This is a genomic window from Chitinophaga caseinilytica (assembly GCF_038396765.1).
Classification (GTDB): Bacteria; Bacteroidota; Bacteroidia; order Chitinophagales; family Chitinophagaceae; genus Chitinophaga; species Chitinophaga caseinilytica.
Map to the genome: position 1 here is coordinate 4,028,749 of NZ_CP150096.1, position 57,671 is coordinate 4,086,419.

The following is a 57,671-nucleotide window of genomic DNA, read 5'->3' on the forward strand; positions in this document are numbered from 1 at the left end:
CGGCCTTTGTGGCGCTGCCTTCCGGCGTTTTTGGGCAAGCGGTGTTCACTTCGTCGGATACGGCGCTGGAACAGGCGTTCGTAAGGGCGAGGGATATGGCTTTGTCTTATCGTGGCCCGGCAACCGACCCGGTGGGCCCCTGGTACGAGGCGGCATTGCCGGCGCGTGCAGCGTTTTGCGTGCGGGATGTGTCGCACCAGCTCATTGGCGCGGAGGTATTGGGCATGCAGGCGGAGAACCGGAATATGCTGAACCGTTTCCTGGAAGGGATTTCGGAAAGCAAAGACTGGTGCACGTTCTGGGAGATCCATAAATCGGGAAGGCCGGCCGTGGAGGATTACCGGAATGATAAAGAATTCTGGTACAACCTGAACGCCAATTTCGAGCTGATCTACGCCGGCTGGCGGATGTATATGTGGACGGGAGACACGGCGTTCATCAACAGCGCTGCGTTCCGGGATTTTTCCGCGATCACGGTGGGGCCGTTTGTGGACAGGTGGCACCTCCGGCCGGAGGCGTTGCTGAACCGGCCGGCGTATCCCAACGCGCCGGTGCCTTTCAACGAAAAAGATTACTTCCACCGCTGCAGGGGATTGCCTTCCTATTATGAAGCCATCGCCGATATGGGGATGGGGGCGGATCTCGTTGCCGCCATGTACCGAGGGTTTTCGGCGTATGCGGATATAGCCGGCTGGCGGGGAGACCGCCGGGCGGAAAAGCAATTCCGGGCGAAAGCGGAAGCATACCGGCAACAGCTGGAATCGAAATGGTGGGACGGGCAGGCCGGTTTATACAACACCTACTTTACCCATGGCCGTAAATTCGGAAGGGGGAAGGGGAAACGTTCCTGCTTTGGTACGATGCGCTGAAAAACGGCGACCGCATCCGCAAGACCATCGCCAACATGGGCAGCAAGCAATGGAACGTGGAAAATCTTTCGTATTTATCGTACCAGTTCAGCCGCTTCGGTTATTTCGACGAATCGTACCGTTTTATCCTGTACCTGACCGATCCGGCTACGCCACGGCGCGAATATCCCGAAGTTTCTTTCGGGGTGATGGAAGGGATCGTGCAGGGCTTGATGGGCGTATCGCCTGACGGGCGGAACGGCCGGTTGACCACCGTTTACAACAGCCACTCGCCGCATTTTTGCGAAATTGCAGGGCTGAAGGTGTTATCTTCGGACATCCGTTTGCGGCACGAGCCGGGGCGGAGCGTGCTGAAGAACGAAGGAAGCCGCCCTTTCACCTGGCGCGCCGCTTTCAACGGCCGGGCAACCGGTATCCGGATAAACGGCAAGAAAATGAAAACCCGCGTGGAAACGGATGTTATGGGCAACAGCAAAACCTGGGCGGAAGTGGAACTGCTCCCCGGCATGGAAGCCATCGCTGAAAAAGAGGACTAATTATGAACGTTTTTGACAAAATTACCGATCTGGAAACTGTGGTGTCTTACTCCAAGCACGACCGCCTGGTACAGGGCATCATCAATTCCATCAACGATAAGGTGCTGTCTCCCGGAGACACGCTCCCCTCCGTGAACGCCATGATCCGGGAGCTGGGCTTCTCGCGGGAAACCATCATGAAAGGCTACCGGGAGCTCACCGGCCGGGGGATCATCGAAGCCCGCAACAGGCTGGGTTATTTCGTGTCGGGCCAAAGCACCGAACAACTCCTCAAAGTGGCGCTGGTCATGTATAACCTCGATACTTTCGAAGAGCAGTTTTACAGGAATTTCCGGCAAACGCTGGGGCCTTCCATCAGCCTGCAGATTTACTTCCACCACGGCAATATCGATGTTTTCGAAACCGTGCTGCAAAGCATCCGCGGGCAATTCGGCATGTACGTCATCGCCCCGATACCGCACCCGAAATCGAAGGAGCTGCTCGATACCATCCCCCGAAACAAATTCCTCATGTTCGACCGGTTTGAGCCGCTGGACGGGGATTTCAACCACATCACCCAGGAATTCGAAAAATCTTCCTACCGCGCCTTTACCGAATTGGCAGACGAAATCCGGAAGTTCGACGAGTTCGTCTTTTTCCATTCCCCCGATTCGCTGGACCCGAAGGAGATCGCCGTGTCTTTCAGGAAATTCCTGAAAACCCATCACATCAAAGGCCGCATCGAAAAAGAATTTACGGCCGGAACGGTGGAAAGGAATAAAGTCTATTTCACGCTCGACAACTTTGCCATGTGGGAAATCCTCAAGGAATGCAAGGCGAAGCGATTGCAGCCGGGGAAAGACGTGGGCATCCTGTCGCACAACGACGAGCCGGCGAAGGAATTCGTGGGCATCACCACCTATTCGGCCGACTTTGCCGCGATGGGCAAAATGGCTGCGGAAGCCGTTCTCAGCCGCGAAAAGGTGCAAACCACGATCCCGACCACACTGGCGCGGCGGGCAACGCTCTGATCCTGAACATTATCCAATTTAACGACATCAACATGCGATACATTTATTGCCTGCTGTTGCTGCTGCCCCTTGCAGGCCGCGCGCAGCGTACCTGGACCATGACCGGCGATGGCGGGATCCACCAGGAAGTGGCGTCCCGGCCGCCGCATACCGACCATCTCGAAATGAGCGGGAAGCAGCTTTCGGCGATCGTACATTATGGTTTCAACGAAACCGGCAAGCCCGTTTTCAGCCGGAAACTGGTTTTCCCTATGCTGCGTTCCATCCCCAACAATACCCGCGCCAACCTCATCCGCGAATTCAAAGGCAGTGCGATGGATGCGGTTTTGATAGATGGTAAGCCGGTCACGGAATCCATCCGGAGTTTTTACATTCATGGCAAACTGGTTTGTGAAAGCCGGATCGGGACGGATGTCGTGCTAACGCGGCGCCTTTTTCCTTCGACCGGCAAAGCGGCGTTCGTGGAAGCCTATCACCTGGAGAACCGGGGCAAGCAAAACCTCGTGCTCGATATCCCGGAAACGGACAGCAGCATTTTGACGGACGCGGCCAAAGGCGTCTACGGCGCGTACGTGGTACAGGTGAAGACCTGGAACGGCGGGCGGAAGGCCCTCGCGCCTGGGCGCTTCGTGGATTTTCATGTCGTGTATTCTGCCCGGAAACAGGCGGATCCCCCGTTTTACATCGATCCCGCTTTTGAGGAAAGCCAGCGGATGGCGCTGGTGAAGGAAGTGGAAGACAAACTGGTGCTCCACACCCCGAACGATACCATCAACCGGATGTTCGCATTCGCCAAGCTCCGCGCGGCGGAAAGCATTTACGAAACGAAAGCCGGCCTCATGCACGGCCCCGGCGGCGGGGAATATTACGCGGCCATCTGGGCCAACGACCAGGCGGAATACGTGAACCCGTTTTTCGGGTATCTCGGTTATGACGCCGGACTGGCTTCGGCGCGCAACAGCTTCCGCATTTTCGCGCAATACATCAACCCGGAATATAAACCCATTCCCAGCTCCATCATCGCGGAGGGCGACAGCTACTGGAATGGCGCGGGCGACCGGGGAGACCAGGCCATGATCGGCTACGGCGCGGCGAAATATGCGCTCACGGTGTCCAATCCGCAGGATATGACGGCATTGTGGCCGCTCGTGAAATGGTGCAACGAATACATGCTGCGCAAAAAATCAGCGGACGGTGTTTATTTTTCGGATTCGGATGAACTGGAAGGGCGCTTCAAAGCCGGGAAGTACAATCTTTCCACCAACGCGCTGACCTACGCCTCGCTGTTGTATGGCGCGCGGATGGCGGACTGGATGGGAGAGCGGCAGGTTTCGGCGGAATGGAAGTCGGAAGCGGACAAACTTAAAACGAACATCGAAAAATACTTCGGCGCCAATGTGGAGGGTTTTAATAGCTATCGCTATTTCGACGGGAACGATAAGCTCCGCGCCTGGATCTGCCTGCCGCTGGTGATGGGCATAAACGACCGGAAAGATGGGACGCTGGCGGCTTTGCTGTCGCCCAAGCTCTGGAGCCCCGACGGCCTCCTCACCGAATCCGGCTCTAAAACGTTCTGGGACCGCTCTACGCTGTACGCTTTCCGCGGTATTTTCAAGGCCGGGGCTACGGACACGGCATTGAAATACCTGGCGTATTATTCTTCGAAACGGTTGCTGGGCGAGCACGTTCCCTATGCGATAGAAGCCTGGCCCGAAGGTGACCAGCGTCATCTTTCGGCCGAAAGCGGGCTGTATTGCCGCGCTATCGTGGAAGGGATGTTCGGCTTCGACCCGGTCGGCTATAAAGCCTTTGCGGTATGCCCAAAGCTCCCGTCGAAATGGGGGCGGATGTCTTTGCAGAACGTGTACGCTTTCGGTACGGTCATCGATCTGTCCGTGCAACGCAACGGCAGGAATTATAAGATCATTGTGAAGGAAAAAGGCAAACCGGAGCAATCCCGGGCCTGGGACGGGAAACAGCCCGTTTATTTCAACCTGTAAAATATGAACGCCGTCACCCTCATCGCATTTTTTATCACGGTGGCCACCGCCGCATGGCTGGTGTGGCGAAGTGCGCGGAGGACGAAGCCCGTTACCGCAGCGGGACTGTTTTTCGGCAACAGGGACCTGGGTTTCGTGGCGGTGGGCTGCGGACTGATATTCGCCAACATCAATACCACCTCGTTCATCGGTGAAAACGAGCTCACGTTCACCAACAACATGAGCGTGATGGCCTGGGGCGTAACGTCGGTGGTGGTGATGATGGTGGTGGCGGAATTCATCCTGCCCATTTACCTGAAAACCGGCATTTCCACCACGCCGGATTTCCTGGAGATGCGGTACGACCGGCAAACCAAAACCTTCGTATCGCTCATTTTCCTGCTCAACTATATCGTGAACCTCCTGCCATCCGTGCTGTATGGCGCCGCTGTGGCGCTGGAAGGGCTTTTTGGCGTGTCCGAACTTACCGGTTTGGGTTACTGGCCAACGATTTGGCTGTTGGTGGCCGTGATGGGCGCGCTTGGCACGCTGTTCTCCCTCAGGGGCGGGTTAAAAGGCATGACGGTTTCCGGGACGATGCTGGGCCTGGCGATGTTTACCGGTGGATTGCTGTTGCCGTATTTCGCGTTGCGGCATCTCGGTCTGGGCAACTGGCAAACCGGGCTGGAAACTGTGCTGACAACGGAAACGTATCGCCTGAACGCCATCGGCGGCCCGCACGATGCCATTCCTTTCGGGACGATTTTTACCGGCATGTTGCTGGTCAATTTATATTACTGGAGCACGGAGCAATACATCGTGCAGCAGGCGCTCGGCTCCCGCGACCTGGCTTCCTGCCAGAAGGGGATGGCCCTCGCGGGACTGGGGAAACTGGTGTTGCCGCTGCTGCTCAATGTGCCGGGGATCGTGGCGGCGCATATCTATGGAAGCCTGCCGCATTCCGCATCTGTGTTTTCGACGCTCATCCGCGACGTGGCGCCGCCCGTGTATACGGGTTTCATGGCCGCGCTGCTGGCAGGTGCATCGCTCACCACGTTCATCGCCGGTATCAATAGCTCCGCAACGCTATACGTGCTGAACCTCCGCAAAGGCGCGCCCGGCGGGATGCGTACGGCGCGCAGGTTCGAGGTGCTGCTCTGCGCGAGCGCGGTTTGCATAGCACCGTTCATTCATTTCACGCAGGGTGGTTTATATACCTGGTTGCAGAAAGTAGGCGCCTTGTTTAGTGTTCCCATCTTCACGATCATGGTCGTGGGTTTTTTGACGCGCCGCGTTCCCGCGCTGGCGGCCAAAGTCGGGCTGGCGTTCTTTATTGCGTGCTACGCGATGTCGCAGTTCGTGGTGGACGTCGGGATGCATTTCCTGCACGTGTTGGCTATTCTTTTCGTGGTGACGGTGTTACTCATGCTGGCTATCGGGAAATGGCGGCCGCGCGAGGCGGCGTTTGTCTTGCAATGGAACAATCTGGTGGAAGTGACGCCGTGGAAGTGGCGGTACCTGGCCATGGGGTTGCTGATTGCATTGGTGATCGGGCTGTATGTTGTTTTTTCGCCGTTGGGTTTGGCGCGGTGAGGAATCGAATAGTGGTGTGATCCAATAGGGAATGAATAAATGTTGACAAAAAATAATATATTGTCATTCGGAATGCTGTATTCCTTAACTTTTAGAGCAAAGACCTAATGTCCCGACTTGTTTCCAAATTCTGCGTATCTGTAATGCTTCCATCTCGAAAAAAAGGACATGTATATTCACAGAAGAAACTTTCGATTCTAAGAATAGTAATGATGTTGATTGTCGGTCTCGTTTGTTCATCAGCCAAATATCAATCTATTGAGGGCATCAATGATACGACCGCCAAATCTGAACTTCAAATGAGTAGGCAGGCCGTCTTAACAGTAAACTTAAAACACTTTGCAGATATGATCTGGGGAACGCTGAACTTTGATAGTAGTGTCATGGAAAAACGTATACCTGGATCTAATCGCAATGGTTTTATCCAAGCTGGCAAGCAAGACTATGCCTTTGAAGTGGAACCCTCGACTGACCGGGTTTTTGTAACATTTACGAACGAAGCTCACCCTTTGGTAATATTGATTTTTGCTGCTACGCTACTTGCTTTATTACCTTAGCAACAAGATACAAATAGTCAAACCCGGAAATATGAAAATTGATATAAGTAAGGAAGAAATAAACGCTCTCTATGCCAGGGCAAAAGTACTTTATCATAGATGTATCAATGGAAATGACAATGAATCTTTACAGGTCGAAATAGGTATTCCCCTAAACTCAATCAGAGTCGTTGGAACCGAAGCGAAGATCGCTTTTGCGTTTGATGATCCGGATCGGTATACCTTGGAAGCATGTTTGTACCTTTTCAATAGCGAGTCTGACCTACTTGGTAAATATATGTATGTCGAAGATGATAAAGGAAATGCGGTGTCAGACGACCTGATATTTTACTAACATTCAATAAAAACGGCCAGCACCTGAGTGCCGGCCGTGTTTTGGAAAACTATTTCAACCTTTTCTTCAAATCATCCCAGGCGTAGTAGTGGAACACGCGCCCGTTGCTCATGGCAACGAACAGCCCCCCCGGGAATTTACCCCCGAACGTCACCGGCGTGATCTCCGACCCATCGCTTTCGATCGTGGAAACAGGCACTTCGCCCACAAAATCGTTCTTCCCTTCCCGGCGGAAAATCATGAATGAATTCGCCTGTTGGTTGGAAACGAGGAGGTACCCCGTGCTGTCGCGCTCCGGATACAGGGAAATGCCCTCGTGATCAGACGCAAAGCCCTGCTGCCCGAAGAAGCCCAGCTCCCGGTCGTCTTTCCGGTCGGGATCGGCGAAATATTTGCGTACGCCCACCGTTTCGTCGGAATAATAAACATGCCCGAGCGTATTGTCGACGGCGATCGCCTCTATTTCCTTCTTCCCGCTGTATTTCCCGAATTTCCGCACCAGGTTTGCTTTTACCTGGCCCTTACCATCGTCTTGCAGGCGGTATTGCCATAAGTACCCTTCCGCAGGCCCTTCCTTTCTCCCCACGATCACAAAAATGGCGGAATCCGCCGGACGGGTATAGATCGCCACGCCCATGGGGTCTGCCTGCGCTTCTCCGGCGAACACGGGAATGCCGCCGTTGTCGATGGGCTGCAGGCCGGGAAGGCGGAAGATGCGGACTTTACGGGTTTCGCGCTCCGTCACCACGGCAATGTCTATCGGGGTGCCGGCCAACAGCAGGTCATACGCGATATCTACGTTATTGGGGCGTTTCAGCGGCTCCGATTTACGGACGATCTTCCCGTCGAGATCGAAGGCATACAGCGCACCGTCGGAATCTTTATCGGTACCGAAAACGAGGCTTTGCATCGTGTCTGCCCGGTTGATCCAGATCGCAGGATCGTCGGTATCATGCGCCACGGGATCCGTTACGACGATGGGTTTTACGGCATTTTCCGCCACGGGCGCCAGGTGGCTGCACGCGGTGAGGCCCAATGCCAGGGCTATGCCGGATAATTTGAGTGTTGTCATGTGCACGGTGGTTTACAGGTCGAATTTGAAGCCGAAGTTGTACCGCGGCCGGTAGAATTCGGCCTGCATCGTTCTTTCACGGATGCCCTGGTAATAGCGTAACGGCTGGTTGGTAAGATTGTTCGCTTCGCCGAACATGCGGAGCTGGCGCGTCAGTTTCACGGAGGCGTTCACATCCAGGAAAAACTGACGGTCGTAAAAACGGTCTTCGAAATCGTCGCCGCCCAGCTCGTCGAGGTAAGAAGCCGCGTAATTGCCGGAAACGCGGGCGGTGAAGAATTTGTTTTCGAACGACAGGGAAGCGTTGAACATATGGGGCGCCGTGCCAGGCAAAGTTACGCCCGAGCGTTTCTCGCCATCGCCGTTATACACGCCGTCGGCTTTGGACTTGGTAAACGTGTAATTCAAATACACGCCGAACCCTTTGGCGAAACCGGGCAGGAAGTCGAGCTGGCGCTGCAGGGCCACTTCAAATCCGTACACCTTCACTTTATTGCCGTTGCGCGCCTGGGTGTACGACCAGTTTTCGCCTGCGGGAACGGGGTTCGACTGCCCCGGGAAATCGGCCGCGAACTGCGCCGTGTTGTATTGTTCGTTGCGGTACGTGTAGATGAAGTCCTTGATATGCTTGTAGAACACGCCGCCAGACAGGATTCCCACCGATTTGAAATACTGTTCCGCCATAAAATCGAAGTTGGTGGCGTAAGCGGCTTTCAGTTCGGGATTGCCCGCGCTGATCTCTTCATCTTCCTGCACGATATTCAGGTACGGCGCTATGTCGTAATAATTCGGCCGGGCGATGGAAGTCGTAGCCGCGAGGCGCAGCACGAGGTTGTCGGTAGCGTTGTATTTGAACGTAAGGCCCGGCAGCACGTTGAGGTAGCTGTTTTTGACGCTGCGCGTGCCTTTGAGGGTTTCCTCTTCTTCTACCACATTCCCGTCGTACGTGGTGCTGGTATTTTCGAACCGTACTCCGGCAATGAAAGACAGGCGGGAAGTGATATCCTGGTCCCAGCGCACATATCCCGCCGCGATGGATTCCTTCGCCTTGTAGTTAACGGCCAGGAACTCCGACGGATCGGCTTCTTTCTCAAATTTCGAAGCATCCGCGAGGTTCAGCCCGCCGAGGAATTCCGGGGCGATGAACCGTCCCGGAACGTATTGGTTTCCGGGTTGGAAGGTTTTTTTGTTCCACTGGAACAGTGGCATTTTATCGAGCGTGCCGAATTCATCGAGGGGCTCGTATTCGAAGAAGTCGTTGTTCCGCTCTTTGTCTTTCAGCCTTAGCCGCCCGCCTACGCGCATGCGCCCTTTCTGGCCGGGGATTACGCTGAGCGGGAAGCGGAGATTCAGTTTCAGGCCGAGCTCACTTTCATTCGTGTAATCATTGTTTTCCGTGAGCGAAGCGAAGCTGAAATCGCCGTCGCTCACATTGCCCGGCGTCACGGTCGGGCGCCGCGGGTTGCGGATGTCCATGGTGAGGGGAACGTCTTCGAATTCATATTCGATATATCTTTCGCCGTCTTTCTTTTCGCTGGCCGACGACCAGGAGGCGCTCCAGTTCAGGTCCACTTTCGGGCTGAGGAGGTGATCGCCGCGGAGGGAATAGTTCTGGACGCGCTGGGTTTCGAGGCGGCGGTTTTTACCGCGGTTGCCGCCTACGCCGCCTTTGTTTTCGCGGGTGAGGGAGCCGGTATAGCCAGTGATTTTGTCATCGGCATCGTATTCCGGTTCGATGTCTTTCACGTTATAGGCGAAGCGGTTCTCGCGATCGTCGCGCCAGGTGTACATGGCGTTGAAATACAGCGTATGTGCGGGATTGATCTTGTAATCCAGCGCGGCGGACGCGTTTCTGCGGATGCGCTGCACGAAATACTGGCGGATGCCCAGTTCTTCGAGGTATACATTCCCGAAGTCGTCCTTTTTCCAGGTGGGCTCGATGTTGTCTGACCCGTAATCGTTGTTGTTGTAGGATGCGCTCAGGATGGCGCCGAGTTTGTTTTGGAAGAAGCGGTTCCCCAGCACGAGGGCGCCGTTGTAAATAGGTTTCTCGCGGATGGGGTTGTAGCCCGAAGATAATGTGGCGGAAACGCGGGGGCCGTTCGGCGCGGCGCGGGTCACCAGGTTCACGGAGCCGCCGATGGCGTCTGCGTCCATGTCGGGCGTGAGGGTTTTGTTCAGTTCGATGGTCTGCACCATATCGCTGGGGATGAGGTCCATCTGTACATTCCGGTTGTCGCCTTCGGCGGAGGGGATACGGTCGCCATTGAGCGTTACGGAATTGAGCTGGGGCGCCAGGCCGCGGATGATGATGTTGCGCGCTTCGCCCTGGTCGTTTTGCATGGTGACACCGGGAATCCGCTTGATGGCGTCGCCGATATTGCCATCGGGGAAACGGCCGATCTGGTCAGCGCTCACCACATTGGTCACGTTGGGATTGTTCTTTTGCTGGTTGAGCGCCTTGGCCTGTCCGCGGAGCCGGTCACCCACCACGAGCACTTCCTTCCCGGCGATGCCGCCGGCTTCCAGCGCAAGCTGCTGCTCCGCGTTCCGCCCTGCGGAAACGGTCACGGATTTCGACAGTTTCCCGTAGCCGATGTAAGTCACTTCCAGCTGGTAATTGCCGGCGGGCACGTCCAGGAACTCGAACCGGCCCTGCTGGTCGCTAACGGTATAATGATTCCCGGGGCTCAGGCGAAGGGTGGCTCCCGGCAGGGAAAGCCGCTGGTTTTTATCTATAATATGGCCGGTCAGCAAACCTGTCCCCTGGGCAAAGGCCCAAATGCTGCAACAGCAAAGGATCATTACAGACAACAATTTTTTCATGGTATCTTTTTTATTTTGGTTTTCTCCCGGCAAAAGCGGCCGCCTTTTTCCAGGTCCCCAAAGATGCGGTCGAACCTCCCCCGAAGTCAAATTTCCCGCGTGAACAAAAAGGAAACAGCGTTAACAGCCGCGTGAACAATCCGGCAACAGCGTGAACAATAATGCTGTAACATCATGATAATCAATGTGAATGACCGTAACAAAATGGCTGTTAAGGAATTATTACCGTAACATGAAGGGGATGTTATTTCAAATGGACTGGATGAACGCCGTGAGGCTTTCGCCCTGGCGGAGCTGCAGTTTTTTCCGCAGGCGGTAGCGGACCACCCGCAGACTGTCCTGCGAAATCCCCAGCAACACCGCGATGTCTGCCGAGCTGAGGTTCATTTTCAGGAGCGCCACCAGGCGAAGGTCGTTTTGCGTGAGCGCCACGCCGTATTCCCGGATCTTATCGAAAAACGATTGATGGATCTGTTCGAAAATGCTCCGGAATTCATCCCAATGCTGGTCGTGGTTGAAATTCTGGTGGATGAGCTGCTGCAGTTGGCGGAGTTGCTTTTTCTGGTCGCGGCGCTCGTCGTTGACCATGGTTTCCAGCTTCTGGCGGACTTCCTCGAGCAGCTGGTTTTTCTGGATGATGTGCAGGGTATGGGCGCCGAGCACCTTCGACCGGGTCTCCAGTTCCTGCTTGAGGTTTTCTTCCTGCAGCTGGAGCAGTTCCGTCCGCGTCCTGAATTGTTGCTGCTCCTGCATGCGCAGCAGCGCGGCGTTGCGGATGCGGAGCCGCTGCCGGGAGATAACGAGTACGCCGAGGGTCACCAGCAACAGCGCGCCGATCACAAGGAAGATGGCCATATTCCGGGAATTCCGCAGCCCGGCGATCTCCCTGTCCTTTTTACCGGTGTCGTACATCGCCTGGATGACGGAAAGCTGTTTGCCGCTTTCGCGGGAATATATATTGAGCAGGCTTTCGCGGCTGAGCTCGCCGTAATGAAAGGCGCTGTCGTTGCGGCCCAGGAGGTTGAAAGCCCGTGCCATATCACGGTAGGCGCTGCTGAGCTGGTATTCTTCCCGCGCCTGGAGGGCAAGATGGAGCGCATTGCGGGTGAAGGGGAGGCTTTCCGCGGCACGGCCGGTTTTGCGGAGGATGTCTCCCAGGTTATTGTAAATCTCGATGGTAGCGAGGTTGTTGTGCTGCAGGATGTTCAGTTCCAGTGATTTGTTGAAGTAGTGGAAAGCGGAATCATACCGCTCGAGGTCTTCATGGATGCTGCCGAGGTTCTCGTAGATCTTGGCGATGCCGGATGGGTCGGTGGCGCGACCGAAAAGCGCGAGGGCTTTGTGCTGGTAGTAAGCCGCAGAGTCGTAATCCTGCCGTTTTTCGCAGAGGTGGCCGATGCTGCCGAGGGTTTGGGCCATGCCGGTGAAGTTGCCGGCGCGGGTGTACAGGGCGAGGGCTTCGTTGTACTGGTTGCGGGCGGCTTCGGGCTGGCGACTGTAATAATATAAGGTGCCGATGTCGTTGAGGTTTTGGGCGAGGAGGGCCCATTGCTGCTCTTTCCGGTAAAGCTGGCCGGCCTGGAGGTGGTAATCGAGGGCCTGGGGGTAATATCCGAGGTGGTAGCATTCGTGGCCCATCCGGCTGAGGAGCCCCGCAGCGGCGATGGGGTCTTTCAGGGCGAGGGCTTTTTCCAGCGAGTCTTTCAGCGCCGGGAACCCGGGGGCCGTGGCGGGCAGTCCGTCGGGCTGCTGCGCTCTTGCGCCGGATAGCATCATGGAGAAAAGGACCAGCGTCAGGAGAGAATTCTTCATCCTGCAAAGGAAATCGTCCAACATTACCGCAATGTTAACTCGATATCGCATTTCCCCGTTTTTCCCGATTGTGTATCTTCGCGCAAACATCACAACATGAGACCATGCCTGCTGGCGATGCTTTGCGCCTGTATTTTCCTTTCATCGGCGAAAGCCCACGATCCCCGGACGGAAATCCCCTTCCAGGTAATGGAATCCGGCCACATCCTCGTGAAAGCGACGGTGAGCGGGGTAGAAGGGAATTTCATCTTCGACACCGGCGCCGGCATCACCGTTTTTACGAAAGCTTTTTTCGATAAACTGAAAAATACGCAGCGGGAAGACGGCGGATACACGGGCTTCAGGGCCACGGGCGAGCGGCTGGACATCGATCTGTACCGGGTGCGCGACGTTTCCTTCGGCCCCATGAAAAAAGCCGAAGCGGAAGTCAGCTTCCTGGACGCCAACCTCGGCGGGATCGATGGGATCATCGCCGTGAAACTGCTGGAAGACCAGCCTTTCACGATCGATTTCACGCAGAACGTCCTCCGGTTCGAGAATAAACAAACGCTCGCTTCGATCCGGAAGTCGGCGAAAGTGGTGCCGCTGCAGCTGGAGCAATCCCGCAATCATTCGCTGACGCTGTTCGCGTATTTCCAGGTGAACGACAGTCTGCGCCTTCAATGCTCGCTGGATAGCGGAGCGGGAAAAGACGTGTTCCGCCTCAACGCCAAATACCTCGGCCGGCTGCACGTCGACGTTTCGGATACAACGCAGGTGCGGAAAATTGAGCGGAAGAGCGAATTCAACGAAAATTTCAAGTCGTCCATATACATCACGCAATTGCGGAACCTTTCGGTGGATGGTGAGCCGTCTATCCAGACGGGGCCATTCCGGGTGCAGTTGGTGGAGGGTTTGATTTACGACGGCATTATGTGGATCAGCTGGCTGGGCCGGAAAATAACGTTCGATTTGGGCGCGCCGGCACTGCTTGTAAGGAACTAGCGGGATTTCATTTTTTGGGGATTAGACATTAGACATACATACATTAGACGCTCCTTGTAACATGCGCTTTATGCTGAAGCTGCGTAGCTGGCTTTTTTTCTGATTTTGATCGCACCGGTTTCGATTTGGGGTAATTCCTGGTATTTGCCCGTGCAATGTATGGTGGCGTTTTGCCTTTGGGGATGGTGGGTTTATTCGGTGTTGCGATGCGCCGAGAACTTGCATGTTCCCGAATTGAAGCGGAGGCTGGCGAATTGTTGGGAGGCCTGGCCGTTGTGGGTTTCGTCGCTGGTTATGTTCGGCGTTTCCCTCTTTTTTCCCGAACCGCTGAAAGTATACGCCGGTTTGCGTATCGCGGCGTTCATGGCAGGAGGGAGCGTGTTGCTGGTGGCGCATGGTTATATTTCCTGGCAGATCGCGCATGTGCTGGCGGAACTGTCCGGCAAGCGGGAACGATGGTTGGGCTGGATGGTTGCTGTGGCGATGGTTTTGCCTGTTCCGGTTTTTATCCAGGGGGAAGTGAAAGCTATTTTTCGGCAAGTTGATGGTCAGACAGAGTGACGGGATTTCATGTAAAAAGACCCGGTAACGAAGTCCATCAGTTCGATGGTGGACGCCAATTCTTCAGGGTAGTTGATCTCGTAGAAAATGACATCATAGTTGGCTTGGTGTGCGAGCCGGATGGAAATGGTTTTTTGTCCGATGAGCTGATAGTCGAACCAGATATCTTCTTCGTCAGAGGTGCCGGACATTCCATATCGTATCGCGTCGAGGTCGCTATTGTCGAATTCGTAAACAGCCAGGTGGGATAGGATGAGTAGGAAAGGTAGCAGGGATGATTCGTCGTGCAGCCAATTTTTTTCTTCATGATGAGTGGATGATGATCAGATAAATATCCTGAAAATTCATCGGAACTCCAATGGTTCCGCCCTGTTTTGCGGAAATCATGTCGCATTTTCAAATGGACATCGGGCTAGTCATGATAAGAAGTATTCGAAGTAAGATTGCCCCGACAAGTTTTTGGAAAAGAAAAGAAAATGCGATAATTTCAGTGATGTCAGTTAGCCCGAGCGCTGGCTACAGTGAACACAGATTGTAACCCTTTTGTACCCTTATTCTTTTACCCTAATTAATGATTCGTTATGAAAAGATTAATCCTGTTGACCTTATTCAGCGCAGGCTGTTATTTTTCGCATGCGCAGACATTGGCTGAAGCCCCGCGCCCCGGGGCATCCGAGGCGGTTTGTCCGACACCCTCCAACGACGGTAGCAAAGTCAGTAAAAACGGCCCTTGCCAGTCCAGCTCCACATTCGACGTAGGCCTGGCCGACTATTACGCATCCAGCACCACCTCCGCTTGCAGTATTTTATCTTCAAGGAACATTACGGAAGTGGAATGGCAGGTGTACCCGCCGGCGGGTAGTTATTCCATTACCTGGGGCACAGGTGTGTTCCAGTGCAGCGGGGTGATCAATTCAGGTTTCTCGCTGACGTTCAACCCCACAGATCCGAACATGCCGATCAGCTTCCTGTTCCGGGTGAAAAACAATTGCGGGGAATGGAGCGACTGGAGCGCAGGCTTCGCGATATTCAAGAACCGCTGCGGAAACTGGTAAGCAGAGAACCCGATTTTATTTGAACATCGAAATTTCGGAACGCCTGCAGCTGGTTTTTATACCTGCAAACATCAGCTGAAGGCAACTAAAGAAAAGGGCTTCCATATTACAGGAAGCCCTTTCCAGGTTTTAGGATATGGCGTAAAAAATAATATCCAAGCGGATTACCGGCCAAACAGCTCTTTGAGCTTTTTCTCTATTTCCCCGTCGCCGTTTTCACCGAATCCCACTTGCTTCATGATGATCTTTCCTTCCGGGCTGATCAGGAAACCGGTTGGGACGGCCGTTACGGCAAAGCTGTTCACCGACACGTTTTTCGTATCGAGTAACTGCGGCCACGGCAGCTGTTGCTTTTGCAGCTCGTTCAGCCAGGCAGTCTTTTTTTCGTCGATGGAAATACCGAGTATCTCGAACTGCTCGCCTTTATATTTCTGGTACAGCTCCTTCATATGCGGGAACGATGCCTTGCAGGGGCCGCACCAGCTCGACCAGAAATCGATCAGCACATATTTACCACGATAACTGCTGAAAGCGACTGGCTGGTCTTCCGGTGAATTCAACGTAAAATCGACTACATCCTGGCCAGGCAACGCGCGTTTATAGCCGGTAAGCCGCGCCTGCACGTCCATTGCGGGGCGCGTGCGTTTTTGAAGCGGGCTCAGTTTATCGTAGAATTGCTGAAGATCCTGTTCCGGAATAATGGGTTGATAGCGGCCCAGGATGTAGGCACCAATGTAAGCATCCGCGTTGGCTTCAACGAAATCGCCGATGTACGGGATGAGCCGCTGCATCATCAGTGCCAGGAATTCTACATTATAGGCCGAATCGTGTTTGGGCTTGTTTTCGAATCGCTTGTCCATTTCCGCCTTTATTTCCAGTCGCTGCTTTTCCCTTCCCTGTTCAAATGCCTGATAGGCAACCGCCGATTTGCTGCCGCTGATCTTGCCGGAGCGAAAGCCTTTGGCGGGATCGGTGACTTCGATGTTGACCGTGCCGGGCCTGTCTGCCACAACCGGGAAGGCGGGAGACGGTGGCTTCAGCCGGGTATCATGTTCCGCCTGCAAAGTAGGGACCGTATCTTTTACCCAGGGAATGCGGATGGTGAACCGGCCATTTTTTACTTCCACAGAATCCTTTCGTATGCCCGATTCCAGCACATACACTTTGTTGTATCCTTTCAGATCGCCTTTTACGGTGCCTTTTATGATAATTTGATGCTGGGCGGCTGCGCTGGAGGTAAATCCAGCCAGGATCAATACCGGCAATAACTTTTGCATGTTCATCGATTAAAGATTAATAAGGACGGGTTTCGAATGGGATGCCCCAATTGGGATTGAACTTCAGTACCACATTGCTGATGGGGATGATGAAATCCTTCGAGTCGATGGTGGCCTGGAAAACCTGTCCGCCCATTTTGTGTTCGATCCTTGTTTTGGACCAGGGCTTGCCGGTATCGAGGGTAAAGCGTTTCAGGTCGAGGAACCTTTTGAAGCCGCCGATGGGGAGCTCCCGTCTCCTTTCTTCCAGCACCCATTGGATCACCTGGTCCTGCGTGCCCATGGCAAGATCGGGCGTGCCGGTTTTATGCCGGTATTGGCGGAGCGTGTTGAGATCGGCCATCGCCAGATCGAGCTTGTTCATCCTGGCGTAGCCTTCTGCCCGCATCAATAAGATCTCCGGCCAGGAGAACCCGTCCGTCATTTTCGTTTTCCGGAAACGGTAGTTGCTGATGCGCATGCCGTCGTCGTACCCGCCGCCGAGCGTTGTTTTATATCCCGGGGCGTTCAGATAGAACAGGCTGAACCGGAGATCGGTGGAGCGGTCGTACAGCGCCAGCAGCTCTTCGGAAGGATAGGAGAGGGAAGCGCCGATGCCCGCATCTTTATCGGTGGCCCTGTAAAAGAGTATTTCCCGGCTGTTGACGAGGTTCACGAGCCCGTCTTGCGACGACAGCAACAGCGACGTCAGCGGTCTGGCCGGATCTGCCAGCCTGAATTTATTGTAATCGTACAACACGTTCGCCGCACCGCCCGCGGCAGCCCAGGCCAGGTTGGCGTAATGCACCACGCTGTCGGGTTTTTGGGTGAACAAGTGGTAATAAGCCAGCATCGCATGGCCGGTGGCCTTATTGGCGCGGGAAGGCCAGGTAGACCGTGTGGGAAGATCGGGCAAGGCGGCATGCAATTCCCTGAGCACCCTGGCAGCCACATCCGCCGAAGTGGATAAATCCGGGATCGGTTTGTTGATATCCACGTCCGTTACGTACGGAATTGTTTTGGCGGCGTTGGGGGAACCGGGTTTATATACCGGCCCGTAAATCATGTTGGCATTAAAATAACACCAGGCCCTCGCTACCAGCGCCTGTGCGGTGGAGGTGCGCGCCAGGGCGGCTTCTTCCTGCGTTTTCCCGCCGATGCCGCGGATGCCTTCAATAACGTTGTTGAAGTAAGATACCTGCGGATAAATGCCCTGCGACCCGGCGCTCCAGAACTGATCGTCGAGATTCGGGTTTTTGTAAGGCTGGCGGAAGATATAGGCATAGTATCGCTCCACGTTGGGATGGCTGCTGAGCACGAAGCCGACTTTTCCCTGTCCTTCTGTCATTTCCAGATTATCGCCCAATTCGGCGAGCAGCGAGCCTTTGTTGCCGTCCAGGAAATTCAGGTCTACAGTGCCGGTATTATCCAGCAGATGGTCAAAATCCGCTACGGAAGAAGGAATGAGCTTCCCTTTAGGCTTCACGTCAAGGAAATCTTTACAGGCGCCCAGGCATAAAGCGGCGGAAAGGTATATCAGATATTTTTGATTGCGCATTAGGATCAAATTAAAGGTTGATGGAAAAGCCGATATAACATTCTGGTCTCATGGGAAACGCCCTGTTAACAGGCTTGTTCACGGCTTGCTCGATGGTTTCGGGATCGATCCCTACGTTGTTGGCCGTCCATGTCAGGAGATTGCGGCCCTGGAAATAGACCCTGGCGTTGCTGAGGCCGGTGTTGCCCCAGATTTTGTTGTCGAGCTTGTAGGAAAGGGTGAGGTCCCGCAGCTTGAGGAAATCCGCTTTCTGGATCAGCATCTCCGTATACGGGAAATACCAGGCATCGGTATTGAACGCGGCGAGCTTGGGATAAATGGTATGTTCCTCGTCGCCGGGCTTGCGCCAGCGCATGGACACGTCTTTATGATCGAAGTTGTCGCCGTTGTAGGTGTCTTTGCGGAATACGCCGCCCATTTGCCCGATCACCATGAAGGAAAGGTCGAAGCGTTCGTAGCTGAAGGTATTGGTAAGACTGAGGATGAACTTGGGCCGCGCAGTGCCGGAATACACCATGTCTTTCACGGTCAGGTCGTTCCCGTAGATTTTTTTGTCTGCGTCGGAATAGTATTGCGGCGTTCCGGTATTGTCCAGTCCCGCGAAGCGGTAGCTGAAAATGCCGTCGAGCGGGTACCCGGTCCTTAACACGGCGCCGGCATTGCTGCCGAGTATGGTGCTGGAAAAACTGAACGTGAGGAAATTCGGGCTGGGATAATCGTAGTTGAACTGCAATACTTTGCTTTTGTTGTAGCTGCCGTTGAAAAAGACGTTCCAGCCGAATTTATTGCCTTTCACCACATCCGCATCGAGTGACAGCTCGATACCGGTGTTCCTGGCGGAACCGGCGTTCCGGGTAACCATGAACCTGCCGTAAGTGGGATCGATGAAGTCGGGGGCGAGCAGGTCTTTGCTCAGTTTGTTGTAATAATCGAGCGTAAAGCGGAGCCTGCCGTCGATCATGCGCACATCCGTCCCGATATTGGTGATGATGGTGCGTTCCCAGCGCAGGTTATTGTCGGGCAACGATGAAATGGAGTAGGGGATGCCGCCGGTAGTGGCCGAGTAGTTCGCCGGCGTGATCAGCAGGAAGGGCCCTTGCGTAAAGGAGATATTCCCGTTGATGCCGTAGGAGCCACGGATATTCAGCTGGTCTATCCAGGAAACGTTGAAGAATTTCTCCTGGCCGAGCTTGTAAGTGCCGCCAACAGACCAGTTGGGCTTGTACCGGTATTTAGGATTGGTGCCGAAGAGGTTGCCCTGGTCGATACGCGCGCTGCCGCTCAGGATGAAGCGGTTGTCGTATTCATAGGAGCCGTTGGAATACACGGAGAAGAAGCGGTTGTCGCGCAGGGAATAGGAGCCATTGCTGAGCACGTTCATACCGTCCGGGAACAGGAAATCCGGTTTATAGGCGTTGCTGTTGAAATCGAGGTAGTTGAAGGTGGCAAATGTTCCGGCCTGGTCGTTATAGCCAACCCTGCTGGGAGCGGCGTTATTGTCTACGAGGTCTTTATTCAGCTCGCTGCCGGCGATCACCGAAACCCGGTGAACGCGGTTGAACGTTTTTCCGTAGTTGAGCTGCGCGCGGAGTGTGTAGGCTTCGCTCTGGCTGCGGGTTTCGTTGATGATCGCGCCTTCCGGCAGGTAATGTTTGCCGGGGCTGGAGATGGAAGAGGCGGCGTTGTAGAACGAACGTACATATAACGAGTTCGCGCCGCGCATGTTGCGCAATACGCCGCTGCCCCTCGTCCAGGAACCGCCTGCTTCGGCGGTAAGGCCGTCGACGATGTTGATGGAGATACTGGCGCCGAGCCTTGCCATGAACGCCTGGTTCCGGGAGGTGGAGAATCCGAGGTCGTTCAGCGGGTTGTATTCCATGGATTTGAGGCCGCCGTAATCCTCGTAACGTTTGATGAGGTCTGGCCGGACCGCGGGAATGGCCTGCGGATTGCCGTTTTGGTCAACGATATCGTAATAAGGCTTCATGACCCGCAGGGTGGAGAAATCCAGCATGTCACCGGCTTCCAACGGTGCGTTGTTATTATTGAAATTAATATTGGTGAGCATTTTGATGCTGACCCGGTCAGAGGGTTTCCAGTCGTTTTTAAGGTCGAGGATCAGCCGGTCGTTGCTGTTCCCTTTCATGTTGCCTTTGTTGGCGATATAGCGTACCGCGGCATTTGTGGCGAACTTGTCAGAGCTGGCGGAAAGGGAGATATTATGTTGCTGCGTGGCTGCCGACCGGTATAGATGCCGTTCCAGCTGGCCCAACGTATTGTTCGATCTCAGCTTGCCCAGCTCTGCATTCACTTCGGCTTCCGTCAGCAGCCCCTGTGCCTGGCTGATCAATAACTGCGTAACGCGGCCGTAGGCGGTATAGGTTTCATAATCCCAGCCAACGTTGGCCACGTCGCTGTTGTAATAGTCGATTTCGGCATCCACATAATCTGCGGCGCCGGTTTTATTGAGATAGGATAATTGTGGACGGAACGTCATGCCGGTGCTGCCTTTGTAGCTGAGCTGCAGTTTCCCGCGCTTGGCCGTTTTGGTGGTGATAACGATGACGCCGTTGGAGGAACGGGCGCCGTAAATGGATGCGGCTACGGCATCCTTCAATATGGTGATGGTTTCGACGTTGTCGATATTGACGGATTCCAGTCCCCCGGGCGCGGGATACCCGTCTATCACCACGAGTGGCTCGCCATTGGCCAGAAAGGTAGATCTCCCGCGCACTTCCACTTTTCCTTCTTTGGTGATGGCCACGCCGGCTGCCTGTCCTTCGAGGGCCGTCAGCAAACTGGGTTGCAGCTTGCCTTCCAGGCGCCGGGTTTGCACGGATGAATAGGAGCCGGTCATCCTTTCCCGGGAAACGGTCTGGTAACCGGTGTTGACGGTCACCGCCACTTCGTCGAGCTTCGTGGCGGACCGGGCGAGCTGTATGGTAAGTGCGGGCTGTCCTTCTTTCAGCATATCGGCGGTAACTGCCATTTCGCGGGGCGTAAAGCCGACGTAGGAGAACCGGAGCGTATTCCCTTCAACGGCGGTGATGGAAAAGCTCCCGTCGGCGGCCGTAGCCGTTCCCTTTTGGGTTTCCTTCACCTGAACGCTCACGCCGGGCAATGCCGTTCCTTCCATATCCGTCACCTTTCCTGTCAAAACCGCAACGGGAGCGACTGCGGCCTGCGTTTCACCGGAGGTGCTGCGCGGCTTGCCCGACAGGATGATGGTTTTACCCTGGAGCACATAATCCAGCTCCTGATTTTTCAGGATCAGGTCCAGCACGGTTTTCAAAGGAGCGTCCGCAACGGAGAGCGAAACGGCTTTTGATCCGTATAGCAATTCTTTGTTGCTGAACACGACATATCCTGTTTGTTTTTCGATGGCCGAAAACACTTTCTTCAGTGGCAGGTTTTTGCCGGAAAGGGTGACGGACTGGGCAGAAGTTGCGCCCTGCACGGAAACCAGGGCTGTGACGAGAAAAAGAGGTAGCAGCCTCATCGCTTTTGAAATTTGTGCCGACAGCCTGTTCCCCTGCAGGGCAGAGAAATTCAGGCAACCATAAGCAGTTTTTTGCATAAATTGTGAACTAATTTTGGTTGTAAATAAAAACGGTGTACGAACCTTTTATGAAACAGCTAAAACCCGCCGGAAACGACGCCAATCGGTTCCGGCATTTTATTTTGGCTGTATCAGGGCAAAACGATCAGCGTTCTGCCTTCCAGACGAAAATGAACATTTGATTTTTCCAGTGCTATCAATAAACCTTCGAGCGGAATATCCCGCGTCATTTTTCCTACGAATTCAATTTTAGGCACGCCGGCAGCGTATTTGACGTCGATATCATACCACCGCTTCAGTTGGCGCATCACTTCTTCGATACCCACGTCATCGAAATCGAACACCCCGTTTTTCCAGGCCAATACCTTGCCGGGGTCTCCGGGCCTGACGGTCATCTTACCGGCTTCGCCGCCGCGAAGGGCCATGGCGGCCTGTTCTCCGGGCTTCAACACCACTTTTTGCCTTCCTTCCGGCCGCTGTGCGGTAACCGCTACCTTGCCTTGCAGGAGGGTGGTATTCAGTACCGGTTCGTCGGCATAGGCGTTGATGTTAAAATGGGTACCCAGTACTTCCACTTCAAACCGGTTATCGGCGTTCACGATGAAGGGCAATGTTTCACCTGCTTTTTTCATGGCGGCCACTTCAAAATAAACTTCCCCGCTGATCGCCACCCGGCGGGCATTCTGCGTGAACTGCGTGGGGAAGCGGATAGAGCTGGCGGCGTTCAGCCAGGCGGCAGAGCCGTCGGGCAGGATGATTTTGTATTGCCGGCCTTTGGGAGTGGTGAGGGTATTGAATGTTTCTTCCGCGGATGATTTGCCGTTGGCTTTGTACCGGAGCTGACCGTTGCTGACCGAAAGGTCGGCCCCGCTTTGCTGGGCAACAACGCCATTCCCGACGGAATCGAGCTCGATGGTGGACCCGTCGGCCAGGGTGAGGATGGCGCCTTCCTGACCGGGCAGGATTTGTTGTTGTATGGGTTTCGGTGGTTGTTGCGCCAGCTTGGGTTGTTGGCGCGGCATAAAATACCAGGCGACTGCCAGGAGCAGGAACACGGCCGCGGCGTAACGTATCCAGGAGGCGCGGAGGATCTTTGTGGTTCGGGAGGGAGTTGGTTGCGGGAAGTGTTGCCGATGGAAATCCGCCAGTGCCGGCTGTGCGGCAGCGGTAAATTTGCTGTAATCCGTGTTCAGCCTGGAAAGGCCGTCGCCCGAACGCAACGAGTCGTACCATTCCTGGTGCTGCGTTTTTTGCTCCAGCCAGTGTTGCAGTTCGTCCTTTTCCGCATCCGTCAATTGGTGCAGCTTTTCTTTAGCGGTCAGCGCGGCAGCCCGCAGCAGGCCGGGCAATTCATGTTCCGGCAAATTGTCTACATCCATCGTTTCTCATGTCTATTCACTATAAGACAACGCCTGTGCGCGGGAATTGACTTCCGGCAGGCAAAATTTTCATAGAAATAAAAAAGTAATCTGTTAATCGGCGAGAAACAGGCTGATAAGTGCCATGCCGGGAACGATTTTTCCCCGTAATAATTTGATGGCCCTGGCTTTTTGATGGCTTACCGCCGAAGGGGAGATGCCCAGTTTCAGGGCGATTTCGCTGGTGCTGAGGCCTTCGATGTTGAGTTGCACCACCTTGGTGCATTCGGGAGGCAGGGTTAGGATGGCCTGGTGCAGCAGGCGAACGGTTTCTGCGCGAAACACGTTTTGCAGGATATCTTCGTAGGTCTTGTCTTCCAGTTCCGCTTCGTAGCCCTGGACTTTCTTTTCGTTCCGCTTGCGCTGTTTGAGGAGATTGAGGGAACGGTTGCGGGTTGCGGCATACAAATATGCGTGGATGCTCCTTACTTCGATCAGGGCCGTCCTGTTTTTCCATAATTGCAGAAAAACTTCAGAAACGATATCCTTTGCGGCGGCTTCGTCGTTCACGATGCCGTTTGCCAGCAGGCATAACGCCGGGAACATTTCCATGAAAAGCGCATCAAATGCGGCTACATCGCCTTCGCTTACACTTGAAATCAAATCTTTCTCACTATGTAACTCTCTATTTTGCAATACTTATTTCACTTTTGAGTCATACCAGCCTTTCAAAGATAAATGGAAGGATAAAAAAATCCTAACAATGGAGCGGAATGGAGGAAGGGGAAGGGGCGATCAATAATATCAACATATAACCCTTATTTTTACTGGACAACTACACTAATGACCTAAAAAATCAAAAATGGGCATTTTCGACATTTTCAAGAAACAGAAACCTGAATCTACATTTCCGGAAAACGAACTGGAGCGGTGCCTGATGCAGGCGGAAACGGACCCGACTGCCCGGAAGGAATTCTACCAGAAACTACTATGGAACAGGTTGTTTGTATTAGTTCCGTTGGAGGCGGGTGCGATGGCGGGCGACGAATCATCGGAAACGGAGACCATCGTTCGGTTCATCACATTTGATGACGGACAGATACCTGTTTTCACCTCAGCGAACCGGATTTTCGATAAAGGCATCATAAAAGAAGAAGTGTCTTTCGTAGGCCTGGATGGCAAAGACTTGTTTGAAACGGCCAAAGGTGCCACTTTTATACTGAACCCATTTTCGTATTATGGGACAACGTTGGCGCCGGATGAAATTGAAAGTATCATGAATGGATCGATTTATGACCAGATCGATGCATTTGAAAGGGAGAAAACCCAGGTGGAGGCGTTCAATACTTTGTTTGAACGGGCGAAGAAAAAACAGCAAGGGTTGATTATTTTGGCTGGAAATCATGCCAAAAAGCTGGAAGCCGCCGAAACGCAGCAGCTGGAGGCTTCCGTAACGGATTTTAAAAAATGCCTGGAAATAGCCCCAGATCACTGGCAAAGCATGGTCTTCATGGCGAAGGCGCTTCAACGGCTGGAAAGGCATGCCGAAGCACTTGAACAATTGGAGACGGCTTTTAGTATCGAAAGTGATAGTCATACCATTCCGATGGAAGCTACTTTGGAAGCGCTGTATCTCGATCAGCTCGACAAGGCATTGTATTATTCTGCAGCAGCCATGCAGCGGAAGCCCGGTGATTATATTCTGATGGGCAATCATGCCCTGAATTTACTGTTGGCGCAAAAGGATGATGAAGCCAGCAGCCTCATTGTAAAGGCTATCGGCTTGCAGCCGGATGATCCGGTAAACAGAAACATCGAAGCAATTGTGCGGGATGTATTGGCTGGGAAACGGGCCAGGCCGACTTTTAAGGAGTTGATGCATGAGGGGGCGTAAATGTTTTTCATTATTTGTATGTTAATTTAATATAACTTACATTTGCACCCACCAATTACGACTCTGTAGCTCAGTTGGTAGAGCAGCTGACTCTTAATCAGCGGGCCTAGGGTTCGAGTCCCTACAGGGTCACCTTCAAGGGACAAGTCTCATCAAGGCTTGTCCCTTTTTTATCCTGCCATGTAATACCCGCCAATAATGAGCTACCTCGAATTCAAGCCGCATCACTCGCTCCAAGATAAAATCGATTGTTACTGGACGATCCACCACAACGAATCTACTCCCCGAGTCCGGAAGATTATCCCCGATGGTTGCGTCGATATCATCATTAACCTGGGCGACAAACTCCATATCGTTTCCGAAAATAGCATCATCGAAAACGAAGCCGTTATTCTGGCCGGCCCCATGACCCAATTGAAGCTGACCGAAAACGCAGCGCACACGAATATTATCGGGATCCGCTTCAAGCCCTTCGGTTTTCATGCGTTTTTCGAGTTTGGCGATTTAAGCGCGATCCAGGATATGTCCATGCCGCTGCGCCCGAAAGATGTTGTCCCTGATTTCAAGTGTTTGCGCTCCAAAGACCTCATCATGCAGCTCGACCGGTTCTTCCTCGGGATACTGAAAGCAAAATCCCACTACATACAGCACATCGTCCATTCGCTGGACTTCAGCAAACCCCTGGAAGTTCCCAAAATCGCAAGCGAACACCATGTTACGGAAAGAACACTGCAGCGGCATTTTCTGAAATACGCAGGGATGCCGTTAAAACGGTACTACAGCATTATGCGCGTGCAGCATGCGTTGCGGCTGTTGGGGTCGGGCAATCATGGCAGATTATCCGATATATATTACCCGCTCAATTTTTATGACAACGCTCATTTTACGAAGGAGTTTTCGAGGCTGACCGGTTTTTCTCCTACCGCAGCCCAATAATGTCGGATGCTTACAAAGCGGGGCCAGGCGGGCGCCATACATTTGTGCTATGAAACTGTTAATCGTGTTCCTTGCCACGGTGAGTATATTCCACTTCCCGGGGGCGGAAATTATGCGGAAAAAAACATCTAAAATGACATACCCGGCAAAACACATCAGTATTTCGATCAACAAACCTGCATACCAGGTGTATCAATTTGCGTCCAATCCGGAAAACTTTCCGAAATGGGTAAGATTCGTGAAGTCTATTCGTCCGGACACGGGAAATTCCTGGTTGGCGGAAACGGATTTGGGGCACATCCGGATTGATTTTGCGGCGGAGAACGAGTTTGGGATCATCGATCACTTGGTGACGCTTCCGGATGGATCCACCATCAACAATCCCATGCGGGTAATTGAAAACGCGACGGGAAGCGAATTTATATTTACACTTTTTTGGATGCCCGCAAGAACGGAAAAGGAGTTTCAAGACGATGCGAAGCTGGTAGAAGCCGATCTGAAGCGACTCAAACAAATACTCGAATCGAAATAAATCCGGGCGAAAATGTGGCCGGCACGTTATCCCAGCTTAAAGATCCATTCCTCGATCTCCGCCTGCCGCGCATTCGCGAAACCTTTATCGGTGCCGATCATGCTGAACCCGCATTTTTCCAATACTCTCCGGGAGCCGATATTGTCAAACGCAACCCTTCCGAAAATAGGCCTTGTGGTTTCAATGGAGAGCAAATACAACAGTGCTGCCGTTGCGATGCCCTTCCCCCAATAATCGCGGTCTATCCAATAAGTGATTTCAGCATCTCCTTCCAGGACGAATTTCGCGATGCTGCCAACAATGGTATTGTTGACGAGGATCGTTAACATATTGATGGATGGATCTGCAAGGTGCTTCGCGTATTTTTCGAGGTAGGCCGGTTTGTTGGTGGGGTCTTTGGCGGTGAACGCGGCCAGGTAATTTGCTTTGCTATCTAGTTGGAAATGGAAGAATACTTCGAGGTCGGGCAGTTCGGTGGGCCGGAATTGTATTTGCAAGTTAGGCGTCATAGTGATTCGATTGTCCTGATTTTGATTAACCTGTTGCAGGTAGTGTCAGGCATAATTTACGCAAATTGCGGGAGAAGCATTTGTATTATTTTGCGACCGTCGGGGCAGGGCGTTTTCAGGGAAATTTCATGCGTGATCAGGTTGGGGTGGAAGGGTTTTCAATGGGTGGATTACTTCTGAAATCATTGCCTGTATTGTGTTTACGGGATATTTTTTAACGTACGGTTAACATGGCCGGTTAGGCGCGTGTCTTATTTTGCGCATTCTTTATTTGCTATTAATGATGCCTTTATCTTCCTTTGACTAGAATGCAAGTATTTCATTGTGTTACATTTTGAATCTGTTTAACTCCCCGGTATTATGTGCCAGCCTATTTTTCGTAGTGTCCATCATGCGTTAAGTGACGATCACAAGCGGATCGAAGTAAAGTTTTCCCGTCAATTGCGCAAAAAGCGTGTGCGCGCCGGCTATCACAGCGTCCGGTTGCTTGTTATGCTGCTCTTTGCCATGCTGATGTTCGTATGGATGGTGCCGCCACAAAGTTTGTTCGCCAGCACGCCGGCCCCGCTCGGCGTGCGCATTGCCAGGGCTTTTTATGATACCCATATCGCCGGACAGGTACTGGTCATCCTGGCGTTTTCAACTATCCTCTGGCCGATCCAGCACATTATGCAAGACCTTTTCGCCATGTATGCCATCGCCAGGAAAAGGGCTTTTTACAGGAAGAGGGCCGTATAAATGCCATTAAGTAAGAAGCTGCTGTTATAACAACTATTGCCCGTTTCTGACACACATGTTTGTATCCTCGCGTGCATTTCACCGCCTTTCTTTTTGCTGTTTCGTTTTTGCAACTTTTATTTGGTTACGAGGTTGTTAACCAATGTGATAACTCCATGTTAGGTGAAGGAATATTCATTAATTGCGTTTAAAATTCACCTGTACAGAAAACCTGCGGGCAATTGATATTGACTAGACGATACGGAATTTGCATGCAGCGAAAAATAATTACGCTAACTTATGGAGATCATATTCAGGCGCATTCGCGGTATCCCTGTTGATTTTACGCCAACGAATACCATTTGCGGTATCCACAGTATTGCAAGCATGCGCTGCCGGCATGGCCCCAACACAACATCGCCCACGAAAAATTGCTGAAACCTGGCATTACCATTTTCTTTATAACAAAACTCCCGTGCGTTGTTTCGGGAGATTAAATCCAACCATTCATGAAATACTTCTGGCTTCTATCCTGCCATTCGATTGTAGTGTTATTCCTCATGCTGTTTACGCTGAACGCCGAATTGAATTTTCCCGATACTTTCTCGATCAAGGCGCCCGTCCTCGGCCATTTTGCATTGGTGCTGGATTGGTTCACCCTCGCCATGGGCACCCTGATTTTCGGATTCGGCATCCTCGTCACCAACCGTTTTTGCTATAACCTGCTTTTTAGATTGAAAGTACCCGCCACCTTCAGCAACGATATCGGGCTACTGGTAGCCATGTTCCTGAAATACATCATCCCCATGTCGCTCGTTGTGTTACTGGAATTCAACGGTGAATCCGTGATGCTGAAAATGCCCGTCACCTACACCTGCTTTCGCATTTTCATGTCGCTTTCCCTGTTGTTTGATGTGCTGGTCTATACTTTTAAGTACAACGAACTTTCGCACGTTACCGTCAGGATCGGAAAGTGGAGCCTTGTCTATCCCTGCAAAAAAATATACAACCTGCTCACCTTCCTGCTATGGTCGAATTTCGTTGGAACTATTTTCTGGATGTGCAAGCAGAAATATGAAACCGTAAAGCAACATCAATCGCGATAAATTCTTACTTACCCTAAAAAGCAAACAGCCGGCCCACAGGAATGCGGGCCGGCTGTTTAAGAGGACAGTGAATTACTAATTATATCCAGGGTTCTGCTGATCTTTCATATTGGGCGCGTTTTCGATATCGTTGAGCGGGAACGGCATGAGATAATCCCTTTCCTTCCGGAACACCCGTTTCTCCGTGGCGCCGCGCATTTGCGAGCCATTCAGCACCAGCGTTTTGTTCAGCTCCGTTTCCGCGATCTTCCAGCGGCGGATGTCGGAATAGTACAGTCCTTCCCCGGCAAACTCCACGCGGCGTTCGTGCCGGATCCGCAGGCGCATCTGCTCTTTCGTAAGGCTCGCAGGCAGGGGCGGCATTTCCACGGTTGTGCGGGCCCTTACCTTATTGATGGCGCCATATACTTCGGCATCCGGGCCCGACAATTCATTTTTCGCTTCGGCGAGCATCAACAGGATGTCGGCATAGCGGATAATGATCCCGTTGATTTGAGAAAGCCCGGTGGCACCCACTGCGTCGGCCAGACTGGTATTGTTGTCGTATTTCGTGTATTTTTTGAAGCTGTAGCCAGTGTAAACGCCCGGCCAGCCGTCTGCATCCACGGGGTAGGGCACGCCGTTGTAATTTTTGCCCCGGCGGAAGATGGTCTGGTCGAGCCGAGGGTCCCGGTTCTCGTTGTTGGGGTTTTTCGGGTTGCGGACAGCTTCGGTAGCGTCATACGGCGAGCCGTCTTTCATTTCGTATTCGTTGACGAGGTCTTGCGTGGGCTCGATGGAGCTCCAGCCCGGCGCGTTGAGCGGGTCGTAGATGCCGAGGTAGATGTCCCAGCTCGTGGGGTACCTGGGCTGGAGGAACTGGATATCGAAAATCACTTCGCTGTTGTTCTCGTTCGCTTCCAGGAAAAGCCCGCGGTAGCTGGGGTACAGCTCATAACCCATCGTCATCACCTTTTTTGCGGCGTCCACGGTTGCCTGCCATTTCTCCTGGTACAGGTAGACGCGCGTCAGCAAGCCCCAGGCGGCGCCTTTCGTTACGCGCCCCGGCTCGGCGGCCGTGGGAGGAAGCAGGTCCGTAGCGGCGAGGAGGTCTTTTTCCACCTGTGCGTATACTTCCGCGCGGGTGCTTTTTTTCAGGTCGATCTGTGCAATGGAGGGCGATTCCAGCGGCATGGCCACTCCGCCCCAGTAATTCACCAGCAGCGAATAATAATAGGCCCGGAGGAAGTAGGCTTCTCCTTTCATGCCGTTCTTCCGGTCGTCGTTCATCGTCACCTTGTCGATATTGGTGAGGAAAACATTGCAGGCCGAAATACCGGAATAGGCGCCCCGGTAGAGCGACAGCATACTGCCCATATCGCTGGGCGTATGCAGGCTGAGGGAAATATTCTTCCAGCCTTCCCAGGGATAGTTGTTGAACGCATTGGGCGTGAGCACGTCGAGGTAGGGCAGTACTTCCGTGGAAACGTCCCACAGCGAGGAATAGCAACCGATATTGGCCGCTTTGGCGTCGGCTTCGGTTTTCCAGAAAGTGATGGGCGTGATGGCGTCTTGCGGTACTTTGTTCAGGAATTCTTTCCCGCAGGAAGTGCCGAGCATTGCTGCGGCGGTCAGTGATATGAAGAGGGCATTTTTATGCATGAGTTCGGATGTTTGCGGTTAGAATTTAACGTTGATTCCGCCGGAAATGATCCTGACGTTAGGATATTGCGCGGATGATGCGTTGGTGAGCGGGCGTTCCGGATCGATGCCTTCGAAACGGGAGAACGTGAAGGCGTTCTGCGCGTCTACATACACCCGCAGCCCCTGGATCCCTGCCTTCTTCAGCCAGGCCTGCGGCAGCGTGTACCCGATCTGGATGTCTTTGATCCGCATGTACGAAGCATCCTGCAGCCAGAAGCTGTTGCCGCTGTAATTCTGCGTGGAGGAGGCGTTGTATTGCAACAGGCGGGGCAGTTTGGCGCCGGGGTTTTCGGGCGTCCAGGTGTTGCCTTTTTCCCAGCGGCTCAGAATGCCTGCGCCGTTCAGGAATGGGAAGAAAAGCTCGCCGCCCACGTAAGAATCCACGTCAGCGATGCCCTGGAGGTTCACCCGGGCGTCAAAACCTTTCCAGCCGGCAGTGAAATACGCGCCGTACGTCCAGGTCGGGAGCGGCTTGCCCACTACCTGGCGGTCGTTGAGGTCGATCACCCCATCCGGCACGCCGTTCGGCCCGCTGATGTCCTCGAATTTAAGGTCGCCGGGGGCTACGGTGCCGGTTGTGGGTTTTGCGCTTTTGTCCACTTCATCCTGCGTCTGGAAAATGCCGAGCGCCTTCCACATGTAGAACGACTGTACCGGATGGCCGGCGATGTTGCTGTTCTGCCCCAATTGCGCTGCGGGAATGTAGGTGATCTCGTTTTTGACGTGCGTGAGGTTGAACCCTGCGCTGAAATCCACTTCACCGATCCTGTCATTGTAGCCGGCCGAAAATTCCCAACCGGTATTTTTAACCGAGGAAAGGTTCATGGTCGGTTTTTCGGGAACGCCGAGGAAGTCGGGTAATGTCGCCAGTTGATATAAAATCCCTTCCCGGTTGTCGCGGAACCAGTCGAACGTCACGTTGAGCTTGTTTTTGAGGAATCCTGCGTCCAGCCCCAGGTTCAGTTTCTTGCCGATTTCCCATTTGATGGAATTGTCCACGATCCCCCGTTGCGCGATGCCGGAAAATATCTGGCTGCCGAAGGGATAGAAGCGGGAAAATTTATACGTCTCGATATAAGCGTATTCCCCGATCTGGTCGTTCCCGGATTTGCCCCAGGAAGCGCGCAACTTCAGTTCGTCGAATATTTTCTGGTCTTGCATGAACGCTTCCTTCGTGATGCGCCAGCCTACGAGCACGGAGGGGAAGAAGCCCCAGCGCCCGCCTTCCGAAACGCGCGAAGTACCGTCGTACCGCCCGATGGCTTCGAGCAGGTATTTTTCTTTGTAGGAATAATTGAGCCTGCCGATGTAGGAGCGGAGCGCCCATCCATAGGTAGTTCCGTTGATCAGCGGCGTTTCCAGGCCGGCGTTGATTTCCGTCAGCCGGTTATTCACGAAACCCATGATCGATCCGCCGAGGCTGCGCGTATCGCTCTGTTCCTGGCTGTAAATTCCCATCAGCGTCAGGTCGTGGTCCTGCGCGAAGGTTTTGTTATAGGTCAGGCTGCTGAAAAGCGTGGTGTACAGCGTTTTCTCCCAGCTGTTCAGGGCTTTGGCCCCGCCGGCGTTCATGGTGGTGGCCACTGTCAGCGTTTTCGGGTTGTAGATGTCCACTTTGGGCGTAAACGTCTGGTTGTCGGTCGTAACGTAGTTAGCCCCACCGGTGACGTTGAATTTCAGTCCGGGGATGATCTCGTAATTGAGGAACGCGTTGCCGTTGAAGAATCCCCGCGTGGTTTCGTTTTTCCCTTCGTCGGTCATGACGAGCGGATTGCGGAACTGGGTGTTGATGGAGCGCACCCAGGTACCGCCGTATTCCCCGTTGGAGGCGTAAGGCGTGTAGAACGGCAGCGTACGGTTCAGCTCGGTGAACAGGTTGCCCGCGCCGTTGTGCGATTCCCGCGATTTTTCGTAGCGCATCCCGGTGCGGAGGCCTACTTCCAGTTTATCGTTCACTTTGGTGGTCACGTTGGCGCGGAGGTTGTGCAGTTTAGCGTTCCCGTTCCGCACGATGCCGTCCTGGTCGGTATACCCCAGGGAAACGTTGAACTGCGTTTTATTCTCACCGCCGGAAATGCTTACCTGGTTGGATTGTATGCCGGCGGGCCCGATCACGAGGTCGCGCCAATCGGTGTTGGGATAGAGATAGGGATCTTTTCCGTTGCGGTATTCGTTGATCACCGCATCGGAATAATAGGCGGGCTGGTTCTGGTTTTTGAGCGCCTGGTTGTAGAGCTCCATGTAATCCACCGCATTGGTGGGCGTTTCGGGCAATTTGGTGGCTTTCTGTTTGCCGTAGGAGGTCATGAAATCGAGGTTGATCCTGCCTTTTGCCCCGCTTTTGGTTTGAACGAGGATGACGCCGTTGGCGGCACGCGAGCCGTAAATGGCTACAGACGCGTCTTTGAGGACGGAGATAGACTCAATGTCTGCCGGGTTCACGCTCCGCAGCGATCCCACCACGCCGTCGATCAACACGAGCGCGTCCGAATTGCCCATGGTGCCGATGCCGCGCACGCGGATGCTGGCGCCGTCGGCCCCGGGCTGGCCGCTGGTCTGGTTCACCCAAACGCCGGGTACCTGTCCGGAGAGCGCCTGCGAAGCGTTGGTGATCGGCCTTCCGGCGATGGCATCTGCTTTCATGAGGCCTACGGAGCCCGCGAGTGTGGCGCGTTTCCGGGTGCCGAAACCTACCACTACCACTTCGTTCATGCCTTTTACGTCGGGCTCCATGGTGATGTTCAGGGTGGGCGCGGTGCCGAGGGGTTTACTGACCGTAGCATAACCGATCAGCCTGAATTCGATCGTCGCGGTACCGGCGGCGTCTGTCTGCAGCGTGTATTTTCCCGTCGCATCGGTGACGGCCCCGCCAGTTCGGCCATTTATTAATACCGTTACCCCCGGCAAGGGCTGATTGCTGTTGTCTGAAACCGTGCCCGACAGGGTGCGGGACTGACCATAGGCTACATAGACGTTGGCGATAATGGCGAAGAAGATGAGTAGTGCTCTTCCCGTATTTTTCATGTCTGTGAAATTTAGTCCAGCGAAAATACAGGGGAGGATGGGGCAGGGGCTTTAACGATCTTACCACATTTGATAACGATCTTAGCGAAAAATGAGAGCAATGTGCAAATGGGTGAGAATATTGTTTATGATACGGGCGGATTGAGGTGGGACAGGGATGAAATTCCGGCGGTTTATTCGTAAATTTCCATCATCCCGATTTAGCTTATATCCCGAATATGCCTCAACTGAAAGAAGACATCACCGCCTGCTCCGAATGGATCGTTCAATGCTTCGGCAGTATCCAGCTCCCGCTCGATTATTCGGTGGACAGTATCGTCCATATCGACGGATTTCTCCAAAAAAATATCGTAGATGCGCAACCGGTACCCGGTTCGGTGCTGGCATCGAATTTCGGGCAGATATTGTTCGGCCTGGGCGCTTATCTCGGCGAAACCATCATCCGCCACGTTCCCGGTGCAGATTGGGTGCTGGACGATGCCGATCCACAGGGCGAGATCAACGCGGAAGTCCGCTTCCCCGACGGTTCGCAGATCTGGCCCATGATGAAGATCATCAAGCGCGCGCAGAACGGTTTCGAAGATTCCGTGTACCCTTACGCGTACGAGCTCACGAAACCCTACGCAGCCAATGCGTTCAACGATGCCTTCTGGCACATCCGGCCGCAGGAGCCGCCGGATAAAAAGCCATGGTACAAGTTCTGGTAAGATCATATAAACGGAAAACGCCCGTGGAACCCTTGCTCCACGGGCGTTTTCAATATTTACGGTGTCATTATTTCTTCGCGATGCGGTACAGCCGTCCCTGGTCGGTTACGGCATACAGCGCGCCATCGTTCCCTTGCGTGATATCGCGGAAACGCTGGCCTTCCCCTGCGAGGATGCGCTCTTCGCCCACCACTTTATTGTTCTCGATAACAATCCGCGCGATATGCGTGCTGCTGAGGCCGCCGATGAACAGGTTGTTCTGCCATTCGGGAATGTCGGAGCCTTTATAGAACGTCATGCCGCTGGGAGAGAGCACGGGGTCCCAATAGTAAATGGGTTGCTCCAGGCCCTGCTTCTGCTGGATACTGTCTCCGATCTTTTTGCCGCTGTATTCGAGGCCGTACGTGATGGTAGGCCATCCGTAGTTTTTGCCGGCTTCCACGCGGTTCAGCTCGTCGCCGCCACGGGGCCCGAACTCGGTTTCCCAAAGATCGCCGGTAACGGGGTGGAACGCGAGTCCCTGTACATTTCGATGGCCGTAAGAATACAATTCGGGACGGGCGTTGCTGTTGCCGGCGAAAGGATTGCCTGCTGCGGGCTGTCCGTCTTTCGTGATGCGGACGATCTTGCCCAGGCCGGATTTGAGGTCCTGCGCCTGCGGGCGCGTGGCCAGGTCGGAGCGTTCGCCGGTGCTCACGAGGAGATTGCCGTCTTTGTCGATAAGGATGCGGCCGCCGTAGTGGAGCGTGCCGTCGTATTCAGGCGTGGCGCGGTAAATAACGGTGGCGCCTTCTATCTTCTTTTCGTCGGCCGACAGTTTGCCTTTGGCTACTGCGGTGAGCGTGCCGCCGGGGCGCTGTTCGGAAAATACCCAGTACACCATGCGGTTGCTGGCGAAGTCGGGGTCTACGCGGAGGCCGAGCAGGCCGCCCTGTCCGTTGGAATTCACGGCCGGGATGCCGGTGATGGCGTCGCTGAGTTTCCCGTCTGCGGATGCGATGCGCATGGTACCGGTTTTTTCGGTGATGAGCAGGCGCCCGTCGGGCAGGGAAGTGATGCCCCAGGGTTTGCTGAGGCCTTCGGCCAGCACTTTGCCTTCGTAGGGCGATTGGGTTTTTACACCGCCGATCCGTGTCTGGCCTTCGAATGCGGGTTTATAATCGGTGTTGGCGGCCGTGGTTTCCACGGGCGGCATTTTTGTGGTGTCTGACGAGCCAGGTTGCGCGGTGCTGTCCTGGTTCGTGTTCCCGGAAGTGCCCTGGCCGCAGGATGCGATCACCACGGCTCCGCCTACGCAAAGCGCGCGCAGGAAAAGGGGAGTCGGATAGATATTCATATTTGAATGATTTGCTTGGAAAATCGGTGCTTAAATATAACATAAGTTGTCAAGAATACACGCAATTCTCCTGCCGTTCATGTATCTCCGTTCCGGGAACGCCGATTTTCAATGCCAGGAATTCACGGGTTGGGCGTCCCCGTCCGGCAACAGGTACAAACAACAACCGGTCAGCAACAGCAGCAGGATATTGAGCCCCATGGCCGGCAGATACGCCTGCGTATAACCATGCCCCGCCTGCAGCAGGCTGAAGAAAACCCCGCCGCAAATGCTCACCCCCAGCGCCACGGCAACCTGCTGGATGGTGCTGTACGTCCCCGAAGCCGCGCCCGACAGCTCCGCCGGAATGCTCTTCATGGCCATGGTGAGCATCGACGGCAATACCGTTCCGCAACCCATCCCGTATAGGAACAACACGGGCAGCAAGGCGGTGTTCCCCTGTCTTTCGCCTGCGAACAGGTACATATGCATCAGCAGCGTTGCGATCATGAGCAAAACGCCCGCCAGCAGTACCTTTTTACCATATTTCCCCAATAGCCGCATGGCGATCATGGAAGCCAGCACATACCCGACGCCCTGGGCCACAAACAGCAGTCCGGTTGCCGTGGCGCCCAATCCCCGGCCGGTTTGCAGCAAAACGGAGTGGATAAGGAAATACGAGTCCTGTACCATAAAATAACACAGCGTAGCGCACAGCGCGATCCGGAAATCGGGGATGGCGAACAGGCGCAATTGCATGAGCGGCTCCGATTTCCTGCGCTGGAGCCAGATAAACGCGGCCAGGATGGGGGCAGAAGCGCCCAGCATCCCGATGCACCACAGCGGCCAGCCGAGCTCCCGGCCCTGGATGAGTGGGAACACGAGGCACATCAGGCCCGCCGTAAGCAGGGCTACGCCCGCCACGTCGAAGCGGGCGCGGGGCGCGAGGGGCGTTTCCGGGAGTTTGCGCCAGGCCAGCGCCGCGGCCAGCAGTCCGATGGGGAGATTGATCAGGAAGATGAGCCGCCATCCCGCCACGGCGGTATCCAGGTCCGGGATGATCCCGCCCAGGAACTGCCCGATCACCGAAGCCGCTCCCGCGATGGTCCCGTAAATCCCCAGTGCGCGGATGCGCTCCTGGTGCCCGGGGTACAGCACATGCACGAGCGCGATACTCTGCGGCACGAGCAGCGCCGCGCCCACGCCCTGCACAAACCGCGCGATGTTGAGCTGCAACGGCGTGCCCGCGACCCCGCAAAAGCAGGACGCCAGCGTGAACAGGAGCATCGACCATACGAAGATGCGCTTCTTGCCGAACCGGTCGCCCAACCGCCCGCCCACAATGAGGAACGACGCGTATCCCAGCAAATACATGGCGATGACGAGCTGCATGTCTGCATCGCTGCCGTTCAGTCCGGCGCGGATAGACGGCAGCGCCACGTTCACGATGAAAATATCGATTACGGCCAGGAAGATGGCCGAGGAAATGATGGCGAGCCTTAATCCGTCTGATGTCTGTCTTTTCATTATTCGTTACCTTTAAACCGCCAAATTTCAGGCAGCTGCAGCCCGCAGACAAGTAGTTCAACGAAAGATACCGGGTATGAAAAAAGATACTAATGAGGAAAATAGCGCCTTTGCGGTGAATGCCGCATCCGCGCAATTGCTCGAAAATAACTGTTCCATGACACTGGCCATGCAGGTGATCGGTGGAAAATGGAAATTACTGCTGCTGAACGCCATCCGGAAAGAGTGCCCCATGCGGTTCGGGGAATTGCGCAAAAAGATGATCGACATCACCCATGCCACGCTCACCGCACAATTGCGCGAACTGGAGGCCGACGGGGTCATTGAAAGGAAAGTATATGCCGTATCGCCCCCGAAAGTGGAATATAAACTGACGGCGCTGGGCAAACAGCTCATTCCCGTGATGCAGGCGCTGTGCGATTGGGGAGACGCTTACCGCCAGCGCGATAGCGGGTTAGCGGAGGGCAGGGAACAGGGAGCCGCCGAATAGGATGAACAGCACCAGTTGGCGGTCGCTGAATCGGAGCCGCAATTGCGCGAGGGCTTTCGCCTTGTGCTCTTTCACCGTAAACACCGAAATGCCCAGTTCCCGGGCGATTTCTTCGAAACTCATCCCTTCCAGGAAAACCATATTGAACACCTGCCTGCGTTTTTCGGGTAGCAGCGAGATTTCTTTGTAAACAGACTGCATCAGCTCGGTGCGGATCATTTCCTGCAAAACCGGCGCGTCGGCCGCGGAGGCGTCCAGGTATTTTACTTCTTCCCTGAAATTTTCCTTCACCTTTTCATGCCGTAACAGATTCAGACAGGCGTTACGGGTGGCGGTATATAAAAAACTTTTGATGCTTTTGGGATGCTGGAACCCTGCGCGCCCGTCCCACAGTTTCACGAAGCTGTCTTTCACCGCGTCTTCCGCCGCCGCTGTATTCCCCGTCAGTTGCTCCGCGAAATAGCACAACGGCTTGTAATGCTCCCGGAAGAAGGCATTGAAAGCAGAAGAATCACCTTGCTGGAACGCGGGAATCAGCTCCTCCCACGGGTCCGCGTGCGCTGACATAAGACTTTGGTTTAATGTGGAATGCAAAAAGGCAAGCGGGCTAAAGTAGGCAATTCGCCGGAATCCGGCAAGCGCGGGCCGCGGGAAAATATTTTTTCAATCCGGCTAGTTCGATGGTGAAAGTTGCGTGTTCTAGCTCCAGTAACGCTTGAACTTATGATAAAATTCAACTTCAAACATCTGTCAACGGCCTGCCTGCTGCTGGCTGGCGTGGCGGCGGGATGCTCGGGAGGGGCTGGCCTGCCGAAGTCGCGCAACAAACTGCCGGAACCTGATTTCCCCGGCGGACAAAAGCAGGAATGCAGTTTTGCGTCGGGAAATCCCGCTTTCGCTTCCGGATTTGCGGAGGGAATGGTAGATTTGTCGATCGATGGGACGGGCGCCTCGTGGCTGACCGTTCCACTTCCGGATGCATCCTATGATTCTCTCGCATTCAGTCTCGCGGAAACCTACCGGCCCATTGCCGGCCCAATGATCAACCAGTGGGCGGGCAGTAACGATAACGGGATCGTGCTCGACCTGCGCGCCGGCGATCAAGCCACGCAGCGGGCCGATTTCAGCGTGAAGACACCCGTTCGCAGCATCTCCGTGGTGCTGCTGTGGGACCGTTCTTCCGCCTTCCGGGCTTCCGCTTACCTGCGCACCCTGCAAACCGTTCCGGGCATCAAAGCCGTTTCCGGCGCCGCATGCTTCCAGTAACAGGACCGTCCTGCGTTATGCTTCCCCCATTCATATTTATCAAACAACCGAAAACATCGCGATGAAACGCTACGTTTATATTTCCCTTGCCACCGTACTGGCTTCCTGCGCAGTATTCAAAGGCGGCAAAAAGGCAAAACAGAAGAAAGCCGCCGCCACCGCAGCGGCTGCGGCAAAGCCGGTTCCGCCGGCCAACAAGAACGGCGTCAAGCCCTATGCTACCGTCATCTCAAAAAACCTCACCGTCAATAAAGGCCTGTTCACCGTTATCCATTCGAAGGAAATGGACAGCGTTTTCTTCGAGATCGGAGACAGTATCCTGGGCCGAGACATCCTCGTGATCAACCGGCTCACCGGCGCGCCCGGAAGCATGAACGTGCATGCGGGCGAGGAGCTGGACAACAGCGCCATCTATTTCGAAAAAGGCCCGAACGAAACGATCCGTATGCGGGTGAACATGGTGTACAGCCACGCCGATTCTGCAGACCAGATCAGCCGCGCGGTAAACAGCTCGAACGTGAATGCCGTGCTGGCCTCTTTTCCCATCAAAGCCTATGGCAAGGATTCCGCCAGTTACGTGATCGAGATGAGCCGCTACCTCAAGGAAGCCGGCAGCATTATCCACAGCCTCGACCGTGGCCAGCTCACGGCCGCGCTCGATGCCAAGACCCTCAAGGAACATGAGATCCGCAGCATCCGCGCATACCCGCTGAACGTGGAGATCGCTTCCTCCAAAAACGGCACCTTTAAAGCCAATCCGCTCGAAAAGAACGCCGCGCCCATCACCCTCGAAACCAACACCTCTTTCGTGCTCCTGCCCGCAAAGCCCATGCAGCGCCGGCACTTCGACGAGCGCGTGGGCTACTTTACGGACTGGGTCATGGAATACAGCGACGACCAGCAGAAAACCAAACAGCGCCAGTTCCTCAACCGCTGGCGCCTGGAGCCCAAACCGGAAGACATGGAGAAGTACAAACGCGGCGAACTGGTGGAGCCCGCCAACCCGATCGTACTCTACATCGACCCCGCTACGCCGAAGCAATGGCGCAAATACCTCATCCTCGGTGTGAACGACTGGCAGCCGGCTTTCGAGAAAGCAGGTTTCAAGAACGCTATCATGGCGAAAGAATGGCCGGAAAATGATTCCATGCACATGGAAGACGCGCGATATTCTTTCATCAACTATTTCCCTTCGCCCGTTGCCAACGCATACGGCCCGAATACCCACGACCCCCGCAGCGGCGAGATCATCCAGACACACATCGGCTGGTACCATAACGTGATGCAGCTGCTCCGCAACTGGTACATGGTGCAGGCCGCGCCCAACGATCCCGGCGGCCGCAAAGCCAAATTCGACACCGAGCTCATGGGGCAGCTGATCCGCTTCGTGTCCAGCCACGAAGTTGGCCACACACTCGGCCTGCGCCACAATTTCGGGAGCAGCGCCATGACGCCTACAGACAGCCTCCGCAGCAAAACATACCTCGCCCGGCACGGCCATACCGCCAGTATCATGGACTACGCGCGCTTCAATTACGTGGCGCAGCCGGAAGACAATATCCCGCGCGAACTGCTTTTTCCCCGCATCGGCGAATACGACCAATGGGCCATTGAATGGGGATACAAATACACCGGCGCCGCCACTGCCGCAGCCGATGAAAAGATCATGGGCAAACTGGCCACGGAACGCCTGGCGGCCAATCCCCGCCTGTGGTTCGGCGATGGCGAGACCCGCAAAAGCGATCCCCGCTGCCAGACGGAAGACCTGGGCGACGATGTGGCTAAAGCCAATGCCCTCGGTATCAAAAACCTCAAGCGCGTTATCGCCGGCTTGCCACAGTGGACGGCCACAGATGGCGGGCTGAACGAAGAACTGACCGAGATGTACCAAACCGTGAAGGGCCAGTATGGCCGGTATGTGGGCCATGTGATCCGGTTTATCGGCACCACGCAGTACACCGTCCGCAACGACGGCGATCTGCGCCCCGCCCATGAGCCCGTTCCGCGCGAAAAGCAGCTGGCTGCCATCCGGTTTTTCGAAGACGAACTGTTCAACACCCCGCAGTGGCTCATGGACCCGAAAGTCTACAACATTGCGCAGGAAGCGGCCGTGAAGGATTTTGTGAGCGATTTGCAGGAAAAGGCATTGAATTCCATGTTCGACGTGCAGCGCCTCAATTTCATGATCAGCAACGAAGACCGTTTCGGCAGCAGCAAAACGCTGGGCATTCACGAATACATCGGCCGGGTCCGCACCGCCATCTGGAAACCGCTGACCGGCGGGCAGATGAAAGCAGACCTTTACCAGCGCAATATGCAGCGCACTTACCTTGGCGCGCTCATGGCGGTGATGCAATCGCCCGACCCGTCTGCCTCCGAATCCGAAGCCGCAGGCATCGCGATGGCGGAAATCATGAAGGTGAAAGGCATCGTCAAAACCGCGATGGACCGCACCACCGATCCCGCCACCAAACTGCATCTGGAAGCCATGTACCGCAAGATCAAACAGCTGGAAGAAAAGAAAAGCTAAATCATGAACACCCGATCCAATCCCGGCAACGAACATACCGACCTCGAAACGGCAACTCGCATTGCCGGCCTGATGCACCGCAAACTACAGGGCACGCTGGACGCTGATGGCGAAACCGCCCTCGAATCCTGGCTCCGCATGCAGCCGGAAAGCCAAAGGAGCGCTTACACGGAGATGCAGGAAATGCCAGTAATAGAATCGGCGATGCAGGCCTTTCACCGGTACGACGAATCTGCCGCGCTGGACGACGTTTGGCTGCGCATCGGCGAAAAGGAATGGCAGCAGAAAGGAAAAGTGCGGCGGCTGTGGCTGCGTGCCGTAGCTGCGGCAGCGGTTGTATTGGTGGCTGGATCGGCGGCATTGTACATATTTTCTCATAAGCATAGACAGACCCCGGGAACCTCAGTGGCAGCGCGTTACAAAAGTGACGCGTTGCCCGGGGGCAACCGCGCGGTGCTGGAACTGGCAGACGGCAGCCTCATCGGGCTCGACAGCGCCGGCAGTGGCACGCTCGCCATGCAGGGCAATTCGAGGATCGTAAAAGCGGAAGACGGGGTAGTGGCGTACGACGACCATGCGGCGCAGGATGCGGCCGTGCAATCCTGGAACCGCGTCTCCACGCCGCGCGGCGGGCAATACCAGATTGCGCTGCCCGACGGGTCTAAAGTGTGGCTGAACGCCGCATCGTCCCTACGGTTTCCGGTGGCGTTCAAAGGTGGCGAGCGGCTCGTGGAATTGAGCGGCGAAGCGTACTTCGACATCGCGGCCGATGCCGCAAGGCCTTTCCGTGTAGCCGTGACGGCGCCAGGAAAAGGGCCCATGACGGTAGACGTGCTCGGAACGCAGTTCAACATCCAGGCATATGGGGATGAGCCCCTGCGCACGGCCACGCTCGTAAGCGGCAAAGTGCGCGTGAGTAACGGCGGAAGCGCCGAAGTGCTCGCGCCGGGCCAGCAGGCGGTGCTGAAAGGATCGCACCGGCTCACGGTGCAGGAAGCCGACATCGACGCGGCCACGGCCTGGAAGAACGGCCTCATCAGCCTCGAGAACGCATCCATCGAAGAAATCATGCGGCAGGTGGAAAGGTGGTATGATGTAGACGTGGTATACGAAGGAGAAGTAAACCAGCAGTTCCTCGGCAAAATCCCCCGCAGCATGAAACTCTCCGACATCCTCAAAGTGCTCGAAAGCACCGGATGGGTACATTTTGAAGTAAACGGGCGCACGGTTACCGTAAAACCGTGAACAAGCATACAATCAGACAAATAACCAGGAATCTAAATTGCTTATCAGGCATGAACGACATTACAATATTCAAACTATTTATCCCCCGCCGGCTACAGGCGCCCGCAACCAGGCGCCTGTTCATGCTACTGCTGGCCCTGCTGGCGGCACTGCCGCTGCGCGCGCAGACGGTAAACCTCTCCGTGAGGAAAGCGCCCATCGAAAAAGTCTGCAAGGAAATCGAAAAGCAGACGGGATTTTATTTCGTGTACGCAAAAGATCTGAAGGAAAAGGAATTCCCCGTGAGCCTGGACCTCAAAAACGAAAAGGTGGAAACCGCCATTGCGAAAGTATTTGAAGGCTCGCCGTTCCGGTATGAAGTCATCGATAAAGTGGTGTCTGTGAACACGGCCGCCCGCGTCCGGCCGCAGGCCCCGCCGTCTCAGCCGGTGGAAGATACCATGCACATCAAGGGCATGGTGTTCGGCAACGGCACGCCGTTGCCGGGCGCTTCCGTGATGTCGGTCAAAACCCGCAAAATGGTGCTGAGCGACGCGCAGGGCTGGTATGAACTGAAAGGGGTTGTGAAAGGAGAGGAGATCGTGATCACCTATATCGGTTACGAGAAATTCCGGAAAGTATTGACAGACGACCGGATGGTGAGTGGCTTCCTCAAACCCGCTGCCAACAACCTCGACAACGTGGTCGTAAAAGCGTATGGCACTACTACCAAGCGCTTCAATCCCGGCAACATCGTTTCCGTTTCCGGGAAGGAAATTGAGAATCTCCCGGTCCAGAACCCGCTGCTGGCGCTGGAAGGCCGTGTGCCGGGGCTTTCCATCACCCGGTTGAGCGCCGACCCGTCCGCCCCCATCAAGATCGAAATCCGTGGCCGTAAATCCATCAACCCGAACATTCCTTCCGATCCGCTCATTATCATCGATAAAGTACCGATGTCTGTACTGAATCTGAAGACAACCCCGGGCGAACGCCTGTTCAGCAGCAACATGATGTCGCTGGGGATCGAACAATCCGGCGTATCTGGCGGCATGAGCCCGTTTTTCGGCATCAACCCGCGCGACATCGAATCCATCGAAGTGCTGAAAGATGCCGACGCTACGGCCATTTATGGAAGCAGGGGCGCCAACGGCGTGATCATCATCACCACCCGGAAAGGGAAAACGGGCTCACCGCGCGTTTCTGTTTCGCTGAACACGGGTTTCAACAACGCCATCCGTTTCCCCAAAATGCTCAATACGCAGGATTATCTGAAGCTGAGAAGGGAAGCTTTCGCCAATGACGGCATCGTGCCCACCGCTACGCCGGGGCGTGGCTTCGCGCCCGACCTCATGGTTTGGGACACCACGAAATACACCAACTGGTACGAAGTGCTCTACGGAAAAACCGGGAGAAATACGTCTGCCAACATCGGCGTGTCCGGCGGCAGCGGCAATACCACTTACCGGCTTTCCGCAGGGTACAGCAATTCGAAGTCGATCGAGCAGATATCCGGCGGGTCAAAAACCATATCGCTGGCGTTCGCAATGGGCATAAAAAGCCTGAACCAGAAATTTTCGATCGATTTCACGGGTATGTACAACAACGGCAGCAACGACGCCAGCAGGATGACGGGCAGCCTCAATCTTGCGCCCAATGCGCCAGACATCTACAAGCCGAACGGAGAATTGAATTTCGAGGCATACGCGCCGTTGCAGCAATTCCCGTTCAACGGCCTGGGGTCCTGGTCCGAATCGGAAAACAATACGGCGACAGGCTCCGTCAACATGGCCTATAACCTGGCCGACGGGCTGGAGCTGAACCTTGCGGCGGGATATAATAAAATGACGGCACTGTCGAGGAGCACAACGCCGAGGGCTTCGCAGTCGGAATATCTGATGGCCGCAACAGGGAGGATGTCTTTGGGGAACAACAGCAACACCAACGTGAACATCGATCCCAGCATCCGGTACAGCCGCGCCATCAGCCGCGGGAAGTTGACCGCTTTGGCGGGCGCCACCTACCAGGCCAACATGACCTGGTCGCAGGCAACGATGGGCTCCGACTTCGCCAGCGACGACCTGTTGGGATCCATGTCTAACGCGGGATCGCTGCGGGTATCGGAACTTAGCGGGCAATACAAGTATGCCGGGGTTTATATGTCGGCCGATTATAACTGGATGGGGAAATACATCCTGAGCCTCAGCGGGCGCCGCGATGGCAGCAGCCGCTTTGGCCCGGGGCGCCAGTTCGGGAACTTCGGGTCGGTGGCCGGCGCATGGATCGTGACGGAAGAAGCGTTTGCACAAAAGCTCCTGCCGAAATGGGTAAACCTCTTGAAATTCCGGGGCAGCCACGGCGTAGTAGGGGGCGACGGCGGTTCCGACTACCGTTTTATGACGCAGTGGAACAACCTGGGCACTACCCTGGAACCCATGTTGCCATACAACGGCGTGCTGCCGCTCAAAGCCCAGCTGCATGCGAACAACGATTATCACTGGCAGGGCATCAGAAGGTCGGAAGTGGCGGTGGAAACAGGGTTCCTGGATAACCGCGTCATGATAGACTTCGCGCTTTGGCGAGACAGGTGCAACAATCAGCTGATCGATTTCCCGGTGGGAGCGTTTACAGGATTTGGCGCCGTTTATTCCAACTCGCCGGCAGACGTCAAGAACGAGGGATATGAGCTCAATACCACTTTCCAGGTGATCCGGAAAGAACGGGTGAACTGGACGGTCCGGATAAATGCGCACCAATCGCGGAACGAACTGGTCGATTACCCCATGTTCGAGAAATCGCCCTATTACAGGACACTGCGGATCGGGGAATCCGTGAATGTCTGGTACGCATTCGAATACCTCGGTATCGACCCGGCTACCGGTTACCCGATGATCAGGGATGCAGACGGAGACGGTAAAGTCGGGGAGAATTTTGATGTGCCGATGTGGCAGGGCGATCGCGTCGCGCCGGTGCTCGTGCAGCCGTTGGTCGACCTGGGCATGTTTTCCAGCCTGACCCTCGGCCGTTTCAACCTGGCCACCAATTTCGTGTATAAGAAGAAAAATGTGTTCGATGCTTTCGGCGGCGAATTGGGAACGATGAAAAACGTTTTGCAATGGGTGTACGATAACCGCTGGACGAAGCCCGGCGATGTATCCCTGGTGCCAAAGGCCACCACGCAACCGCATCCCGGCGGCAACTATTTCACCGAATCTACCGGCCGGTACAAGAAGGTGTACGTTTTCCGCATCCCTTCCGCCGGCATCGGCTACAGCCTGCCAGACCACTGGCTGAAAAACAAGAAGATGCAACAGGTCACGCTGCGTGCAGACGCCAACAACCTCTTTATCCTGACAGACTTCAAAGGGGTAGACCCGGATTCGCCCGGGCTGACGCCGCCTGCACGCAATGTTTCTTTTGGCATTAACTGTTCATTTTAATCCTGCCGACCCATGATCCATCCAATCAAATACATTCATAAAAAATACAGCCTGAAAACCTGGCTGCTGCTGGCTTTGCTGCCCGCCGTTTCCTGCAGCAAGCTCATAGAGATCGATCCGCCCATCAATTCCATCAGCACCACGCAGGTTTTCCAGAACGATGCCAAGGCCAACGCCGCATTGGCCGCCCTTTACGGGGAAATGATCAATACGGAAACCGAGAACACGTTTGTCTTCGGCGGCCTTACCCTGTTAGGCGGGCTGCTGGCCGACGAATGTTTTCCCAGTGCCGGAACGGGTGATCTGTTGAACAGCCCGTTTTACCTCAATAAAGTGCTGCCCCGCAGCGATAGGTTGTCTGCCATCTGGAATGACGCGTACCGGTACATTTATATCGCCAATAGCCTGATCGAAGGGGTGGAAGGATCGGCGTCTCCGCATCTGTCGGATACTACGCGCCGGCAAGTCGTGGGCGAAGCCAAATTCGTCCGCGCCTGGGTGCACTTCAACCTCGCCAATCTGTTCGGGCCGGTGCCGCTGGTACTGACTACAGACGTCACGAAAACGCGCTACCTTTCCCGGGCAGGCATGCCGCAGGTGTATGCCCAGCTGGAAGCCGACCTGAAAGATGCCTGGAACCTCCTGCAGCCCGACTACCATTTCAGCGGGGGCGCCCGCATCCGCCCCAACCGCGACGCGGCCGCGGCCCTGCTCGCCAGGGTGTACCTCTACCAGGGCCGGTGGGCCGAAGCGGAAGCCGAGGCCGGCAAAGTGATCGGCAACGCAGCTTATGTGCTGGAACCGCTGACTAAAACCTTCCGTGAAACCAGCCGGGAAACCCTCTGGTCGCTCAAGCGGAACGTAGCCGGGCAGAATATCGATTACCTGATGGATGCCTTTAATTTTTCCCCTAAATACCGCTTCAGCATCATGCCGCCCGATGCGCACATGTTATGGTACGACAAGGATATGTTTGAAATGATCAGTGCGGAACTGGGGATGCTCGTTCCCATGTTTCAGCTGTCGCCCGAGCTGACGGGCGCATTCGAGCCCGACGACCGGCGCAAGACGGTCTGGATGGACTCGATCCCCCGGCCGGAAGCCGCTCCCTATAACGGGAAGACTACCTATTTCTCGGCGAAATACAATTCCACATTTACGTTGGTGGAACCGGCAGACCTCGGCCAATGCATGATCCGCCTGGCGGAAGTTTACCTGATCCGTGCAGAAGCCCGTGCGCAGCAGGGTACCAACCTTTCCGGCGCCGCCGCCGACCTGGACGCCATCCGCGAACGGGCGGGGCTGGAGCACACCACTGCTTCCTCCAAACCGGCGCTGCTGGATGCCATCCTCCGGGAAAGAAGAGTAGAGCTGTTTGCCGAATGGGGCCACCGCTGGTTCGATCTCAAGCGTGCCGGGAAAGCGGCAGATATGGCAGCCCTGTACCCGGACAAACAGCCCTGGTCGGATAGCAAATTGCTGCTGCCCATTCCCGCCGCAGAACTGGAGACCGCGCCGTCGCTATACCAGAACCCCGGCTACTGACACTGCCGCCATTCACTCACCGATACACATCAGAACCCCGGGGCCTGCGGGCCCCGGGGAATTTAAAACGATCGCTTATGACCGGTTTTTTCAAGTACGTTTTCAGTGAAGCCGTGCTCACGCTGCTGCGGTATTATTTCGTGGCAGGACTGGCTTTCCTCATTTGCTACAGGTTCCTGTCCATCAGATTATCCAACAACAAAATCCAGGAGCGGAAGGCTTCCCGGAAAGATTTTTTGCGCGAAGTGATGCATTCTTCCATATCAAGCTTCCTGCTGGCGGCAACGGCTATTTTCGCGTTTTCGGAATGGGTGCGGCCGTATACGATGATCTACATGGACATTCAGGCGTACCCGGCCTGGTGGGTGCCTGTCAGCGTGGGTTTGGCGCTCATCGTTCATGACACTTATTTCTACTGGATGCACCGCATCCTCCACCATAGGAAACTGTTCCGCTTAACCCACCTGGTCCATCATCAGTCCACGAATCCATCGCCGTGGACGGCCTATTCGTTCCACGTTCTGGAAGCCGCTGCGGAAGGGGCTGTGGTGATTGTGCTCGTGTTTACGATGCCGATGCATCCCCTCTCCGTGGCGCTTTTCGCGCTGTCGTCGCTCGTGATCAACGTTTACGGGCATCTGGGTTACGAGATCATGCCGAAGCAATTCCGGCATTCGCTGTTGTTTGAAGTGCTGAATACGTCCACCTACCACAACCTGCACCACTCGAAGTTCAAGGGGAATTACGGGCTGTACTTCCGGGTGTGGGACCGTCTTTGCGGCACGGAGCACCCGGATTATGTAAAGATGTACGACCGCATCCAGGAGCGGCGTTTCGGAGCAAAATAGCGGATGATTTGAGTGGTAGATAAAAAGCAGGGCGGTTTCCGGAAGGAGGCCGCCTTTTTTTTGTGGTTTGGGTTTCGGTTGAAGCAGGAAGCCCCGCGGCTGCGGGGCTTCCTGTATGAGGCACGCGTATTGTTCAGATGGTTTTCCTTTGTTGGACACGAAGCACCTGCAGTTTCTCATATTGACACATCACTCATCAGTTTTCGCGCTGGACAGGAAACTTACCAGGTCGCGGATTTCCTTTTTCGACAGCACGGTTTTCATATCGGGCATGCTGGACGGAGAATAGGTTTTTTTGACGATGTTCGCCGCTGCGATGAGCTGTTCCGGTTCGGAACCGATCTTCACTTTCAGGCCGGTCTTGCTTTCTCCCTGCAAAATCCCGGAAATCTTTTTCCCGTCTTTCAATTCCAGTATCACCATGCCGAAACCCGGTGCCAGCCGCGCGCTGGGGTTGATGAGGGCTTCGAGGATCTGTTGGCGGCTGAGCCTTCCGCCAACACCGTTCAGCCGCGGACCGGCATTGCCGCCTCGGTCGTCGTACGAATGGCATTTCATGCATTGGGCGTTTTCGTTGCGGAAGAAAATACGTTGTCCGCGGTGGGGATCGCCGCCTTCGAGACTGCCGGCATAAAGTGCCATCAGCTCATCCGGCGCGCGTTTGGCGCTGATGGATTTATAGCGTTCGGCCAGGTCTTTGGTGCCGCTGCTGTCGATGGCTTCTCCGAGTTCAAGCACCACCGCTGGTGGAAGGGAACCTGCGGCCATCTGGTCGAGGAGTTTACGGAGCGGCGCGGAAGAATGTTCGGACTGCAATTTGCCCAGGGCGAGGATGGCAGCTTGTTTTTCTTCCAGCGTTCTGGTGGCGATCACGTCGGCCAGCAGTGCCGACATAGTAGCCTGGGGGATTTTCATCCGGTCGAGCAGATCGAGGCCGGCAACGCGCACATTCTTTTCCTTGTCGGTCAAAGCGGCGCGGAGCGCGGTTTCCAGTTCGGGCGCCTGCAAGGTAACAAGAGCGTGTAGCGCCGCTATGCGCACTTCCGGCACACCGTCGGTTTTAACGGCGGTGAGCAGGGCAGGGGCGCCCGCAGCGATGTTCAGTTTCTCCAACGCCAATGCAGCACTGGTTTTTACACCGGTGTCTTTATCCTTTAAAAGCTGGATCAGTGTTTGGGTGGAAGCGGCCATCACTTTTTTACCGTCGCGCTGCTGCGGGCCTTTCGGCCAGCCGTCTACCCGGTCGAGCACGGACGGGTTGGGCCATACGCCCAGCGCCGCCACTGCTTCAGCCCGCATGGCGGCAGGCTTGGAAACGTTCGTCGCATACGCGATAAGCGTCTGCATGAGCGAATCGCTGCCGGATTGCAGGCAGGCGTTGATGGCGCGGCGGATGAGGGGTTCGTTATTGAAAGCCGTTGTTCCGAGCAGCGCGCCCAGCGCAGGCATCGCCGGGCGGATACTATTATCGTCGTTGATGGCACGGGCAGCCTCTGTCACTACGAATTCATCCGTGTCTTGCAGGAACCGCGCGATATCAGGGCTTTTCATCCTGCGGAGCGCAACCACGGCCGCAATGCGCAAAGCGCGGGACGGGTTTGTGGCGAGCGCCGCCACCGGCGCGGGATTCCCAATGCGCGCAAGCGCCAGGGCGCCGGCGTGCCGGAGATAAACGTCTTGTTCGTTGTTCGCTTCCAGCATGGCAATAATATCGGGGATGGCGGGCGCAAATTCCATACGGCCCAACGCTTCCGACGCAAAGAACCGTACGCGGCCGGAGGTGTCTTTCAACAATGGTACGATGGAAGGTGCTGCGGATTTTAACCGGATATCCCCCAGCCATTTGGCCCCAAGCGCCCGGATTTCGGGATCACGATCAAGGAGGGCGTGTACCAGCGCCGCAGCATCGTCCGGGTTTTTGCGGCCCAGCTGGCTGAGGCCCTGGATGGCATGCACACGGGCCAACTGATGGGAGGTTTGCTGCAGGGCCGCTTCCAGGACTTTTTTCCCCGCTTTACCGCGACCAACCAGCTCGAATTGCGCTTTCAACCGCACGCGGTAATCTGCATGTTGTAAATACTTGCCCAATTCTTCGGTTTTCTTATCGGCGAAGCTGGCGGCCAGGAGGGCTTTCACTTCTTTCCTGGCGGCAGCCTCCGCCGCGCCTGTACGATCGAGTTTCCAGATGCGGCCATAGTTGTGGGTATCCCATCCATCGATCCAATCAGCCACATACAACGCCCCGTCTGGCCCGAAGTCGAGACCGGTGGCCAGTATGCCGCCGAGTACCTTTTTCTGGTCGCCCAGTTCAAACCCCGCGCCCGAAGGCTTCAGCCTGAAACTATGGATACCGGAGCCGGAGGGGTTGCCCACGAACTCCGCGATGAAGAAGGTATTATTGTATTCCGGGCCCAGCGCCGTTCCCGGGTTGTACACCATGCCGGTGGGGCCGCTCACGAAATTGGCCACCGGCGGAACGATATATGCGGCCTGGCCGTCCCAGCGGGGGAGGTACATTTTTTCCTCCATCCAGACTTTATAGGAATTATTCTGCGGATCACGGTACTTGCCGTATTGCCAGTTGCTCCGCCAGCCGGCGTCTGCGCCATTCACGACATACACCAGGCGCTCTTTTTCGCCGGGATGGTCGCCGTCGTTGTCTTCGCTGATGAGGTTGCCGTATTCGTCGAACACGAATTCATGCGTATTCCGCAAACCGTGGGCGAAAATCTCGAAGTCGGTACCGTCGGGGTTCGAGCGGGCGATGACGCCGCAATTCGGGAATTCCCATTTCTTCCCGGTTTTATCCGTTCCGTTGAATCCGATATCGCCGATCTGCCAGTAAATCCTTCCATCGGGCCCCATTTCCACGCCAGACATGCCGTGGCCGCTGAACCCGATGTGCACGGCGTATCCGTGTGATAACGACGTTTTTTCGTCCGCGATCCCGTCACCGTTTTTGTCGCGCAGTTTCCAGAGGTCGGGCGCAACGGCTACGTAGAGGTCTTTGCCGTCTACGAGCACGCCGCCGGCCACGTCGGTCACTTCGTCGTGGAAATCATCGACCACGAGCTGCGACCGGTCTGCCCGACCGTCGCCATCCGTATCATCGAGCCGGTACACCAGCTCGGTTTCGATGGCCAGGTCGCGCCAGTCGTGCGAGCTGTCGCCATTCAGATCGGCGAGCCATTTGTTGCGGTGGCTGTTTTCGGGAGAAAGCTCTTCATGCAGGAATTTCCGGCGGTCTTCGACGGTGGCCAGGCTGATGGAAGGGATTTCCCATTCCCGGTGCCCGCGGATGTCGAACTCGGAATTCTTTTGCCGGTTGGTGGTAGTGTAGTAAATACTGCCGTTGTCGTCGATATCGATGGCGATGGGAGACACCACCAGCGAATCGATCCCCCAGAGCTGCATCGTCAAACCTTCCGCCAGTACCGGTTTTACCTCGGCTTCAATGGCGGTGGCGATTTTCGCGGTTTGGGCGGAATCCATTTTTTTGATCCGCAGATCGGTGACAGGTTGTCCGCAACCGGCCAGCAGTGCGGAAAAGACAAGGGCGCAGACAGGAGCCTGGCGCATAACGGGTTGTTTCATGCTAGCTAACTTGACGTGGAAAATAATGGCCCGGATTTCCGGACGGTCCCGTTAAAATAGTAAAAATGACAATTATTCGCAACGCCGCTCATCCCAATTACAATCCCAGTTTCGCACGGATGTCTGCCGGCAAGCCGTTTTTATGCAGCATAACGTAGATGGATTTGAGCCGGATGTATGGCTGGCTCATGTACATGAACCCGTTGATGCAGCTCTTTTCGCCCCAGGAGTTCTTGACCTTGAAATACACTTTTCCATGCTGGTCTTTGACCTTGCCCACGATATGCATGTTGTGATCGTCTACCGTCCGGAGATTTTCGAATTCTTCCTGCCGGTATTGCTGGCTGATGTCCGCCATTTCGGGCTGCACTTTCCATGCCACGGTTTCCGCGTTTTTCGGATCGGCCGCCACCATGGCTACGCCGTATTGCGGGGAGAATCCCGGCTCTATGGCGTCTGTGTCGAGCGCGAGGGTGAAACCACTGTCCAGCGCGTAGTTGATGACTGCCATGTATTCGTCCAGCGGGAGGTTGTAAAATTCCCCGTTCAGGTGATTGGCGGGGATTTCGAGAATAAAAGGCTTGTAGAACGGGTGATGGATGAACGAAGTGATATTGACGTAATCCCGCGGCTGGATGCCGTGATGTGCCATGAAGCTGGACGGGGAGTATTTCGTGCCTTTGTAGTCGAATGTTTCCGGCGCTTTTCCCATATATTTTTCGAGAATGGCCGGCAGGCCTAGTTTCCAGGCTGCGGTGCGCTTCTTGCCGGGGTCGGCCCAGATCTGCATACTGTCCAGCAGTTCCGGGTACATTTTTGAATGGTCGAAGACCGAATCGCCCACATTTTTGCCCAGGTAAGCACTTTCAGGCATCATACCCAAAACGGGCATGCTGAAAAGCGGATCGTGATTGCTGCCGCCTTCCGTGAACCGGGATGTGCCCTGGCGGAGGATGAAGTTCTGGCCCTTGAGCAGGTAGGCGTTTTGAACGAAGTACATTTCTGAAAGGTCGACGCTATCGCCGGTCAGGCGGAGGATTTCCGATTCGAGAAACGATGAGGTGGAGAAGCACCAGCAAGTGCCGGAGCGGCCCTGGTCTTCGACGGGCATGGCGGGCAATGTGAAAATTTCCGTAAACCGGTACTCGCTTGGCGGCGGTGGTGGCGGTTCGTGGTTACTGTCGCAGGCGCTGAGGAACGCAGCGGCGAGGATCAGGAAAGAATGGCGGTAGAATGGCATGACGGTGAATTTATCGTGAAAAAAGAAGCCATCCCGTGGGATGGCTTCCTGGAAATTTTATTCGGTGGTAGCGGGTAGTTCGGTATCTCCGTTCTTGTGTTTCCCGAGATAGGAGGGGAGGTCCATACCGGCCATGTTGAACATGTCCTGCAACGGCGGAACGGCTTTATAGAGGCCGCTGATGAACCCGGCGGTCGACGATTGCCCGTTTTGCCCGTTGGCGCCATCCCAAACGGTGATTTTATCGATCTTGATATTTTTGATGGCTTCGGTTTGCAGTTTCACCAGTTCCGGCAGTTTGTCGGCGATCAGCAGCAGCACGGCATCTTTGGAGTTGTTGCCGGCGGCCTGCACGATGCGGTCGAGACCTTCCGCCTGTTTGGTGAGGATTTCATACATACCTTTCGCTTCGGCTTCCATTTTGGCGTAGATGGCGTCTGCTTCGCCTTTGGCTTTTTCGCGGATTTTCTCTGCTTCGGCCTGTGCTTCGATGATGGCTTTCTGTTTCTGGATTTCGGCGGTTACGACGATGTTGGCGTTTTGCGAAGCGCGCTCGCGGTCGGCACGGGCGTCTTCCGCTCTTCTTTCGGCCACATACGCTTCTTCGAGGGCTTTGGCGGACTGGATTTTTTCCGCGGCCACGGCGCGTTTGGCGGCTTCGGCTTCTTTTTCGCGGCGTTCCGCTTCCGACTGCGCGATCATCACGCGGGCGGTGTTTTCACCTTCCACGGCGCGGGCGTTGGCTTCGGAGGCGCGGATACGCGTGTCTCTTTCCGCTTCTGCTTTACCGATAGATTCGTCGCGGTTGGCGGCGGCGATGAGAACGGCCTTGTCCTTATTGGCGGTAGCGATCTGGGAGTCGCGGTCGCGCTGGGTTTCGGCGATGCTGACGTCGCGGTTTTTCAGCGTTTGCTGGATGGTGATATCCTTTTCTCGGTCGGCTTCGGCTTTACCGGTTTCACCCAGTTTTTCCTGTTCCGCCACGCTTTTCTTGGCTTCGTTGATGGCCTTGGCGGCGGCTTCCTTGCCGAGTGCTTCGATGTAGCCGGATTCGTCTTTGATATCGGTCACGTTCACGTTGATCAGCTTCATCCCGATCTTCTTGATCTCGGCTTCCACGTTGCTGGCCACGTTGGCGAGGAATTTATCGCGGTTGTTGTTGATCTCTTCGATGTCCATGGTAGCCACCACGAGGCGGAGCTGGCCGAAGATGATGTCTTTGGCGAGGTCGTGGATGGCGGCGCGCTGCAGGCCGAGGAGCCTTTCAGCGGCGTTGGTCATGGTACCGGGCTCGGTGGAAATGGCCACGGTGAAGCGGGACGGCACGTCTACCCGGATGTTCTGGCGGCTGAGGGCGTTGGTGAGGTTTACTTCGATGGAAATGGGCGTCAGTTCCATGAACGCATAATCCTGGATCACGGGCCAGATGAAGGCGGCGCCGCCGTGGATGCACCTGGCGCTGTGGGAGCCGTCCGGGCCTTTGCCTACTTTACCGTATACGACGAGTATCTGGTCTGACGGGCATCGTTTGTAGCGTTTGAAAAGGGCATAGAGGAGGGTGAACACAAAAACGACCGCTACGAGTACGGCAATCAGAATGTAATCCATGTTACTATCGGGTTTGTTTGGTGACGATTAATACCTGGTTGTCGAGAACGGAGCGGACGGTCACGAAAGCGCCGGTGCCAATGGGCTCGGCTTCGTCTGTCATGGCGTCGAGCTCGCGCCAGGCGCCCTGGACCTGGAGAGTTACTTTTCCAGTGCCGGTACGGGCGGGAGGGATGGTAAGATATACGGAAGCGGTGGCATGCAGGGCATTGTGCATCCTGAGCGTACCGTCGTAAGCGAGTTTGCCGGTGTAATAGAACATGGCGGCCATGATCAGCATCATGCCCAGGCCCGCCACAGATGCGGTAATGACCGTTACCGCGGGCGACAGCCCGTTGTGGATGCAAGCCAGGCCCACCCATCCGAAGATGGTGAAAAAGCCGAACATGTTGCGGATGGTGAAAAACTGGAACCCGATCCCGTCGTCCGCATCCAGCATGTCGCTCACATCACCCGTTGCACCGTCATGATCCCCGCCGAGCAGGCTCAGCACGTTCTGCACAAGGAACAGCAGTGAAAACAGGATGGCCACAGACCAAAAGATCTTTTCGAAAACGGGAAGCGGACCAAACCAGTCCATGATGGTTAGCATACTTGTCATGGCTTCGGGATAAATTGTTTCAGGGGAAGATAATGAAAATCCACAGATTCCGGAAGCGAAAAGGCACAAATATTGATTGGTGACAGGTAAACTCGGGCTTATGAACCTCAAACGGACTTTCGGGACGCTGCTGACGGTGCTGGGCATCGTAGGCATCCTTTACACGGGCTACGGTTTTATCCGTCAAAATGCCAACTGGCGCGAAATACTGGTTGCCGGTGTGATCGGTGTGGTATTTTTCACCGCGGGCATAGGGCTGGTGCGCAACACGCGCGACGGGTCCTGACCCCGCCATTTCCCCATCCCCGCAAAAATCCCTAATTTCCGGGCATGATCGAAGCAACGGACATCCGCATCGGCAACCTGCTGTGGTATTATGACTACCATATGGTCGAAACCGTGTTCCGTGTGGAAGGCATCCATGAAGGGTATGTATACAATTCCGGCCTCCCGCGCAGCCGGCTCCCCCTCGAAAAAACGAACCCCCTGAAACTGGAAGTACAGTATCTCTTCCAGTTCGGATTCCTCGCCGGCGACCCCGATTACGGCGAAGATCCGGATGTTTATACCTACAAGTACAACCGGTCAGACAGTATCTACATCCGCGACGACGGCGACAAATTCCAGCCCCTGGCGGCAAATGGAAAGGCGTTTGTGCCCTACGGCCGGCCCCTCGTGCATTTGCACCAGTTGCAGAACCTGTTCTACGACCTCACCCGCGACGATGTATTTATGCAGTAACGCTACGGGCGCTTCCTTTCCTGCGTTAATTGCTGCTCCAGTTTTGAAAGCTTTGCAGACGGTAAGTCGTCTGCGAACGTAAGTCCGTGGGCAATGTCGTCGTAAAAGTGAATGCGTCGGGCTTTGGGAAAGGAGCGAAGTTGCTCCAGCAGCCATTCGGGCTGACAGATATAACATTCCCCCAAAGCGATAGAAGGGATTTCGCTGGCGGATTTCTCCGTGTCGATTTCCGCCTGGAGCCATTCTTTCAAGATCAGCACGTCTTTCGTCCGGCACAGATAAATCCGAACATCTTCTACCAGTGATTCGTAGGTGGCATCGTAAGCCCGCATCCTGGTGTGCGTGGCACTGTCGAACAGGGTTTTATCGAGCGCATTTGTTTGCCTGTCAAATGATTTTTCGCGCAGCGCATCGGCGAGCTTACATTGTTGCCGGATGGCCCTGAGCTGGCGTTTGAAAAAGCCTTGTTGCACGGAGTCGGGGAGCTCGCGCACGAACTGTACGCGGCTTTTATGGATGAAACCTTCGAAACCTGCCAGCGACGCCATGTTCCACATCACTGCGTTCACTTTCCACCATTCGCATTGGGAGGGTTCTACATAAAATGGCTGATCTTTTAGGACGATAGCGGCCACAGGGGCCTGTGCGCCGGGGCTTCGGCGGATGTTCGTAAAACCGTCGGGATCGTTGATCACGGCCAGGGAGGAAGTTTGTGCCGTGGCGGAAATACTGATCAGCAACAGAAGAAGGGTGATTCGCATGGAGGGTTTTGCAATTATAGGTTTTCCAGTTCGTTGAGCCTTTTTTCGAACGCTTTCCGCTTGGCTTCCGGGAGTTTTACTTCCATCAATCCGAATTCGATCTGACCGATCACGATGGATCGTTCCCTTTTGGGAAGCGGGCGGATGATACGGATCACCCATTCCGGCGCCTGCCTGAAAAGCTCGCCCATCGCATATCCCGGAGATTCGCTGGCGCTGCCGGTATCTTCGGCCAGCACTTTGCACCATGCCAGCAGCACCACGCTGTCGCGGGTACGTTGCAGATAGCCCGGCATATAAGTCATGAGCGGATAATAGGAATATTCATACCCGTCTTCCCGCAATTGTCCCAGTTTTTTATAAGTGGCTTCGTCTTCGGCGGAAAATTTTTTGCCGTTCGCGAGATACTTGTCGAACAACCGGTTACTGGCCACGATCGTTTCGAGATGATGCGCCAGCAATCGGCAGATGGTAGATTGCAGGGCGGAATCCGGCATTTCGGAGAACAGGCGCACCCTGCTTTTATGAATGTAGCCTTTGCCATCGGGCAACGGCATGCGGGTACCTTCAGGTATTTCGAACACCCACCAGTCGCCGGGCTGTTTCGTACAGGAAAAAACCTGGTATTGATTGACCTGGTAGGGAGCGGGAGAAGTGGCGGATGGTTGCAGGCGAACGTTGGTGAACCCGTCCGGATCGTTGATCACGGCCCAGTTTTGCTGTTGGGCGAATGCGGATTGCGCGCAGCAGGCCAGGATCAGGGTAAGGAATCGCATGGTGCAGGGATTTGCATCAAATATAGGGATTGATTTTTATGCCGGAAAGCTGGCGCGGATGATTATCTTTGATCAGACCATCAAAAACAGTGACATGAAATTCCGCAGTATGCTGCTGGCCTCCCTGATCCTGCTGAGGTT

Annotated in this window: 47 protein-coding genes and 1 tRNA gene (2 of these 48 only partly in view); 27 read left to right on the top strand and 21 right to left on the bottom strand. The window is 55.0% G+C overall.

Annotated elements, in window-relative coordinates:
- The 7 genes from WJU22_RS16585 to WJU22_RS16615 all read left to right on the top strand — a co-directional run.
- On the top strand, window positions 1–869 hold the 3' portion of the coding sequence (locus WJU22_RS16585) for a hypothetical protein (RefSeq protein WP_341839293.1). 55 nt of this gene lie to the left of the window's left edge; only the last 869 of its 924 coding nucleotides appear in the window; the start codon falls outside the window, past its left edge; its stop codon occupies window positions 867–869.
- Window positions 870–904: 35 nt separating this feature from the next.
- Window positions 905–1,405 carry a hypothetical protein gene (locus WJU22_RS16590; RefSeq protein WP_341839294.1) on the top strand — a complete coding sequence of 167 codons (501 nt, stop codon included), beginning with the start codon at window positions 905–907 and terminating at the stop codon, window positions 1,403–1,405.
- Between the two features lie 2 nt (window positions 1,406–1,407).
- On the top strand, window positions 1,408–2,415 hold the full coding sequence (locus WJU22_RS16595; RefSeq protein ID WP_341839295.1) for a GntR family transcriptional regulator: 1,008 nt from the start codon (window positions 1,408–1,410) through the stop codon (window positions 2,413–2,415).
- 32 nt (window positions 2,416–2,447) lie between these two features.
- The gene (locus WJU22_RS16600) at window positions 2,448–4,415 is read left to right on the top strand and encodes a hypothetical protein (RefSeq protein ID WP_341839296.1); all 1,968 of its coding nucleotides are present in this window, start codon (window positions 2,448–2,450) and stop codon (window positions 4,413–4,415) included.
- Window positions 4,416–4,418: 3 nt separating this feature from the next.
- Window positions 4,419–5,987: a solute:sodium symporter family transporter gene (locus WJU22_RS16605; protein WP_341839297.1), complete on the top strand. Its 1,569-nt coding sequence runs from the start codon at window positions 4,419–4,421 to the stop codon at window positions 5,985–5,987.
- A gap of 209 nt (window positions 5,988–6,196) precedes the next feature.
- Window positions 6,197–6,544 carry a hypothetical protein gene (locus WJU22_RS16610; protein WP_341839298.1) on the top strand — a complete coding sequence of 116 codons (348 nt, stop codon included), beginning with the start codon at window positions 6,197–6,199 and terminating at the stop codon, window positions 6,542–6,544.
- A 31-nt stretch (window positions 6,545–6,575) separates the two neighbouring features.
- The gene (locus tag WJU22_RS16615; RefSeq protein ID WP_341839299.1) at window positions 6,576–6,878 is read left to right on the top strand and encodes a hypothetical protein; all 303 of its coding nucleotides are present in this window, start codon (window positions 6,576–6,578) and stop codon (window positions 6,876–6,878) included.
- A gap of 49 nt (window positions 6,879–6,927) precedes the next feature.
- Here WJU22_RS16615 and WJU22_RS16620 read toward each other — a convergent pair whose 3' ends face one another.
- The 3 genes from WJU22_RS16620 to WJU22_RS16630 all read right to left on the bottom strand — a co-directional run bounded on the left by WJU22_RS16620 (window position 6,928) and on the right by WJU22_RS16630 (window position 12,588).
- Entirely contained in the window at window positions 6,928–7,950 is a 1,023-nt protein-coding gene (locus WJU22_RS16620) for a phytase (RefSeq protein WP_341839300.1), read from the bottom strand.
- A 12-nt stretch (window positions 7,951–7,962) separates the two neighbouring features.
- Entirely contained in the window at window positions 7,963–10,776 is a 2,814-nt protein-coding gene (locus WJU22_RS16625; protein WP_341839301.1) for a TonB-dependent receptor, read from the bottom strand.
- A gap of 249 nt (window positions 10,777–11,025) precedes the next feature.
- Entirely contained in the window at window positions 11,026–12,588 is a 1,563-nt protein-coding gene (locus WJU22_RS16630; protein ID WP_341839302.1) for a tetratricopeptide repeat protein, read from the bottom strand.
- Between the two features lie 96 nt (window positions 12,589–12,684).
- Here WJU22_RS16630 and WJU22_RS16635 point away from each other — a divergent pair, with 96 nt between their 5' ends.
- Both WJU22_RS16635 and WJU22_RS16640 read left to right on the top strand, forming a co-directional pair.
- Complete coding sequence (locus tag WJU22_RS16635; RefSeq protein WP_341839303.1) at window positions 12,685–13,572, top strand: retropepsin-like aspartic protease; 888 nt, start codon at window positions 12,685–12,687, stop codon at window positions 13,570–13,572.
- 105 nt (window positions 13,573–13,677) lie between these two features.
- Window positions 13,678–14,133, top strand: coding sequence for a hypothetical protein (locus WJU22_RS16640; protein ID WP_341839304.1), 456 nt, complete (start codon window positions 13,678–13,680; stop codon window positions 14,131–14,133).
- Here the strand turns inward: WJU22_RS16640 and WJU22_RS16645 are convergent.
- Window positions 14,121–14,324 (bottom strand): hypothetical protein, encoded by a 204-nt coding sequence (locus WJU22_RS16645; RefSeq protein ID WP_341839305.1) that lies wholly within the window; start codon window positions 14,322–14,324, stop codon window positions 14,121–14,123. The genes WJU22_RS16640 and WJU22_RS16645 overlap by 13 nt on opposite strands.
- Window positions 14,325–14,714: 390 nt before the next feature.
- Here WJU22_RS16645 and WJU22_RS16650 point away from each other — a divergent pair, with 390 nt between their 5' ends.
- Window positions 14,715–15,188 (top strand): hypothetical protein, encoded by a 474-nt coding sequence (locus WJU22_RS16650; protein ID WP_341839306.1) that lies wholly within the window; start codon window positions 14,715–14,717, stop codon window positions 15,186–15,188.
- A 164-nt stretch (window positions 15,189–15,352) separates the two neighbouring features.
- On the opposite strand, the gene WJU22_RS16655 is transcribed toward WJU22_RS16650, so the two are convergent.
- The 5 genes from WJU22_RS16655 to WJU22_RS16675 form a co-directional block, all read right to left on the bottom strand.
- On the bottom strand, window positions 15,353–16,465 hold the full coding sequence (locus WJU22_RS16655) for a TlpA disulfide reductase family protein (RefSeq protein WP_341839307.1): 1,113 nt from the start codon (window positions 16,463–16,465) through the stop codon (window positions 15,353–15,355).
- 16 nt (window positions 16,466–16,481) lie between these two features.
- Window positions 16,482–18,002 carry a RagB/SusD family nutrient uptake outer membrane protein gene (locus tag WJU22_RS16660; protein WP_341839308.1) on the bottom strand — a complete coding sequence of 507 codons (1,521 nt, stop codon included), beginning with the start codon at window positions 18,000–18,002 and terminating at the stop codon, window positions 16,482–16,484.
- Between the two features lie 10 nt (window positions 18,003–18,012).
- On the bottom strand, window positions 18,013–21,501 hold the full coding sequence (locus tag WJU22_RS16665) for a SusC/RagA family TonB-linked outer membrane protein (RefSeq protein WP_341839309.1): 3,489 nt from the start codon (window positions 21,499–21,501) through the stop codon (window positions 18,013–18,015).
- Between the two features lie 191 nt (window positions 21,502–21,692).
- Window positions 21,693–22,940, bottom strand: coding sequence for a FecR family protein (locus tag WJU22_RS16670; protein WP_341839310.1), 1,248 nt, complete (start codon window positions 22,938–22,940; stop codon window positions 21,693–21,695).
- A gap of 93 nt (window positions 22,941–23,033) precedes the next feature.
- Window positions 23,034–23,582 carry an RNA polymerase sigma-70 factor gene (locus WJU22_RS16675; RefSeq protein ID WP_341839311.1) on the bottom strand — a complete coding sequence of 183 codons (549 nt, stop codon included), beginning with the start codon at window positions 23,580–23,582 and terminating at the stop codon, window positions 23,034–23,036.
- Between the two features lie 199 nt (window positions 23,583–23,781).
- Between WJU22_RS16675 and WJU22_RS16680 the strand changes: the two genes are divergently transcribed.
- The 4 genes from WJU22_RS16680 (at window position 23,782) to WJU22_RS16695 (ending at window position 26,281) form a co-directional block, all read left to right on the top strand.
- Window positions 23,782–24,813 (top strand): SseB family protein, encoded by a 1,032-nt coding sequence (locus WJU22_RS16680; protein ID WP_341839312.1) that lies wholly within the window; start codon window positions 23,782–23,784, stop codon window positions 24,811–24,813.
- Between the two features lie 59 nt (window positions 24,814–24,872).
- Window positions 24,873–24,945: transfer RNA gene (locus tag WJU22_RS16685), tRNA-Lys, on the top strand.
- A 66-nt stretch (window positions 24,946–25,011) separates the two neighbouring features.
- Complete coding sequence (locus tag WJU22_RS16690; RefSeq protein WP_341839313.1) at window positions 25,012–25,749, top strand: AraC family transcriptional regulator; 738 nt, start codon at window positions 25,012–25,014, stop codon at window positions 25,747–25,749.
- Window positions 25,750–25,798: 49 nt separating this feature from the next.
- Window positions 25,799–26,281, top strand: coding sequence for a hypothetical protein (locus WJU22_RS16695; RefSeq protein WP_341839314.1), 483 nt, complete (start codon window positions 25,799–25,801; stop codon window positions 26,279–26,281).
- 26 nt (window positions 26,282–26,307) lie between these two features.
- On the opposite strand, the gene WJU22_RS16700 is transcribed toward WJU22_RS16695, so the two are convergent.
- Entirely contained in the window at window positions 26,308–26,790 is a 483-nt protein-coding gene (locus WJU22_RS16700; protein WP_341839315.1) for a GNAT family N-acetyltransferase, read from the bottom strand.
- Window positions 26,791–27,150: 360 nt separating this feature from the next.
- Here WJU22_RS16700 and WJU22_RS16705 point away from each other — a divergent pair, with 360 nt between their 5' ends.
- Both WJU22_RS16705 and WJU22_RS16710 read left to right on the top strand, forming a co-directional pair.
- Complete coding sequence (locus WJU22_RS16705; RefSeq protein WP_341839316.1) at window positions 27,151–27,528, top strand: hypothetical protein; 378 nt, start codon at window positions 27,151–27,153, stop codon at window positions 27,526–27,528.
- Window positions 27,529–28,016: 488 nt separating this feature from the next.
- The gene (locus WJU22_RS16710) at window positions 28,017–28,613 is read left to right on the top strand and encodes a hypothetical protein (RefSeq protein WP_341839317.1); all 597 of its coding nucleotides are present in this window, start codon (window positions 28,017–28,019) and stop codon (window positions 28,611–28,613) included.
- A gap of 75 nt (window positions 28,614–28,688) precedes the next feature.
- On the opposite strand, the gene WJU22_RS16715 is transcribed toward WJU22_RS16710, so the two are convergent.
- The gene (locus tag WJU22_RS16715; protein ID WP_341839318.1) at window positions 28,689–30,254 is read right to left on the bottom strand and encodes a RagB/SusD family nutrient uptake outer membrane protein; all 1,566 of its coding nucleotides are present in this window, start codon (window positions 30,252–30,254) and stop codon (window positions 28,689–28,691) included.
- An 18-nt stretch (window positions 30,255–30,272) separates the two neighbouring features.
- Entirely contained in the window at window positions 30,273–33,320 is a 3,048-nt protein-coding gene (locus tag WJU22_RS16720; RefSeq protein ID WP_341839319.1) for a TonB-dependent receptor, read from the bottom strand.
- 218 nt (window positions 33,321–33,538) lie between these two features.
- Between WJU22_RS16720 and WJU22_RS16725 the strand changes: the two genes are divergently transcribed.
- Complete coding sequence (locus tag WJU22_RS16725) at window positions 33,539–34,027, top strand: hypothetical protein (RefSeq protein ID WP_341839320.1); 489 nt, start codon at window positions 33,539–33,541, stop codon at window positions 34,025–34,027.
- A gap of 67 nt (window positions 34,028–34,094) precedes the next feature.
- On the opposite strand, the gene WJU22_RS16730 is transcribed toward WJU22_RS16725, so the two are convergent.
- Together WJU22_RS16730 and WJU22_RS16735 are read right to left on the bottom strand one after the other, a co-directional pair.
- On the bottom strand, window positions 34,095–35,363 hold the full coding sequence (locus WJU22_RS16730) for a PQQ-dependent sugar dehydrogenase (RefSeq protein ID WP_341839321.1): 1,269 nt from the start codon (window positions 35,361–35,363) through the stop codon (window positions 34,095–34,097).
- Window positions 35,364–35,471: 108 nt separating this feature from the next.
- A complete protein-coding gene (locus tag WJU22_RS16735) occupies window positions 35,472–36,869 on the bottom strand; it encodes an MFS transporter (RefSeq protein WP_341839322.1) in 1,398 nt (465 codons plus the stop codon).
- A gap of 76 nt (window positions 36,870–36,945) precedes the next feature.
- Between WJU22_RS16735 and WJU22_RS16740 the strand changes: the two genes are divergently transcribed.
- The gene (locus WJU22_RS16740) at window positions 36,946–37,359 is read left to right on the top strand and encodes a helix-turn-helix domain-containing protein (protein ID WP_341839323.1); all 414 of its coding nucleotides are present in this window, start codon (window positions 36,946–36,948) and stop codon (window positions 37,357–37,359) included.
- On the opposite strand, the gene WJU22_RS16745 is transcribed toward WJU22_RS16740, so the two are convergent.
- Window positions 37,324–37,926, bottom strand: coding sequence for an RNA polymerase sigma-70 factor (locus WJU22_RS16745; protein ID WP_341839324.1), 603 nt, complete (start codon window positions 37,924–37,926; stop codon window positions 37,324–37,326). The two genes, WJU22_RS16740 and WJU22_RS16745, sit on opposite strands and share 36 nt — an antisense overlap.
- A 156-nt stretch (window positions 37,927–38,082) precedes the next feature.
- Between WJU22_RS16745 and WJU22_RS16750 the strand changes: the two genes are divergently transcribed.
- From WJU22_RS16750 to WJU22_RS16775, 6 genes are all read left to right on the top strand, one after another.
- Window positions 38,083–38,625 carry a hypothetical protein gene (locus tag WJU22_RS16750; protein WP_341839325.1) on the top strand — a complete coding sequence of 181 codons (543 nt, stop codon included), beginning with the start codon at window positions 38,083–38,085 and terminating at the stop codon, window positions 38,623–38,625.
- A gap of 61 nt (window positions 38,626–38,686) precedes the next feature.
- On the top strand, window positions 38,687–41,155 hold the full coding sequence (locus WJU22_RS16755) for a zinc-dependent metalloprotease (protein WP_341839326.1): 2,469 nt from the start codon (window positions 38,687–38,689) through the stop codon (window positions 41,153–41,155).
- A gap of 3 nt (window positions 41,156–41,158) precedes the next feature.
- A complete protein-coding gene (locus WJU22_RS16760; protein WP_341839327.1) occupies window positions 41,159–42,400 on the top strand; it encodes a FecR family protein in 1,242 nt (413 codons plus the stop codon).
- A gap of 50 nt (window positions 42,401–42,450) precedes the next feature.
- Window positions 42,451–45,816, top strand: a complete 3,366-nt coding sequence (locus WJU22_RS16765) for a SusC/RagA family TonB-linked outer membrane protein (RefSeq protein WP_341839328.1) — start codon at window positions 42,451–42,453, stop codon at window positions 45,814–45,816.
- A 12-nt stretch (window positions 45,817–45,828) separates the two neighbouring features.
- Window positions 45,829–47,361, top strand: coding sequence for a RagB/SusD family nutrient uptake outer membrane protein (locus WJU22_RS16770; protein WP_341839329.1), 1,533 nt, complete (start codon window positions 45,829–45,831; stop codon window positions 47,359–47,361).
- 77 nt (window positions 47,362–47,438) lie between these two features.
- Window positions 47,439–48,209 (top strand): sterol desaturase family protein, encoded by a 771-nt coding sequence (locus WJU22_RS16775; RefSeq protein ID WP_341839330.1) that lies wholly within the window; start codon window positions 47,439–47,441, stop codon window positions 48,207–48,209.
- 189 nt (window positions 48,210–48,398) lie between these two features.
- Here WJU22_RS16775 and WJU22_RS16780 read toward each other — a convergent pair whose 3' ends face one another.
- The 4 genes from WJU22_RS16780 to WJU22_RS16795 all read right to left on the bottom strand — a co-directional run bounded on the left by WJU22_RS16780 (window position 48,399) and on the right by WJU22_RS16795 (window position 55,252).
- Window positions 48,399–51,803, bottom strand: coding sequence for a PVC-type heme-binding CxxCH protein (locus WJU22_RS16780; RefSeq protein WP_341839331.1), 3,405 nt, complete (start codon window positions 51,801–51,803; stop codon window positions 48,399–48,401).
- A 97-nt stretch (window positions 51,804–51,900) separates the two neighbouring features.
- Window positions 51,901–53,043: a C1 family peptidase gene (locus WJU22_RS16785; protein WP_341839332.1), complete on the bottom strand. Its 1,143-nt coding sequence runs from the start codon at window positions 53,041–53,043 to the stop codon at window positions 51,901–51,903.
- 57 nt (window positions 53,044–53,100) lie between these two features.
- Window positions 53,101–54,651 carry a flotillin family protein gene (locus WJU22_RS16790; RefSeq protein WP_341839333.1) on the bottom strand — a complete coding sequence of 517 codons (1,551 nt, stop codon included), beginning with the start codon at window positions 54,649–54,651 and terminating at the stop codon, window positions 53,101–53,103.
- Between the two features lie 4 nt (window positions 54,652–54,655).
- Window positions 54,656–55,252, bottom strand: coding sequence for a hypothetical protein (locus WJU22_RS16795; protein WP_341839334.1), 597 nt, complete (start codon window positions 55,250–55,252; stop codon window positions 54,656–54,658).
- Between the two features lie 100 nt (window positions 55,253–55,352).
- Between WJU22_RS16795 and WJU22_RS16800 the strand changes: the two genes are divergently transcribed.
- Both WJU22_RS16800 and WJU22_RS16805 read left to right on the top strand, forming a co-directional pair.
- Complete coding sequence (locus tag WJU22_RS16800) at window positions 55,353–55,538, top strand: hypothetical protein (protein ID WP_341839335.1); 186 nt, start codon at window positions 55,353–55,355, stop codon at window positions 55,536–55,538.
- Window positions 55,539–55,582: 44 nt separating this feature from the next.
- The gene (locus WJU22_RS16805; protein ID WP_341839336.1) at window positions 55,583–55,993 is read left to right on the top strand and encodes a hypothetical protein; all 411 of its coding nucleotides are present in this window, start codon (window positions 55,583–55,585) and stop codon (window positions 55,991–55,993) included.
- A gap of 2 nt (window positions 55,994–55,995) precedes the next feature.
- On the opposite strand, the gene WJU22_RS16810 is transcribed toward WJU22_RS16805, so the two are convergent.
- Together WJU22_RS16810 and WJU22_RS16815 are read right to left on the bottom strand one after the other, a co-directional pair.
- Window positions 55,996–56,754, bottom strand: a complete 759-nt coding sequence (locus WJU22_RS16810; protein WP_341839337.1) for a hypothetical protein — start codon at window positions 56,752–56,754, stop codon at window positions 55,996–55,998.
- 14 nt (window positions 56,755–56,768) lie between these two features.
- Complete coding sequence (locus WJU22_RS16815) at window positions 56,769–57,530, bottom strand: hypothetical protein (RefSeq protein ID WP_341839338.1); 762 nt, start codon at window positions 57,528–57,530, stop codon at window positions 56,769–56,771.
- Between the two features lie 94 nt (window positions 57,531–57,624).
- Here WJU22_RS16815 and WJU22_RS16820 point away from each other — a divergent pair, with 94 nt between their 5' ends.
- A protein-coding gene (locus WJU22_RS16820; RefSeq protein ID WP_341839339.1) for a sulfatase crosses the window boundary here: on the top strand, window positions 57,625–57,671 show its beginning. It continues 1,480 nt past the right edge of the window; 47 of the gene's 1,527 nt are visible here — the first part of the coding sequence; its start codon is at window positions 57,625–57,627; the stop codon falls past the right edge of the window.

Excerpts from the sequence above, each read along its gene's own strand:
- WJU22_RS16610 (WP_341839298.1), top strand. The coding sequence starts at position 6,197 with ATGATGTTGATTGTCGGTCTCGTTTGTTCATCAGCCAAATATCAATCT.
- WJU22_RS16700 (WP_341839315.1), bottom strand. The coding sequence starts at position 26,790 with ATGACGCCTAACTTGCAAATACAATTCCGGCCCACCGAACTGCCCGAC.
- WJU22_RS16800 (WP_341839335.1), top strand. The coding sequence starts at position 55,353 with ATGAACCTCAAACGGACTTTCGGGACGCTGCTGACGGTGCTGGGCATC.
- WJU22_RS16760 (WP_341839327.1), top strand. The coding sequence starts at position 41,159 with ATGAACACCCGATCCAATCCCGGCAACGAACATACCGACCTCGAAACG.
- WJU22_RS16805 (WP_341839336.1), top strand. The coding sequence starts at position 55,583 with ATGATCGAAGCAACGGACATCCGCATCGGCAACCTGCTGTGGTATTAT.
- WJU22_RS16740 (WP_341839323.1), top strand. The coding sequence starts at position 36,946 with ATGAAAAAAGATACTAATGAGGAAAATAGCGCCTTTGCGGTGAATGCC.
- WJU22_RS16810 (WP_341839337.1), bottom strand. The coding sequence starts at position 56,754 with ATGCGAATCACCCTTCTTCTGTTGCTGATCAGTATTTCCGCCACGGCA.
- WJU22_RS16770 (WP_341839329.1), top strand. The coding sequence starts at position 45,829 with ATGATCCATCCAATCAAATACATTCATAAAAAATACAGCCTGAAAACC.
- WJU22_RS16695 (WP_341839314.1), top strand. The coding sequence starts at position 25,799 with ATGAAACTGTTAATCGTGTTCCTTGCCACGGTGAGTATATTCCACTTC.
- WJU22_RS16590 (WP_341839294.1), top strand. The coding sequence starts at position 905 with ATGGGCAGCAAGCAATGGAACGTGGAAAATCTTTCGTATTTATCGTAC.
- WJU22_RS16655 (WP_341839307.1), bottom strand. The coding sequence starts at position 16,465 with ATGCAAAAGTTATTGCCGGTATTGATCCTGGCTGGATTTACCTCCAGC.
- WJU22_RS16725 (WP_341839320.1), top strand. The coding sequence starts at position 33,539 with ATGCCTCAACTGAAAGAAGACATCACCGCCTGCTCCGAATGGATCGTT.
- WJU22_RS16595 (WP_341839295.1), top strand. The coding sequence starts at position 1,408 with ATGAACGTTTTTGACAAAATTACCGATCTGGAAACTGTGGTGTCTTAC.
- WJU22_RS16665 (WP_341839309.1), bottom strand. The coding sequence starts at position 21,501 with ATGAGGCTGCTACCTCTTTTTCTCGTCACAGCCCTGGTTTCCGTGCAG.
- WJU22_RS16780 (WP_341839331.1), bottom strand. The coding sequence starts at position 51,803 with ATGAAACAACCCGTTATGCGCCAGGCTCCTGTCTGCGCCCTTGTCTTT.
- WJU22_RS16750 (WP_341839325.1), top strand. The coding sequence starts at position 38,083 with ATGATAAAATTCAACTTCAAACATCTGTCAACGGCCTGCCTGCTGCTG.
- WJU22_RS16755 (WP_341839326.1), top strand. The coding sequence starts at position 38,687 with ATGAAACGCTACGTTTATATTTCCCTTGCCACCGTACTGGCTTCCTGC.
- WJU22_RS16645 (WP_341839305.1), bottom strand. The coding sequence starts at position 14,324 with ATGTCCGGCACCTCTGACGAAGAAGATATCTGGTTCGACTATCAGCTC.
- WJU22_RS16735 (WP_341839322.1), bottom strand. The coding sequence starts at position 36,869 with ATGAAAAGACAGACATCAGACGGATTAAGGCTCGCCATCATTTCCTCG.
- WJU22_RS16635 (WP_341839303.1), top strand. The coding sequence starts at position 12,685 with ATGAGACCATGCCTGCTGGCGATGCTTTGCGCCTGTATTTTCCTTTCA.
- WJU22_RS16745 (WP_341839324.1), bottom strand. The coding sequence starts at position 37,926 with ATGTCAGCGCACGCGGACCCGTGGGAGGAGCTGATTCCCGCGTTCCAG.
- WJU22_RS16815 (WP_341839338.1), bottom strand. The coding sequence starts at position 57,530 with ATGCGATTCCTTACCCTGATCCTGGCCTGCTGCGCGCAATCCGCATTC.
- WJU22_RS16730 (WP_341839321.1), bottom strand. The coding sequence starts at position 35,363 with ATGAATATCTATCCGACTCCCCTTTTCCTGCGCGCGCTTTGCGTAGGC.
- WJU22_RS16775 (WP_341839330.1), top strand. The coding sequence starts at position 47,439 with ATGACCGGTTTTTTCAAGTACGTTTTCAGTGAAGCCGTGCTCACGCTG.
- WJU22_RS16605 (WP_341839297.1), top strand. The coding sequence starts at position 4,419 with ATGAACGCCGTCACCCTCATCGCATTTTTTATCACGGTGGCCACCGCC.
- WJU22_RS16710 (WP_341839317.1), top strand. The coding sequence starts at position 28,017 with ATGAAATACTTCTGGCTTCTATCCTGCCATTCGATTGTAGTGTTATTC.
- WJU22_RS16620 (WP_341839300.1), bottom strand. The coding sequence starts at position 7,950 with ATGACAACACTCAAATTATCCGGCATAGCCCTGGCATTGGGCCTCACC.
- WJU22_RS16660 (WP_341839308.1), bottom strand. The coding sequence starts at position 18,002 with ATGCGCAATCAAAAATATCTGATATACCTTTCCGCCGCTTTATGCCTG.
- WJU22_RS16670 (WP_341839310.1), bottom strand. The coding sequence starts at position 22,940 with ATGGATGTAGACAATTTGCCGGAACATGAATTGCCCGGCCTGCTGCGG.
- WJU22_RS16600 (WP_341839296.1), top strand. The coding sequence starts at position 2,448 with ATGCGATACATTTATTGCCTGCTGTTGCTGCTGCCCCTTGCAGGCCGC.
- WJU22_RS16630 (WP_341839302.1), bottom strand. The coding sequence starts at position 12,588 with ATGAAGAATTCTCTCCTGACGCTGGTCCTTTTCTCCATGATGCTATCC.
- WJU22_RS16765 (WP_341839328.1), top strand. The coding sequence starts at position 42,451 with ATGAACGACATTACAATATTCAAACTATTTATCCCCCGCCGGCTACAG.
- WJU22_RS16715 (WP_341839318.1), bottom strand. The coding sequence starts at position 30,254 with ATGCATAAAAATGCCCTCTTCATATCACTGACCGCCGCAGCAATGCTC.
- WJU22_RS16615 (WP_341839299.1), top strand. The coding sequence starts at position 6,576 with ATGAAAATTGATATAAGTAAGGAAGAAATAAACGCTCTCTATGCCAGG.
- WJU22_RS16795 (WP_341839334.1), bottom strand. The coding sequence starts at position 55,252 with ATGACAAGTATGCTAACCATCATGGACTGGTTTGGTCCGCTTCCCGTT.
- WJU22_RS16680 (WP_341839312.1), top strand. The coding sequence starts at position 23,782 with ATGGGCATTTTCGACATTTTCAAGAAACAGAAACCTGAATCTACATTT.
- WJU22_RS16650 (WP_341839306.1), top strand. The coding sequence starts at position 14,715 with ATGAAAAGATTAATCCTGTTGACCTTATTCAGCGCAGGCTGTTATTTT.
- WJU22_RS16790 (WP_341839333.1), bottom strand. The coding sequence starts at position 54,651 with ATGGATTACATTCTGATTGCCGTACTCGTAGCGGTCGTTTTTGTGTTC.
- WJU22_RS16720 (WP_341839319.1), bottom strand. The coding sequence starts at position 33,320 with ATGAAAAATACGGGAAGAGCACTACTCATCTTCTTCGCCATTATCGCC.
- WJU22_RS16785 (WP_341839332.1), bottom strand. The coding sequence starts at position 53,043 with ATGCCATTCTACCGCCATTCTTTCCTGATCCTCGCCGCTGCGTTCCTC.
- WJU22_RS16705 (WP_341839316.1), top strand. The coding sequence starts at position 27,151 with ATGTGCCAGCCTATTTTTCGTAGTGTCCATCATGCGTTAAGTGACGAT.
- WJU22_RS16690 (WP_341839313.1), top strand. The coding sequence starts at position 25,012 with ATGAGCTACCTCGAATTCAAGCCGCATCACTCGCTCCAAGATAAAATC.
- WJU22_RS16625 (WP_341839301.1), bottom strand. The coding sequence starts at position 10,776 with ATGAAAAAATTGTTGTCTGTAATGATCCTTTGCTGTTGCAGCATTTGG.